At 65.0% G+C, this 49,440-nt stretch carries 45 protein-coding genes (1 of these 45 cut by a window edge); 19 read left to right on the plus strand and 26 right to left on the minus strand.

All coding sequences use genetic code 11. The features are described from left to right. Together RN01_RS27810 and RN01_RS27815 are read right to left on the minus strand one after the other, a co-directional pair. A protein-coding gene (locus tag RN01_RS27810; protein ID WP_017511151.1) for a lactate utilization protein C crosses the window boundary here: on the minus strand, positions 1-672 show its 5' portion. 39 nt of this gene lie to the left of the window's left edge; 672 of the gene's 711 nt are visible here — the first part of the coding sequence; the start codon lies at positions 670-672; its stop codon lies beyond the left edge, outside the window. Beyond that, a complete protein-coding gene (locus RN01_RS27815; protein ID WP_017511150.1) occupies positions 669-1,454 on the minus strand; it encodes a (Fe-S)-binding protein in 786 nt (261 codons plus the stop codon). The genes RN01_RS27810 and RN01_RS27815 overlap by 4 nt, the downstream gene beginning before the upstream one ends. 137 nt (positions 1,455-1,591) lie before the next feature. Between RN01_RS27815 and RN01_RS27820 the strand changes: the two genes are divergently transcribed. Further along, complete coding sequence (locus tag RN01_RS27820) at positions 1,592-2,290, plus strand: FadR/GntR family transcriptional regulator (RefSeq protein WP_017511149.1); 699 nt, start codon at positions 1,592-1,594, stop codon at positions 2,288-2,290. Positions 2,291-2,361: 71 nt separating this feature from the next. Here RN01_RS27820 and RN01_RS27825 read toward each other — a convergent pair whose 3' ends face one another. After that, the gene (locus RN01_RS27825) at positions 2,362-3,456 is read right to left on the minus strand and encodes an AI-2E family transporter (RefSeq protein ID WP_017511148.1); all 1,095 of its coding nucleotides are present in this window, start codon (positions 3,454-3,456) and stop codon (positions 2,362-2,364) included. Between the two features lie 202 nt (positions 3,457-3,658). On the opposite strand from RN01_RS27825, the gene RN01_RS27830 reads away from it, so the two are divergent. Continuing rightward, entirely contained in the window at positions 3,659-5,041 is a 1,383-nt protein-coding gene (locus tag RN01_RS27830; protein ID WP_017511147.1) for an ethanolamine ammonia-lyase subunit EutB, read from the plus strand. Positions 5,042-5,058: 17 nt separating this feature from the next. Beyond that, entirely contained in the window at positions 5,059-5,832 is a 774-nt protein-coding gene (eutC, locus tag RN01_RS27835; RefSeq protein ID WP_017511146.1) for an ethanolamine ammonia-lyase subunit EutC, read from the plus strand. Positions 5,833-5,848: 16 nt separating this feature from the next. Here eutC and RN01_RS27840 read toward each other — a convergent pair whose 3' ends face one another. The 3 genes from RN01_RS27840 to RN01_RS27850 all read right to left on the minus strand — a co-directional run bounded on the left by RN01_RS27840 (position 5,849) and on the right by RN01_RS27850 (position 8,708). Continuing rightward, positions 5,849-6,322 (minus strand): aminoacyl-tRNA deacylase, encoded by a 474-nt coding sequence (locus RN01_RS27840; RefSeq protein ID WP_011518111.1) that lies wholly within the window; start codon positions 6,320-6,322, stop codon positions 5,849-5,851. A 34-nt stretch (positions 6,323-6,356) separates the two neighbouring features. Further along, positions 6,357-7,310 (minus strand): LysR family transcriptional regulator, encoded by a 954-nt coding sequence (locus RN01_RS27845; RefSeq protein WP_024570598.1) that lies wholly within the window; start codon positions 7,308-7,310, stop codon positions 6,357-6,359. An 84-nt stretch (positions 7,311-7,394) separates the two neighbouring features. Further along, positions 7,395-8,708 (minus strand): MFS family transporter, encoded by a 1,314-nt coding sequence (locus RN01_RS27850; RefSeq protein ID WP_017512088.1) that lies wholly within the window; start codon positions 8,706-8,708, stop codon positions 7,395-7,397. A 397-nt stretch (positions 8,709-9,105) separates the two neighbouring features. Between RN01_RS27850 and RN01_RS27855 the strand changes: the two genes are divergently transcribed. The 3 genes from RN01_RS27855 (at position 9,106) to RN01_RS27865 (ending at position 11,349) form a co-directional block, all read left to right on the plus strand. Continuing rightward, positions 9,106-9,429, plus strand: coding sequence for a hypothetical protein (locus tag RN01_RS27855; protein ID WP_008646190.1), 324 nt, complete (start codon positions 9,106-9,108; stop codon positions 9,427-9,429). A 126-nt stretch (positions 9,430-9,555) separates the two neighbouring features. Beyond that, entirely contained in the window at positions 9,556-10,713 is a 1,158-nt protein-coding gene (locus RN01_RS27860) for an acyl-CoA dehydrogenase family protein (protein ID WP_017512087.1), read from the plus strand. Between the two features lie 60 nt (positions 10,714-10,773). Then, the gene (locus RN01_RS27865; RefSeq protein WP_011518116.1) at positions 10,774-11,349 is read left to right on the plus strand and encodes a hypothetical protein; all 576 of its coding nucleotides are present in this window, start codon (positions 10,774-10,776) and stop codon (positions 11,347-11,349) included. Positions 11,350-11,525: 176 nt separating this feature from the next. On the opposite strand, the gene RN01_RS27870 is transcribed toward RN01_RS27865, so the two are convergent. Further along, entirely contained in the window at positions 11,526-11,897 is a 372-nt protein-coding gene (locus tag RN01_RS27870; RefSeq protein ID WP_017512086.1) for a hypothetical protein, read from the minus strand. A 105-nt stretch (positions 11,898-12,002) separates the two neighbouring features. Beyond that, on the minus strand, positions 12,003-14,876 hold the full coding sequence (locus RN01_RS27875; RefSeq protein WP_024570597.1) for a pitrilysin family protein: 2,874 nt from the start codon (positions 14,874-14,876) through the stop codon (positions 12,003-12,005). A 188-nt stretch (positions 14,877-15,064) separates the two neighbouring features. Here RN01_RS27875 and RN01_RS27880 point away from each other — a divergent pair, with 188 nt between their 5' ends. The 3 genes from RN01_RS27880 to thpR are packed head-to-tail and all read left to right on the plus strand — an operon-like array spanning position 15,065 to position 17,684. Continuing rightward, positions 15,065-16,567: an AlkA N-terminal domain-containing protein gene (locus RN01_RS27880; RefSeq protein ID WP_038315191.1), complete on the plus strand. Its 1,503-nt coding sequence runs from the start codon at positions 15,065-15,067 to the stop codon at positions 16,565-16,567. Beyond that, positions 16,564-17,112, plus strand: a complete 549-nt coding sequence (locus tag RN01_RS27885; protein ID WP_017512083.1) for a methylated-DNA--[protein]-cysteine S-methyltransferase — start codon at positions 16,564-16,566, stop codon at positions 17,110-17,112. The genes RN01_RS27880 and RN01_RS27885 overlap by 4 nt, the downstream gene beginning before the upstream one ends. Positions 17,113-17,129: 17 nt before the next feature. Next, positions 17,130-17,684: an RNA 2',3'-cyclic phosphodiesterase gene (gene thpR, locus RN01_RS27890; protein WP_017512082.1), complete on the plus strand. Its 555-nt coding sequence runs from the start codon at positions 17,130-17,132 to the stop codon at positions 17,682-17,684. Positions 17,685-17,829: 145 nt separating this feature from the next. Here thpR and RN01_RS27895 read toward each other — a convergent pair whose 3' ends face one another. Next, entirely contained in the window at positions 17,830-18,444 is a 615-nt protein-coding gene (locus RN01_RS27895; RefSeq protein ID WP_017512081.1) for a LysE family translocator, read from the minus strand. 147 nt (positions 18,445-18,591) lie between these two features. Between RN01_RS27895 and RN01_RS27900 the strand changes: the two genes are divergently transcribed. Both RN01_RS27900 and RN01_RS27905 read left to right on the plus strand, forming a co-directional pair. Continuing rightward, a complete protein-coding gene (locus RN01_RS27900) occupies positions 18,592-19,452 on the plus strand; it encodes a LysR substrate-binding domain-containing protein (RefSeq protein WP_024570596.1) in 861 nt (286 codons plus the stop codon). 246 nt (positions 19,453-19,698) lie between these two features. Further along, positions 19,699-20,493, plus strand: coding sequence for a flagellar brake protein (locus RN01_RS27905; RefSeq protein WP_017512079.1), 795 nt, complete (start codon positions 19,699-19,701; stop codon positions 20,491-20,493). A 36-nt stretch (positions 20,494-20,529) separates the two neighbouring features. Here the strand turns inward: RN01_RS27905 and RN01_RS27910 are convergent, their stop codons facing one another. Both RN01_RS27910 and RN01_RS27915 read right to left on the minus strand, forming a co-directional pair. Continuing rightward, positions 20,530-21,384 carry an IclR family transcriptional regulator C-terminal domain-containing protein gene (locus tag RN01_RS27910; protein ID WP_008645453.1) on the minus strand — a complete coding sequence of 285 codons (855 nt, stop codon included), beginning with the start codon at positions 21,382-21,384 and terminating at the stop codon, positions 20,530-20,532. 293 nt (positions 21,385-21,677) lie between these two features. Continuing rightward, entirely contained in the window at positions 21,678-23,930 is a 2,253-nt protein-coding gene (locus tag RN01_RS27915) for a patatin-like phospholipase family protein (RefSeq protein ID WP_024570595.1), read from the minus strand. Between the two features lie 215 nt (positions 23,931-24,145). On the opposite strand from RN01_RS27915, the gene RN01_RS27920 reads away from it, so the two are divergent. The 3 genes from RN01_RS27920 to RN01_RS27930 all read left to right on the plus strand — a co-directional run bounded on the left by RN01_RS27920 (position 24,146) and on the right by RN01_RS27930 (position 26,334). Further along, positions 24,146-24,364, plus strand: coding sequence for an oxidoreductase-like domain-containing protein (locus tag RN01_RS27920; RefSeq protein WP_035836226.1), 219 nt, complete (start codon positions 24,146-24,148; stop codon positions 24,362-24,364). Then, positions 24,361-25,194, plus strand: coding sequence for an NAD-dependent protein deacetylase (locus RN01_RS27925; RefSeq protein ID WP_017511072.1), 834 nt, complete (start codon positions 24,361-24,363; stop codon positions 25,192-25,194). The genes RN01_RS27920 and RN01_RS27925 overlap by 4 nt, the downstream gene beginning before the upstream one ends. Before the next feature lie 282 nt (positions 25,195-25,476). Next, positions 25,477-26,334, plus strand: coding sequence for a DMT family transporter (locus RN01_RS27930; protein WP_024570594.1), 858 nt, complete (start codon positions 25,477-25,479; stop codon positions 26,332-26,334). Here RN01_RS27930 and RN01_RS27935 read toward each other — a convergent pair. The 3 genes from RN01_RS27935 to RN01_RS27945 all read right to left on the minus strand — a co-directional run bounded on the left by RN01_RS27935 (position 26,331) and on the right by RN01_RS27945 (position 27,729). Next, positions 26,331-26,912, minus strand: a complete 582-nt coding sequence (locus RN01_RS27935; RefSeq protein WP_011518132.1) for a DUF1439 domain-containing protein — start codon at positions 26,910-26,912, stop codon at positions 26,331-26,333. The two genes, RN01_RS27930 and RN01_RS27935, sit on opposite strands and share 4 nt — an antisense overlap. Positions 26,913-27,003: 91 nt before the next feature. Beyond that, positions 27,004-27,207: a SlyX family protein gene (locus RN01_RS27940; RefSeq protein ID WP_008645462.1), complete on the minus strand. Its 204-nt coding sequence runs from the start codon at positions 27,205-27,207 to the stop codon at positions 27,004-27,006. 93 nt (positions 27,208-27,300) lie between these two features. Further along, positions 27,301-27,729, minus strand: a complete 429-nt coding sequence (locus tag RN01_RS27945) for a VOC family protein (protein WP_008645464.1) — start codon at positions 27,727-27,729, stop codon at positions 27,301-27,303. A gap of 289 nt (positions 27,730-28,018) precedes the next feature. On the opposite strand from RN01_RS27945, the gene argG reads away from it, so the two are divergent. The 3 genes from argG (at position 28,019) to RN01_RS27960 (ending at position 33,818) form a co-directional block, all read left to right on the plus strand. Continuing rightward, positions 28,019-29,344 carry an argininosuccinate synthase gene (argG, locus tag RN01_RS27950; RefSeq protein WP_024570593.1) on the plus strand — a complete coding sequence of 442 codons (1,326 nt, stop codon included), beginning with the start codon at positions 28,019-28,021 and terminating at the stop codon, positions 29,342-29,344. Positions 29,345-29,497: 153 nt separating this feature from the next. After that, positions 29,498-30,523: an aldo/keto reductase gene (locus RN01_RS27955; RefSeq protein ID WP_017511075.1), complete on the plus strand. Its 1,026-nt coding sequence runs from the start codon at positions 29,498-29,500 to the stop codon at positions 30,521-30,523. Positions 30,524-30,749: 226 nt separating this feature from the next. Further along, a complete protein-coding gene (locus RN01_RS27960; protein ID WP_164846176.1) occupies positions 30,750-33,818 on the plus strand; it encodes a transglycosylase domain-containing protein in 3,069 nt (1,022 codons plus the stop codon). 54 nt (positions 33,819-33,872) lie between these two features. Here RN01_RS27960 and RN01_RS27965 read toward each other — a convergent pair whose 3' ends face one another. From RN01_RS27965 to RN01_RS27980, 4 genes are all read right to left on the minus strand, one after another. Next, positions 33,873-34,124, minus strand: a complete 252-nt coding sequence (locus RN01_RS27965) for a GlsB/YeaQ/YmgE family stress response membrane protein (protein ID WP_011518135.1) — start codon at positions 34,122-34,124, stop codon at positions 33,873-33,875. A 101-nt stretch (positions 34,125-34,225) separates the two neighbouring features. Next, positions 34,226-36,334, minus strand: coding sequence for an elongation factor G (gene fusA / locus RN01_RS27970; protein ID WP_008645473.1), 2,109 nt, complete (start codon positions 36,332-36,334; stop codon positions 34,226-34,228). A gap of 103 nt (positions 36,335-36,437) precedes the next feature. Beyond that, a complete protein-coding gene (locus RN01_RS27975) occupies positions 36,438-37,355 on the minus strand; it encodes a polysaccharide deacetylase family protein (RefSeq protein ID WP_223277396.1) in 918 nt (305 codons plus the stop codon). Positions 37,356-37,539: 184 nt separating this feature from the next. Continuing rightward, on the minus strand, positions 37,540-37,764 hold the full coding sequence (locus RN01_RS27980; RefSeq protein WP_017511078.1) for a hypothetical protein: 225 nt from the start codon (positions 37,762-37,764) through the stop codon (positions 37,540-37,542). A 117-nt stretch (positions 37,765-37,881) separates the two neighbouring features. On the opposite strand from RN01_RS27980, the gene RN01_RS27985 reads away from it, so the two are divergent. After that, positions 37,882-38,625, plus strand: coding sequence for a DUF3047 domain-containing protein (locus RN01_RS27985; protein WP_080672901.1), 744 nt, complete (start codon positions 37,882-37,884; stop codon positions 38,623-38,625). A gap of 6 nt (positions 38,626-38,631) precedes the next feature. On the opposite strand, the gene RN01_RS27990 is transcribed toward RN01_RS27985, so the two are convergent. Further along, a complete protein-coding gene (locus RN01_RS27990) occupies positions 38,632-39,372 on the minus strand; it encodes a lipoate--protein ligase family protein (RefSeq protein ID WP_017511079.1) in 741 nt (246 codons plus the stop codon). Between the two features lie 155 nt (positions 39,373-39,527). Here RN01_RS27990 and RN01_RS27995 point away from each other — a divergent pair, with 155 nt between their 5' ends. Further along, a complete protein-coding gene (locus RN01_RS27995) occupies positions 39,528-41,090 on the plus strand; it encodes a methyl-accepting chemotaxis protein (protein WP_024570590.1) in 1,563 nt (520 codons plus the stop codon). A 37-nt stretch (positions 41,091-41,127) separates the two neighbouring features. On the opposite strand, the gene RN01_RS28000 is transcribed toward RN01_RS27995, so the two are convergent. The 7 genes from RN01_RS28000 to RN01_RS28030 all read right to left on the minus strand — a co-directional run bounded on the left by RN01_RS28000 (position 41,128) and on the right by RN01_RS28030 (position 49,223). Then, complete coding sequence (locus tag RN01_RS28000; RefSeq protein ID WP_017511081.1) at positions 41,128-42,144, minus strand: LLM class flavin-dependent oxidoreductase; 1,017 nt, start codon at positions 42,142-42,144, stop codon at positions 41,128-41,130. A gap of 144 nt (positions 42,145-42,288) precedes the next feature. Next, positions 42,289-45,072, minus strand: coding sequence for a hypothetical protein (locus RN01_RS28005; protein WP_024570589.1), 2,784 nt, complete (start codon positions 45,070-45,072; stop codon positions 42,289-42,291). 87 nt (positions 45,073-45,159) lie between these two features. Beyond that, positions 45,160-46,134, minus strand: coding sequence for a DedA family protein/thiosulfate sulfurtransferase GlpE (locus RN01_RS28010; protein WP_011518143.1), 975 nt, complete (start codon positions 46,132-46,134; stop codon positions 45,160-45,162). Positions 46,135-46,261: 127 nt separating this feature from the next. Further along, on the minus strand, positions 46,262-46,678 hold the full coding sequence (locus tag RN01_RS28015; protein WP_017514619.1) for an Hpt domain-containing protein: 417 nt from the start codon (positions 46,676-46,678) through the stop codon (positions 46,262-46,264). Further along, positions 46,675-47,307, minus strand: coding sequence for a response regulator transcription factor (locus RN01_RS28020; RefSeq protein ID WP_008645493.1), 633 nt, complete (start codon positions 47,305-47,307; stop codon positions 46,675-46,677). The genes RN01_RS28015 and RN01_RS28020 overlap by 4 nt, the downstream gene beginning before the upstream one ends. 315 nt (positions 47,308-47,622) lie before the next feature. Then, positions 47,623-48,447 carry a hypothetical protein gene (locus RN01_RS28025; protein ID WP_017514620.1) on the minus strand — a complete coding sequence of 275 codons (825 nt, stop codon included), beginning with the start codon at positions 48,445-48,447 and terminating at the stop codon, positions 47,623-47,625. 386 nt (positions 48,448-48,833) lie between these two features. Continuing rightward, positions 48,834-49,223 carry an OsmC family protein gene (locus RN01_RS28030; RefSeq protein WP_017514622.1) on the minus strand — a complete coding sequence of 130 codons (390 nt, stop codon included), beginning with the start codon at positions 49,221-49,223 and terminating at the stop codon, positions 48,834-48,836. Positions 49,224-49,440 lie beyond the last annotated feature (217 nt).

Raw genomic sequence — 49,440 nt, forward strand, 5'->3', positions numbered from 1 at the left:
CAGCCTGCGTGGGCCGTGCGCGCCATAGGCCAGCGTTTGCTGGATGTCGGAAGTCTTGGACGGGCCGGAGACCATCACCAGGTTGGTCGGCATGCCGTCCGACCAGCGCTCGGCACGCGCGGCGGCATGAAGGTCAGGGTGCAGCGTCGATGCGTAGACCAGCGCGATATGCGTGGGCGGCACCAGTGACATCGTGCGTGGCGATCCGGCATCGGGCGCCAGCACCAGCGTGCCGGTAGCGGCCAGCCCGGAGCGGGCCACGGTGAAGCCGGCATCGACGGTATCGAACAGTTCCGCTTTCCACGCTTCCAGCGGACTGTCGAACGTTACGGTGTCGATGCTGGATGGCAGCGCCCGCGCAAGTGCGGCGCCTTCGGGGCGATCGCGGTCCAGCAGCAGTCGGCGCACGCCTTCGTCCGCCAGCCGCCGCGCGACCCATGCGGGCCAACTCGCAGCGTCGGTGCAGATCACGTCGGCGTGGGAGGCAGTCAAGGCGGCCTGCATCGAGGCGACCATCGCGTCGATCGACGGTGCCTGACCACGGCGGCTATCGAAATGCTCGTCGATCCGCTGGTCCAGTTTCTGGGTGTCTCCGCTCAGCGTCGCACCGGAGGCGGGCGCGGCGGCACGCAGCCGCCCGATCATGCGCTCGCGCGCGCTCATCGTCGTCATTCGGCACCTCCGGTGCGGCGCCACAGGAACGAAGCCAGATGCTCGACCGGCAGCGGCGCGCCGGTGTGGGCGGCGGCATGGCCGATATTGAGCAGGCAGCCGCAATCGGCGGAGACGAGCCGGTCGCACCCGGTGGCGCAGGCGGAGGCCACCTTGTCGCGCACCATCGCGCCGGAGATATCGGCGTGCTTGAGCGAGAACGTGCCGCCAAAGCCGCAGCATTCGGACTCGCGCTCATGCTCGACGCGTGTCACCCCGGGCAGTGCGTCCACCAACGCCACGCCGTGAGTGCGCGTGCCCATCTCGCGGCGTGCCGCGCAGGATGTATGCAGCACCACGCGCTCGTGCGGCGCGTCGGCGGGTGTGGTGTCGAAGCGCACATGGAGCACATTGAGCAGGAACTCGGCGAGTTCGTAGACGCGGGCGGCAATGTCACGGGCCAGCGCAGCGGCTTCAGGGTCGCTGGGGTCGTCGGCAAACAGCGTGGGCCAGTGATGGCGCATCATGCCGGCGCATGAGCCGGACGGCACGATGATCGGCCAGGGTTCCCGGAACAGGTCCAGCTGCGCACGGGCGACCTTGCGAGCCTGCTCGGGATTGCCGCTGCTGTACGCCGGCTGGCCGCAGCAGCTTTGTCCGCGTGGAAAGTGAACGGTCAGGCCTTCGCGCTCGAGCAATCGCACGGCATCCAGGCCGGCTTGCGGAACGAAGAGATCAACGAGGCACGTGCCGAACAGGTACACCTGCTGTGGCGCGGTGGTGGGGTACTGCCTGGATTCCATTTGTCAGTCTCCGGATGGCGGCGCAACCTGCCCGGCAAGGCGCTGCGACATTTTTGGGCGCATAATTCCCGCTCTCGCGCCGGAGCACAAATTGGTTGGACCAGTTGCCGGAACGACCGGATTTCAAGGGATGAGGGATGGGGGCAGGCAACGCACGCAACCGTGTGGAAGACATCATGCGCAGGATGGAGACCGCGCTGCTGGACGGCACCTGGCCCGTCGGCACGCGGCTGCCTGCGGAGCGTGTTCTGGCGGAGCAGTTCGGGGTGGCGCGAAACACGATCCGCGAGGCGATCCAGCGCCTGGCGGCGCGCAACCTGCTGCAAAGCCGGCGCGGCGCGGGCGTATACGTCACCGATCAATTGCGCACGGGCATCGCCTCGCCCTGGGGCCAGCTCGTGGCCGATCACCCGGCGCTGCGCGATGACATTCTGGAGTTCCGCCGGGTGCTGGAAGGCGCTACCGCCTACTTCGCGGCGTTGCGTGCCGATGCGGCGGATCTGAAGCGTATCCGCGCGCTGCTCAAGGAACTGGAGCGCTCGCGCATGACCGATGACAAGCGCGCCGAGGCCGATGCGGATGCGAAGCTGCACGACGCCATCGCGCAGGCGTCGCACAACACGATGTTCCTGCATCTGCATACCAGCGTGATTGGCATGTTGCGCGAGCACATCACGATCAACGGCACCGGGCTGCGCGAGGCCGACCATGAGTCGTCGGACCTGCTGCTGCGCCAGCACCGCACGCTTTGCGAGGCGATTCTGGCGCGCCGGCCGGAAGAAGCCCGCACGGCGATGCAGACGCACATCGACTTCGTGCGGAGCAAGGTCGACTAGTCTTTCCGCATATTGGTCGTACCAATTTCTGCGTACGATAAAGCAATGAAATCAAGCACTTGGCGGAGCGCCTACACAAGCCCGGCCGTACTCAGTTCGCGCTTCACGTAGGCATAGAAGATCGGTCCCGCGATCACGCCGGGGATGCCGTAGAGCGTTTCCATCACCAGCATCACCGTCAGCAGCTCCCATGCGGCGGCGTGTATACGCGCGCCGATGATTCGCGCGTTGAGGAAGTACTCGAGCTTGTGGATCACCACCAGGAACAGCAGCGACACCACCGCGATCGGCAGCGAGACCGATAGCGAGGCGATGACGATGGCCGTATTAGAGATCAGGTTGCCCAGCACCGGCAGCAGTCCGGCGATAAACGTGATGGCTACCAGCGTCTTGGAGAGCGGCAGGTGCTGGTGGAACAGGGGCAGCAGCACCAGCAGGTAGATCGCGGTCAGGATCGTATTGACGAGCGAGATCTGGATCTGCGCGAAGATGAACTGCGAGAACGCAGTCTGCAGCGTGCGGGCCCGGTCCACCAGGGCCAGGGCTAGCGGGCGACGGTTCGGGCGGGAAATGGCGCGGTACAGCGCGACCATCGCGCCAATGATGAGGCCGACGAGGATATGGACCAGCGTGCGCAGGATATCGGCGCCGAGTCGTTGCGCCATCTGCGCGTGCTCGCGCAATGCCGAGATCAGGGTCGTGGCGAGTTCGTCGACCCCGTTGGGCAGGTAGTCGCTCAGCCAGGCTGGCAACTGGGCGCGAGAGCGGTCGATGATGTCGGCGGAATGGTCAAGTAGCCGGTCCAGCGTATTGCCGTCGCCGCTGATAAAGCGGATGAGCGCCCAGATGCTGCCGGTCAACACCAGCAGGATGATGGTGGACAGGATGGCCACGGCGATGGCGTCGCGGCGCGAATGCAGTCGCATCAGCCGTGGCGCCAGCACATCCACCAGCGAGTAGAGCAGCAGGCCGGCGAGCAGGGCGGACACCAGGTTGGCGTGCATCACCAGCAGCAGGGCCCCGGCGGTCAGCACGTACGACACGGTCTTGACGCTGAACCAGGCGGCGGGAGTCAGGGGCCGGGTTTGGTCAGGCTGTTCGGTGCTGCCGGTTCCGGCGCGGTCTTCGGTCTGTTCGGTGTCCAATTCGTTGTCCAACTGCGGCATATCTCGGCTGAGAGCGGGGCGTTGCGGAAATGAAGCAAGGAAGCAATCGCCACGATTGTCGATGCCGGGCGTAACAATGGCAAGACAGGATGACGAGACAAGCTGATAACGGGACAAACCGTGCGGACGATTGCCCGGGCGTGATACTTGCAGCACTGGCCTATATTGAAGTTCCGTGGCAGCCCTTCAGGAGACCACTTGCATGGCCTTCACGCATACCGTCGGCGTACGCCGGCACGTCTTTGACGATCTGCGCACGCTGCTGGCCAAGGCCAGCCCGGCCCGGTCTGGCGACGCCCTCGCGGGTATCGCCGCCGCCAGCGAAGAAGAGCGGATGGCGGCGCGTATGGCGCTGGCGGACATGCCGCTGGCGCATTGCCTTGCGGAGCCGCTGATTCCTTACGAGGCCGACGAGGTCACCCGGCTGATCGTGGACAGCCACGACGCGCAGGCCTTCGCGGCGCTTGCCAGCCTGACCGTCGGGGAGTTCCGGGACTGGCTGCTGCGGCACGATACCGATACGGCCACGCTGGCCCGGGTGGCGCCCGGCGTCACCCCCGAGATGGCGGCGGCCGTGAGCAAGCTCATGCGCAACCAGGACCTGGTGGCCGTGGCGCGCAAATGCGCGGTGGTCACCGCCTTCCGCAACACCATCGGGCTGCCCGGGCACCTCGCCGTGCGGCTGCAGCCGAACCATCCGACCGACGACCCGCGCGGCATCGCCGCGTCGATCGTCGACGGGCTGCTGTACGGCTGCGGCGATGCCACCATCGGCATCAACCCGGCCAGCGACAACCTTGGGGCGATCACCACGTTGCTGAAGCTTCTGGATGACATTCGCACCCGCTACGAGATCCCCACCCAGTCTTGCGTGCTGACTCACGTCACCAACACCCTGCGCGTGATGGAGCAGGGCGCGCCGGTCGATTTGGTGTTCCAGTCGGTGGCTGGCAGCCAGGCGGCCAATGCAGCGTTCGGCATCTCTCTGGCGCTGCTCGAAGAGGCACGGCAGGCGGCGTTGTCGCTGCGGCGCGGCACGGTGGGGCACAACGTGATGTATTTCGAGACCGGCCAGGGCAGCGCGCTTTCCGCCAACGCCCACCATGGTCTGGATCAGCAGACCATGGAGGCGCGCGCGTATGCGGTGGCGCGCCGGTTCGAGCCGTTGCTGGTCAATACCGTAGTGGGGTTCATCGGTCCCGAGTATCTCTACGACGGCAAGCAGATCATCCGGGCCGGGCTTGAGGACCACTTCTGCGGCAAGCTGCTGGGCGTGCCGATGGGCTGCGACGTCTGTTACACGAACCACGCCGAGGCCGATCAGGACGACATGGACAACCTGCTGACGCTGTTCGGCGTGGCGGGCATCAACTTCATCATGGGCGTGCCCGGCGCCGACGACATCATGCTGAACTACCAGAGCACGTCGTTTCATGACGCGCTGTACCTGCGCGAAGTCCTTGGCCTGCGGCCCGCGCCGGAGTTCGAGGCGTGGCTGCGCAAGATGGGCATTGTCGACGCGGGCGGGCGGTTGCTGGAGCCTGGCACGCGCCAGCCGCTGCTGACCATGGCGGACACGCTTTGAACGGGAGGAGGAACACCATGTCGACGCCAGCGAACCCCGAAGATCCGTGGGCGCGTTTGCGCCAGTTCACACGCGCCCGCATCGCCATCGGCCGCACCGGTCACGCGCAGAAGACCGCGTCGATCCTGGCGTTTGGCCTGGCCCATGCACAGGCGCGTGATGCCGTGCATCTGGCGCTCGATGTGGCGGCGTTGGAAACCGCGCTGCGCGATGCCGGCCTGGATGCGCTGCACGTGCTGCAGGCGCATGGCGCAGCGGCGGATCGCGACCAGTACCTGCGTCGCCCTGACCTGGGCCGAAGTCTCGATGCCGAGAGCCGCGCGCGACTCGTTCCATCGGCGCAGCCATACGATGTCGTCTTCGTGATCGCCGACGGGCTTTCCGCACTGGCCGCGCAGCGCCACGCGGTGCCGCTGCTGCAGGCCGTGCTGGCGCGTCTGCATGACTGGCGGGTTGGACCGGTGGTGGTCGCGCGGCAATCGCGGGTGGCGTTGGGCGACGAGATCGGCGAGCGCCTTGGCGCGCGGCAGGTGGCGATGCTGATTGGCGAGCGTCCGGGGCTCAGTTCGCCGGATAGCCTTGGGATCTATCTGACATTCGACCCCCGCGTGGGGCGCACGGATGCGCAGCGCAACTGTATCTCCAACGTGCGGCCCGAAGGACTGTCCTATGCGCAGGCGGCGGACAGGCTGGTGTTCCTGATGCGAGGGGCGGTAGCGCTCGGTCGGTCCGGCGTGGACCTGAAAGACGACAGCGCCACCGTGTCGGCGGCGCTGTCGCCCCCCATGTAGACATGAGGGATGGGGGCTACATCATGCGGTGCGAGAACTTGCCGCTTTCCGCATCGCTCATCAACGTCATGAACTGATCGCGTTGCATGTGCACGAGTTCCATGTGGTCGCCGGCCTCGAACCAGACTTCCGGTTCGTCGAACAGGCTTTCGTCCACGTAGGTCTGCATGCCGTACGACATCGCGCAAGGCGGGATGGCGCCGAGGTCGCAGTCCTTGAACACTTCGCGGATCTCATCCTCGTGCGCGAGCACGAGCTTGCGGCCGGTCATCTCGCAGATGGTTGACATCTGCAGATGGTGACTCGAAGGAATCACAACCGCCACATAGCCGCCTTCGTCTTCGAGCAACAGCGTTTTGGCCAGACGGTTTCCTGGTACATGGGCAGCCTGCGCAGTGGCCATGCTGCTGAGGCTGTAAGGATGACGAATGATGTCGAACTGGCTGTTCATACGGCTGAGCCGGCCAGCCAGAGTGCCTGCCATTGCCATGATTGCCTTCCTTCCTACGCGAGCCACGCGCAGTTTAGTCCTGAGTGTTCTCACTATAGGCACTGTCGGCACCGCCGGCACGAATGCGCGGCCAGATCGCCTGCAGCTCTGTTCTCAGGAACGTAAGCAGGTAACGCGTTGCCATGGTCTGGTAGCGATTGGGCATGGTCAGCATGTACAGCTTGCTGCCAAACGCGCTGATCTGATAATCGCCGAGCAGCGATTCCAGCGCGCCGCTGGCCAGTTCCTTGTCCACTGCATAGAGCGGAAAAATGCCGATGCCGAGCCCGCCGACCACGGCCTCCTTGAGGAACGCGAAGTTCTCGGAACTCAGGGTTGGCTCCAGCACCACCTGTTCGCGCTCGGCCGTGCCGTCGCGTGTGCCTGACACCTTGAGTTTCTGCCCGATCGGCGACGCGCACACGATCGCATGGGTCGTCAGGTCGGCCAGTTGCGCGGGCGGCGTGCGTCCGGCCAGATACGACGGCGCGGCGCAAAGCAGCCAGTCCACCCCGCCGATTTCGGTGGCAACGACCGAGTCGGGAGGCGTGGAGATGATGCGCAATGCCACTTCCACATCCTCGGAGACGAGGTTGTGGATGCGGTTGTCGAACACGACGTCGAGCGTGATATCGGGATAGCGCTGCTTGAAGCGCACCAGCAGCGGCGAGATCATCGTGTGACCCAGCCCGGTGGGTACCGACAGCCGCACGTGGCCCTGGAGGCTCTTGCCCATGCTGCTGATCAGCGCGTTGGCCGCGGCCACTTCGCCCAGGATGTTCTTGCCGTGCTCGTACAGTCCGGCGCCCACCGGCGTCGGTTCCACGTGCCGGGTCGTCCGGCGCAGCAGTTGCACGCCGAGTTCCTCCTCCAGCGCCTTGAGGTGGTAGCTGACGTTGGCGCGCGTCATCTTGAGCTTGCGCGCGGCGGCGCTGAGATTGCCGGCGTCGACGATATCGACGAACAGGCGCAGGGCGTTGAGATCCATGGCGGGGAGGCGAGCGAAGGGCGCGTGCAAATAAAAAGGGGCCCGAAGGCCCCTCAGTTTGCCATGACTGCGGCGGGTGGCCGGTCAGTGCTCGTGATGCAGGTACTTGGCCTGGCGCGGCAGGCGCAGGCTGACAAGGAACGCCACCACCATCATCGCGGTGACATACCAGTAGAACACGCTCTCGTGCCCGATCGACTTCAGGCCCAGCGCCACATACTCGGCCGAGCCGCCAAAAATGGCGTTGGCGACCGCGTATGCCAGGCCGACGCCCAGCGCACGCACTTCCGGCGGGAACATCTCGGCCTTCACGATGCCGCTGATCGACGTGTAGAAGCTGACGATGGCCAGCGCCACGCAGATCAGCAACAGCGCCATCTCGGGGCTGCTGACGGTCTTGAGCGCGGTCAGGATCGGCACCGTGGCGACTGCGCCCAGCGCGCCGAACATCAGCATGTTGTTGCGGCGACCGATGCGGTCCGACAGCATGCCGAACAGCGGCTGCATGCACATGTACAGGAACAGGCAGCCCGTCATCACGTAGCTGGCCGTCTTGATCGGCATGCCGGCCGTGTTGACCAGGTACTTCTGCATGTACGTGGTGAACGTGTAGAAGATCAGCGAGCCGCCGGCCGTGTACCCGAGCACCGTGAAGAACGCGGCCTTGTGGTGGCGGAAGAGCTCGCCCACGGTGCCGGCGCCTTTGCTGTTGCGCGACTGGGCGGTGGTCGTTTCATGCAGCGTGCGGCGCAGCAGCAGGGCCACCACCGCGGTGACCGCGCCAACCACGAACGGGATGCGCCAGCCCCAGGCCTTGAGTTCGGCCTCGGTCAGCAACTGCTCCAGGATCACGATCACCAGCACGGCCAGCAGTTGGCCGCCGATCAGGGTCACGTACTGGAACGATGAGAAGAAGCCGCGCCGGCCCTTGAGCGCCACTTCGCTCATGTACGTGGCGGTGGTGCCGTACTCGCCACCGACCGAGAGGCCCTGCAGCAGCCGTGCCAACAGCAGAAGCGCTGGCGCCAGGTTGCCAATGGCGGCATAGGTCGGCAGGCAGGCGATCATCAGCGAGCCGAAGCACATCATCGTGACCGAGATCACCATCGAGTGCTTGCGGCCGGTGCGGTCGGCGATGCGGCCGAATAGCCATCCGCCGATCGGCCGCATCAGGAAGCCGGCCGCGAACACCCCGGCGGTGTTCAGGAGCTGCGCGGTGGGGTCGGCTTTGGGGAAGAACGATGACGCGAAATAGATCGCGCTGAACGCATAGACATAGAAGTCGAACCATTCCACCAGATTGCCGGACGACGCGGCAACAATCGCGAAGATGCGTTTCTTGACTTCTTCGGGGGAGGGTGCCGTACCGGTGGTGACGGAAGAGGCGGTGTCTGTCATAGGACCTTCTGATTCTTGGCGGTGGGGCTTGCCGCCGGATGGGGGCGGGCGCAATGGGCGACGAGGCCAGGCGGTTCGCGGCGGGAGCGACGTCGCACACTGGGGCCCGTGTGCCTACTTAGCGTAACTCGTAAAACGAAGACTGCACAGCAGAAGTGCGCAGATGGTTGCCAGCCATATTCGGAAGGGCCCGGCCCGCGCTGGGTTCGCGGAACATTGTCTTTGCCGGTGAATAGTGTTTCTGCGAATGCTGGTGTGGGCTGGCGCGGAATTTGGCTGGCTAGCGCCTCACTTGACCGTATGGCTTGCATGACGCTTCACGCTGCGCAATGATGCTTGCGGATTGCGCCCCAGCCCCCTTATCCAAGTTTTTCCCGATCTTTCCCGAAGCCTGCCAATGCCAGTTTTGCGTTATCTGCTGATTCTGCTACCGCAGTTGTTGCTCATGCCATTGATCGCGCAGGCGGAACCCGACCTCGTGCAATGCCAGCGCGTCGACCAGTCGCAGCTGCGTTCGGCGTCGGAGGAAACGCTGCTGTTCCTGCGCTGCCGCGCGCGGGAGATTTCTTACGAGGCCCCACGGCTCAAGGGCGTCACGCAGAAGTTCAAGGACGATCTCGTGTTCTCGTGCCTGGACCAGGCCGACGCTGTCGAGCATCAATTGCGCGTGAGCTACGGCTACACCCGCGAAACCCTCGCCAAAAAGAAATGTGATCGATAGGCTGTAATCTGGCTTATTGTCAAAAAATACTGTCGGTTCTGTCCAAGTCGCAGTGGATTGTCAAATTCGGTAGTCCGCGTACCATTGTTCGCCTTCGTTATCGCATCTGAATCACCGGAGATTGCCATGGCCCTCGACGCCGAATCCTTTTCCCTGCTGCGCGCTTCGGTGCAGCGTTTTATCGACGATCGCCTGAAGCCGGCCGAGGACACGCTCGAAGAGATTGACGATGTGCCGGCCGATATCGTGGCCGATATGAAGGAAATGGGCCTGTTCGGCATCTCGATTCCCGAGAGCTACGGTGGCATCGGCCTGTCGATGTCGCAGGAATGCGATGTGGTCTACGACCTGGGCCACACTGCTTTTGCCTTCCGCTCGGTGTTCGGCACCAACGTGGGCATCGGCTCGCAGGGCATCCTGATGGACGGCACCGAGGAACAGAAGCAGAACTATCTGCCGAAGATCGCCAGCGGCGAATTGATCATCTCGTTCGCGCTGACCGAGCCCAACGCCGGCTCCGACGCCGCCTCGCTGCAAACGCGTGCCGACCTCGACGGCGACCACTACGTGATCAACGGCACCAAGCGGTTCATCACCAATGCGCCGCGCGCGGGAGCGTTCACGCTAATGGCACGCACGGGTGGCCAGGGCGCGTCGGGCATTTCGTCGTTCATCGTGCCGGCCGATACCCCGGGCATCTCGCTGGGCAAGCCGGACAAGAAGATGGGCCAGCGCGGTACCAAGACGTGCGACGTGGTGCTGGAAAACGTGCGCGTGCCGGCCGCCAACATCATCGGTGGCGTTCCGGGCGTGGGTTTCAAGACGGCGATGAAGGTGCTGGACCGTGGCCGCCTGCACATCTCGGCGCTGGCCTGCGGCATGGCGCACCGGCTGATTACCGACGCCGTGGCGTACGCGAAGGAGCGCAAGCAGTTCGGCAAGCCGATCGGCGATTTCCAACTGATCCAGGGGATGCTGGCCGACAGCCAGGCCGAACTCTATGCGGGCCTGTCGATGGTGCGCGATTGCGCACAGCGTTATGATGCGAAGCCGGCTGGCAAGAGCGATCCGGAAGTCAGCATGCTGGCATCGTGCACGAAGATGTTCTGTACCGAGATGGTGGGCCGCGTGGCGGACCGCGCGGTGCAGATCCACGGTGGTGCGGGTTATATCGCCGAATACAAGGCCGAGCGCTTCTACCGCGACGTGCGTCTGCTGCGCCTCTATGAAGGCACGACGCAGATCCAGCAGCTCATCATCGCCAAGCAACTGCTGCGCGACTGAGCACGGCTCACGAAAGCCGGAACGATCAGGCCAGATGGGCCTGAGGGGATAGGAGACAGGATGAGCAGGTTCCAGGTAACGGCCTCGCAAGGGCCGGTCACGGCGGGGCAGCAGTCAAAGGTGTCCCAGGACGATCTCCACGCAGTGCACCGGCTTCGTGCCGTGGTGGCGACGTATCGCACGACGCTGCAGGCCTACACGCTGGTCGTATCCCCGGACGAACTGATGTCGCTGAGCCGCGGCCCGGAACCGTCGCATTCGGCGCGCGACTATCGCGCGCAAGCCCATCTGGACCGGTTGCTGAACTCGGTACGCGACAGCGGTCTGGCGCTTCCCAGCGCGATCGTCGTCGCGGTATCGGGCGGCAGGATGCAATGCGAGTGCGATCACCTGTACACGCTGGAAATGCATCCACGCGACGGCGACCACCTGATCGTGCTGGACGGCTATGACCGTCTGGCCGCGCTGGCCAGCACCGGACGCGGGAATATCAAGACACTGGTGACCGGCGTGTTGTGCTGCACGGCCATCGACGGCGCGGCGGTCGAGTCCCAGTCGGCCAATGAAGCGGATCGCGCGATGATGCACACCTCCGCAGCCGCCCGCTGGGCCGGCGCGATGCGCGTCTGGCAATAACCCCGGCTGTAGTAATAGCGGTAGCGGTAGCAATAGCAATCGCAACGGCCTTGGTGATTGCACTGGCGGATGCGGCAACGGTGAACGATGCCGCCATCCTTGCTGTCACTGGGGAAATCGCTGGCAACGCCATTGCCGCCATCACCACAACTACTGCTGGCGCCGGTTTCAACCGGTCACGCCCACACGCCGTCCACATCGCGTAGCAGGTGCCCCGCCAGGATGTAATCGCCGAGGCGGCTCGCCTTGGCTTCGAGCTCCAGAAGATGCTGGTCGGCCATCGTGCCGAGATCGAACTGGCAATACAGATTGCGTTGCCGGAACGTTGTCTTGGGTTTGCCTAGCCCTTCGATCAGGGCGTCATGGGAGCGGACAGCGATGCTCTCCTGTCCTCGGTACTGCACCTTGATACCGCGCTTCTCTCCGAGCCGTCCGAGTTCGACGGCGTCCTGCCATCCGGTCTCGTAATCCAGCTCAAGCGCAAGCATCCGCTCAGAGGCCAGAAGCCTGAGCGCTTCTGTCTTGCTGCCAGCTCGCACGATCGACATCCATACCTCTAGTCTGAACAATCACTGTATAAATATACAGTGATTGTCGTCAGGTCTCAAGGCTTTGGGCATGACGTTTCCGACATACCCCGCTGCATTGCAGGATCATGGTCTGGCCGGTTCCGCTGGGGCGGCTGCCGGCGCGGTGGCGGGTTCCGCCGCCGTTGCTGCCGGGGTGCCAGCGCCCGAGCCGAAGTCTCCGGCGAATGCCTGCGTCAACGTATCCGGACTCAGGTAACGCCGGATCGCGTCATTGACCGCCTCCGGCGTGGCCTTGCTGATGCGAGCCTCCACTTCGGCCGTATGGGCCATGGTGCGGCCAAGGTAAAGCTGATTCGCCAGGGCTCCAGCCAGAAGGCCATCCCTTGTGCGGCTGATCAGGCCCTGTTGCAGCAGCCCGCTGACGGCTTCCGACAGCTCGACGGATGTGATGCCATCGCGCACAAAGCGTTGCATCTCTTGACCCACCGCGTCGCGCAGGCGCGTCTGGTTCTGCGGTGCGTAGACGGCCCATAAGGCAAAACGCCCTGCGCGGTCGAGTGCGCCAATCGACAGCGAGCTCGAGACGCCATAGCTGATGCCTTCCTGCTGCCGCAACCGGTCGGCCAACCGGCTGCGCATACCGGTGCCGCCGAGCACTCTGGTTGCGATCAGCATCAGCGGATAGTCCGGCGAGTCATTGAGCAGATCGACGGGTTGCGATGCCAGGTACACAGCGTTGGCCTTGCCAGGCGTGTCGAGTGTGAAGCTGGCCGCCGGAATGGCGATGAATGGGCGATCCACGCGCTCGAACGGTACCTGGGCCCGCCAGTCGCCGAACAGGAACTGGATCTGCTTCTCGGCATCGGCGGCATCGAAGTCACCGACGATCGCAAGCTGCGCGTGGTCCGCGCCGTAGAACTGCGCATGGAACTCGCGCAGTTCGGCCTGCGTCACGCCCCTGAGGCTGGCCACGCTTTCGTCGAAGGTTGGCGTGTAGCGTGGATCTTCGGCCGGATATGGGTTGCCATGCCGTCCGAGGGCGTTCGGCGCCAGCGCGTTGGGCTGGCGACGCTGGCTGTCCACACCCGCGATACTGCTGGCGCGCAGGGTTTCCAGTTCGGCCGATGGGAATGTCGGCATGCGCAGCACCGTTCGCAACAGGTCCAGCAGGTCGGGCAGGTAGGCACGGTGCGTCTCGAACCGTACCGTCAGCCGCTCCGAACTGCCCGAGATCGATACATTGGCCTTGAGCGCCTCGAACCGATCCGCAATCTGCTGCCGGCTGAACACGCCCGCGCCGCGGTCGAGCATTCCGGCTGTCAGCGAGCCAATCGCTGTTTTCCCTTGCAGCGACTGGGTATTGCCCAGATGCAGGACCAGCGTGCCATTGACCGCTTCGCCGCGCGTGGGCTTGGATAGCAACGCAAGCTCCATCCCGTTTGGAAGCGTCTGGCGCACCGTGTGGGCGTCAATGTTGGCCGGGCTCGGGTCGAACGTGGGCACGGCCTGTGCGACAGCCTTGCCGGCGTAGTCGCGTACCAGCGCGGCCACGTCGGGCGACTGCGGAATGGCCGCAAGCTGGGGTTTGTCTCCCGGCAGGAACTCGCCGACCGTGCGGTTCGTCTGGCGCAGGTAGTTCTCCGCCACGCGCTGTACGTCTTCCAGCGTGGTGGTTTCCACGCGGTCGCGCGCGATAAAGAGCAGGCGCCAGTCGCCCTTTGCAATGGATTCGGACAGCGCTACGCCATAGCGCGCCGGATCGTTGAGAATCTTCTCGTACGCGTTACGCATCCGCACGCGGGCGCGATCCAGTTCGTCCTGGGTGACTGGCTTTGCGGCCAGTCCTTCGATTTCCGCGAGCAGCGCCGCGCGCACCGGCTCGATGGGCCGGTCCTTGCCTGTCCCTGCCGCGAACAGGATCACGCCGGGATCCTTCATCGCGTCGAACATCGACATCTGCCATGCGGCCTTGCGCGTGTCCACCAGCGCATGCTCGAGCCGCCCTCCCGGCGTGTCGGCGAGGATGACCGTCAGCAGCGCCAGGGCCGTGGTGTCGGGATGCGCGCCTGGCGCGACGTGATACATCGCGGCCACGATGCTGCTGTCGCCGGGGCGCGTCAGTGTCAGTTCCCGGGCGCCTTCCTGCGGCGGTTCCACGGTGTGCTCGGTCGGGAGCACGCGCGTGGGCCGCGGAATCGGCCCGAACGCTTGCTCGATCTGTGACAGCGCCCGCGCCGGATCGAACTGCCCGGCTACCACCAGCACCGCGTTGTCGGGCTGGTAGTAGCGTCGATAGAACGCCTGCAGGTTCTCGATGCCGACACGCTCCACATCGCTGCGCGCGCCGATCGGCGCCTTGGCATAGTTGTGCCACCGATAGGCCGCCGCGTACATCTGCTGTTGCAGCATCCGCATCGGATTGTTCTCACCGATCTCCATCTCGTTGCGCACGACCGTCATTTCCTTGTCGAGGTCGGCGCGCGAGATGAAGCTGTTGACCATGCGGTCCGCTTCCATCCGGAGCGCCCAGTCGAGGTTGTCGTCGCTGGCTGCAAAGGTCTCGAAATAGTTGGTGCGGTCCTGCGCCGTCGTGCCGTTGAACTGCATGCCGCGCCGGGCGAACTCGGTGGGAATCGTCCGGCCCGGCAATGACGGCGTGCCCTTGAACATCAGGTGCTCGAGCAGGTGCGCCATGCCGGTTTCGCCGTAGTTCTCGTGCCGGCTGCCCACGAGGTAGGTCATGTTTACCGTGGTGGTCGGCTGGGCGTCGTCGGGGGCGAGCAGGATCCGGAGGCCGTTCGGCAGCCGGTACTCGGTGATGCCTTCCACGGCGGCCACGCGCTCCGCGCGGATGACCGGCGCTGCGGCTGGCGGGGGCGCGACGCTGCTCGGCCGCGCGGCGAAGGCGGGCACGGGCAGGGCGCTCAGGCCCGCCAAGATGAAGCAAGCCGCGCCGGTGACGAGGCTGGCGGCAAAACTGGTGACAAGACGACGCATGAATTCTCCGTAGACGGCGCCGGTTGGCCGTCTGCAAGGATTCTAGCCGGATGGACGACACGCGAACCGCGTGCCGGCACACTTTCAGATTCGGGGCCAACAATCGTCACCGCCGGCGGCATCCGGGGCCGAGGCGAATGTCCGATTCCAGCGGGTTTGTCATGTCGTAAAGGCGTAGGATGCATGGCATGGAACTCGATCCCGACACCTGCTACAAGGCCGTGGCCTCGCATGACCGGCGCTTCGACGGACGCTTTTTCGTCGGGGTGTCGTCGACGGGCGTGTACTGCCGGCCGATTTGCGCCGTGCGCACGCCCAAGCGCGAGAACTGCACGTTCTACGAGACCGCCGCCGCCGCGGAGAAACACGGCTTCAGGCCTTGCCTGCGTTGCCGCCCGGAATTGGCGCCGGGGCATGGGCTGGCGGACATCTCCGGCCGGCTGGCGCAGGCCGCCGCCACATTGATCGACGAAGGCTTCATGGCCGGCGCGGGCGTGGCCCAACTGGCCGCGCGGATCGGTGTGACCGAGCGTCACCTGCGCCGCCTGTTCGATGCCGAGTTCGGCGTGTCGGTGCATGAGTACGCCCAGACGCAAAAGCTGCTGCTGGCCAAGCGCCTGCTGACAGACACCGCGCTGCCCGTCACCGAGGTGGCGCTGGCAGCCGGCTTTGGCAGCGTGCGGCGGTTCAACGACGTGCTCAAGGAGCGCTATGGCCTGACGCCGCTGGCGATGCGCAAGCGCGCCGCAGATGGCATGGCGGACCGGCTCGTGTTCGAGCTCGGCTACCGGCCGCCGATGGCGTGGGGAGCGCTGCTCGGATTTCTGGCCGTGCGTGCCGTCGACGGCATCGAACAATGTGATGGCGAGGTGTACTCGCGCACGTTGTCGATCGAAGCGGGCGGCCGGTGTCATGCGGGCTGGGTGCGGCTCGAGCATGTGGCGCGGCGCGCGGTGCTGCGCATCACGTTGTCCGGCGCGTTGGCGCCCGTGATTCCGCAGGCATTGGGCAAGGTCCGGCGGTTATGCGATTTGGGCTGTCGCCCCGACATCGTCGATGCCCACCTGGGCGAACTGGCTGCGCAGACGCCTGGAATGCGCCTGCCCGGCGCGTTCGACGGATTCGAGATCGGGGTGCGCGCGATCGTCGGTCAGGTGATTCCGGTGGTGCAGGCGCGGCGCATTCTGGCTCGGCTGGCGCAGGTGGCCGGCGAGCCGTTGCCGGAAGCGGCCCAGGCGGGACTGACCACGCCTGCTGGCCAAGTGCCGCTGACTCACGCCTTCCCGACCGCGCAGGCTCTGGCTGCATTGCCCGACGAGGCATATCGGGCGGCTGGCGTGACCGCCGCGAAGACCCGGACGATTCGTGCGTTGGCCCGCAGCGTGGCTGCCCATGAGATCGATCTCGATCCCCACGCGCCACCCGAGGTGACCGTGGCGCAATTGCGTGCCATCGATGGCATCGGAGACTGGACGGCGCAATACGTCGCGATGCGCGCGTTAGGCTGGCCTGACGCATTTCCGGGCACCGACTATGCGCTGCGCAAGGTGCTGGGCGTCGATACGGTTCGCGGGATGCAGGCGAAGACCGCCGGATGGGCGCCGTGGCGCGCCTATGCGGCAATCCATCTCTGGCACCGCTACGAAGCGCTGAAGCTTCAGGGTAGCGATATCGAGGAGCAGGCAGCATGAGTAGCCATCAGATCATCGACAGCCCGCTGGGCGACATGCTGTTGCGTGCCGATGGCGGCGCGTTGACCGGCGTGTTCTTTGCCGGCCAGAAGTACTACCCGGGGCTGGCGCGTCTGACTCCCGTCCCGGCGATGCCCGCAGCGGATGCGCGCGTGCTGGAGCAGGCCGCGGCGGAACTCGGCGCCTACTTCGACGGGGCGCTGCATGGATTCTCCGTCCCGTTCCGGCTGGTTGGCAGCGCGTTCCAGCAGCGGATCTGGCAAGCGCTGTGCGACATCGAATTTGGCGAGACTTCGACCTACGGACAACTCGGCGCGGGGCTCGGCTTGCCGCCAAGCCATTCGCGGGCGGTGGGCGGTGCCGTGGGGCGCAATCCCTTGTCGATTATCGTTCCGTGTCATCGCGTGCTTGGCGCGTCCGGTGACCTGACCGGCTACGCGGGCGGCGTGGACCGCAAGCGTGCGCTGCTGACGCTGGAGGGCGTGCTTTATCCGGGCCAGTTGCAAGCCACGGCGCTGGGTCAGGCCGCCCTTGCCCTGGACTGACGAAGGCGGGAGCGCGCGTGGCGCGTCTGTTCGTCGCCATCCAGCCTCCCGCCGCGCTGGTGGCCGACCTGCTGCGCATCGTTCCTGCACAACACGGCATTCGGCCGACGATGGCCGCGCAGTTACACCTGACCCTGCGCTTTCTGGGCGAGCAGGATGACGCCACGGCGGTGCGGATTGAACGGGTGTTGTCCGAGGTAGCTACGCCGCCCGTGGTGTTGCAGGTGAAGGGTGTCGGCCGCTTTCGTGGCCGCCAGGGCGCCATACTCTGGGCCGGACTGGAGGCGTCGGCGCCGATGCAGGCGTTGGTCGACGCCATCACCGCCGCGCTGGAGCGCGAAGGGATTCCACCCGAGCGCCGCCGCTTCTGGCCACATTTGACCCTGGCACGTTGCCGGCCTGAGGTGCCGGAGCATGTATTGCGGGACTGGCTGGCGACCCGTCGGGCGCTGTCGCTGCCTGCCTGCACGATCGACCGGTTCGTCCTGTTCGAGAGCGTTCTTGACCGACAGGGCGCGCGCCATATTGCGCGGGCCGCCTATCCGCTTGCCGCGAACGGGCCAGACCACTGACCCCCAACGCTGACACCTGTCACGCCGTACCGCTCGGCCGGTGATCGGCCGGACAGCCGCTTTGCGTGTTGGCCTCAAATCTGCCATGAATCGGCTGTCACGCATGTTCCACGCAGTATCTGGCTGGCTTGCCCAACGCGGTGGGCTACCTGACGCCAAGTGCCACACCCAGCCCGAATAGGGCAGTCCCGATGATGACATCGAGCTGTCGTTGGTATCGCAGCATCGCGGCACGCAGCGACTTCGAGCCGAAACACCACGCGACGATGCTGAACCAGACCCAATGCGTGGCCGACATGAACAATCCATAGCCAAACTGCACGGCGGCGGGCGTGTGCTCGTTGACGACCTGCGAGTAAGTGCTGACCACGAACAGTGTGGTCTTCGGGTTGAGCGCATTGGTCAGGAAACCCATGCGAAACGCCGCCAGTCCTGAAACGGCGGGTGCCCCATCGGCGTCGACGTCCAACGCCTTGCGATTGCGCAGTGTCTGAATGCCGATCCAGATCAAGTAGGCCGCACCAGCCAGCTTGATGATCGAGAGCAGCCCGTGCGCATGGCGCACCAGCAGTGACACGCCGAACATGGTGTAGGCGACGTGCACCTGCACGCCGAGTGCGATGCCCAGCGCGCAAAGCAGCCCGGTGCGGCGGCCAAACAGATAGCTGTTGCGCGTGACCATGGCGAAGTCCGGGCCAGGGCTGATGACGGCAAGAAGGGTGATGGCCGCGACGGCCAGCAGTTCGGCGAGGGGGGTCATTGTTGTGGTATTCCAGTCAGTTTTCGTTGCGTAAGTCGTGTACTCGATGGCACGACATATGGCATTTTTATTCGCAGAAACGGGTACGGCAAACGATATATACTCGCCATATTCCGTGAGAAAAACTGACTGATTGGCATGCCATCGATGCACTGGCTCGGCTGGATTCGTTTCTTCGAAGCCGCCGCGCGTCACCAGAACTTCGCCCGCGCGGCTGACGAGTTGCACCTGACCCACGGCGCCATCAGTCGGCAGATCCGCCAGCTTGAAGCCGAACTCGGCGTGAGCCTGTTCGAACGGCGCAATCGCGCGGTCTTTCTGACCGAGGCTGGCCGCACGCTCCAGTCCGCGGCCACGCAGTCGATGGACTTGCTTGCGGCGGCGGTCGAGCGTATCCGCAAGCCCGCTGCGAACACCGCGCTGGTGTTGTCATGCGAGCCAACCATCGCCATGCGCTGGCTGATTCCTCGGCTGGCACGGTTTTCCGCGCGGCATCCCGATATCCCGTTGCATCTGATGGCTGCTGGCGGCGCGATCGACTTTGCGCGTAGCGGTGTCGACGTGGCATTGCGTCGCAATGATTTCCCGTTCGATACGCGCTGGCACACGCGGGAGGTGACGCCCGAGCGGGTGGGGCCGGTTTGCCGGCCGGATCTGGCCGATCACGGGCTCGATGCAATGCCCTGGCTGCATACGCGCACTAGACCCGATGCCTGGCAGCGCTGGGCGCGTAGCGCGGGGTATGTGCTTACTGGCAGCACGGACGTCTGGTACGAGCACTTTTATCTAAGCCTGCAGGCCGCGTCCGCCGGGCTTGGCTGGGCAATTGCTTCGGAGCTGATGGCCTATGACGAGTTGTCCGACGGTCGCATGGCCGCACCCCGGGGCTTCGTGGCCGATGGCTCGGCGTACCATCTGCTTTCGCCTGTGCCGTTCGAGCATGACTTGCGCCGGCTGGCGTTGTTCGACTGGCTCCATGCCGAGGCAAACGCATCTTCACAGGCATAGCAAGGTGACGCCGTTATCGCCATTCGAGTGCGTCGCGAAGTGGAAGAAGCGTTACGTGCGCCACCCCTCGGAAGTCTGTCGCTAAAGTTACGTCGTATTTTGCCGAAGCATATGGCAGGTGCTTGCGCCACCTTCGGGTGGCGCTTACCATGCGGCGGCTGGTCGCCGCGAGCTGTCACCGCTTTCCAGTTCCCGCCCCCCAAAAGGGTGCGTTGTGGCGCAACCCTTTCGATGTAGCGTATCTCCATGAGTCTTCAAGAACCCATCGGGTCCAAGCTGGCCCAATCACAGTCCCAGGTCGATGACGAGGCCGACGAGCGGGACGCTGCGGCCCAGTCGGATGAACGCTACCGGTTGACGCACAGCTCACAGATCGGCACCGTGCTGCGCGATATGGCCTGGCAGAAGTGCCTGCTGAATGTGCGCTCGAAGGGCGGCTCCGAGATCGTGACGTCGATCCTGCATGTCGATCCGGCCAACAAGACCTTCATTTTCGATTGGTGCCGTGCCGATGGTGAGCGTCAGGCATTGATGTCGTCGGAGCAGAACGCCTTTTCCGGCCTGCTGCGCGGAGTGCCGGTCAACTTTATCGTTGGCACGCCGGGCGCCACGCGCTTCGAAGGCGGTCCCGCGTTCATCGCCGATTTTCCCGAGAAGCTGTACCACTTCCAGCGACGCCGCCATTTCCGCGCGCGCACGTTGCTGACCAAGGGCTACCGCTGCGAACTGCGAATTCCCGAGACGGAAAAGCAGGCGCTGCAGCTCGATATCGCTGACTTGTCGTTGTCAGGGGTGGGTTTGCGCTCGCGCGCGGTGGGCGCGGACCAGTTGCCCGTGGGCACCGTGATCAAGCGCTGCCTGCTGGACTTTGCCGAACTCGGCCGGCTGGAGCTCGACATGCAGGTCGTGGGTCATTGGCTGGTGGGCTTCGACGACAACACCGTGCACCACTACGGATGCGCCTTCCTGAACCCGGACGGCCGCATGGAAAACTTCCTGCAGCGCCTGGTGTTCCAGCTCGAACTGGCGCACCGGGGCTGACACCCCGGCGCAAGCGGAAAGCGGCTCAGTTTCCGCTTAGTTGCCAATCATCTTGCCGATCGCGGCTGCCGCCTCCCGCATGGGGCCGAGCAGCCGCGCAATCATTTCCCCTTCCGACACCTTGTTGGCCTTCACGCTGACGCTGATGGCCGCCAGCACCACGCCGGCCTGCGACCGCACGGGCACGGCGATCGCGCGCAATCCCGGCTCCAGTTCCTCGTCGATCAGCACATAGTCCATGTCGCGGGCGCGCTGGAAGGCTGCCTCGAGCTCAGGACGCGAGATCTTGGTCAGCAGTGTGCGCGGGCGCAGTTCAGCATGGTCGAAGAACGCCTCCAGGATCGGTTGCGGCTGATGGGCCAGCAACAGGCGGCCGGTGGACGTGCAATAGGCCGGCAGGCGGCTGCCCATGCCGAGCGAGTGCGTCAGCACGCGCTGCACTTCCGAGCGAACCAGATACAGGATGTCGGTGCCGTCGAGGATGGCGAGCGCCGAGGTCTCGTGCACGCGCGCGCTGAGGCTATCCAGAACAGGCTGCGCCAGAGAGACGATCGCACTCGACGAGAAAAATGCGTGGCCAAGATGCAGCACGCGCGGACGCAGCGCGAAGTGGCCGTCCTGCTGGCTGACGTAGCCAAGCTGTTCCAGCGTGTAGAGGCAGCGGCGAACCGAAGCGCGCGACAACTGCGTGCGCTGCGCCACCTGAGAAATAGTCAGTGGGCGCTTGCGTTCGGAGAATGCCTCGAGCACGGTTAGTCCGCGCGCCAGCGAGAGCATGAAGTTGGGATCGCCGGCAAAGCTGCCGAGGATGTCAGCGGGCGGCTTGGCAGCGCGCACGGTGTCGGCTTGCGCCGGTTTGAGACTGATGGGGCTGGGGCTCGGAGCGTCCATGGCGGATAAAACGGTGCGGGGGAGCGTTCGATAATCGCGCATCTTAACGCCCCAGAGCGCTGATTGCCGTCTTCTGGACAAAAAAATGTCGCCGGTCGGGACGGCGACGGGGAAGGGGGTGTCGGTCAAGACGGGGGTCCTGACGACGAATCGAGTATAGGTAGGGGTACAGAGACATTAAATACAACTAAGGTGGGGGAACGCGCTGGCAGCCAGTGTCGGGTGGCGCAACGGGCGCTCAGGGGAGGTTCGCGGCGGCTTCAGGATCGCTCAAGGCATTCCTTATTGCTTCCTCAAGGCTTGCCCAGGAACAGGTAGAACGCATAGCTGCCGCCCGCCGCCCGGCCATAGCCGAGGTAAAGCGGCCCGACCGGGCTGTCGATGCCCAGGAAGGCCGCCATCGACTTCAGCAGCCCGGTTGGACTACCCGGCACCAGCGGCGCGCCGACGCGCCCGGCTTCGAGCGAGAAGCCGGCGTAGACGCCGTCGAAGAAGGTCTGGTGGATCAGCTTGTTGTAGTAGACCATTCGCGCGAACTGCAGATTGCCGCCGATGAGTTGCCCCGTGCTGTACCCCGACTGCTGCAGGAAGCCACCCCATTGGAACAGGTCGTACTTCGGCAGGGCGGGGCCGCCGATATTGCTGCCGGCCTTGAACGCCAGACTGAGCGTGTTATTGCCGATCGAGTGTGCCCACGTACCTGAGATATCGCCCTTGGTATAGGTATCGGTCGCCCCCATGCCACCCTGCGAGGCGTAGACGTTCAGCGTGCCGCCGTACCCGAAGCGCGGGAAGTTGAGATTGTCGAGCTGATCCGCGAGCAGCCGGCCTTCGATGGCGCGCCGGTTGACCCGGCCGGGGCCGGGACTCAGATACGCGGGGCCGGTGGATAGCGAAGCATTCTGCTCCCCAACGACCACGCCAAGCCGGGCCTCGCCGTACTTGGTGATCTGGCTGCCGATGTCGAATGCGAAGTCGGTGCGGCGCAGATCGTACTGGGCCAGTCTGGTGCTGCCGCTGAAGATATTGACCGGCCGCCGCTCCAGCTCGATACGCGGCGCCACGAAGAAGAGCTGGCGCGTATCGAGCGGCTGGTAGAACTCGCTGATCAGACTCGAAGTCTGACCCACCTGCGCATCGGTTCGCCACTCCGCCCCGAGCGAGTTCAGCCACGTGCGGCGGTAGCTGGCCAGCAGGTTGAAGTAGGCATCGCCGCGGAAGTCGGTGCTCAGCCCGAGACCGAAGCGCAGATAGTCGGGGCCGTAGGATTTCTCGATCGCATCGACCGAAAGCACGCGCTTGCCCGGTTCTTCCAGGAAGCGATAGTTCACATGCTCGAAGTCGCCGGTGCCGAACAGGCGGCGCATGTCGCGATCGAGAGTGGCCTGCGTGATCGGCTCGCCGGGCTTGGTCTCCATCGTGGCGGCCGCGAACTCCGGATTCACGCGTTCCATCGGCGCAAAACGGATTTCGTCGACGGGCCGCACGTCGGGCGGCGGCAGCGCCATCTGTCGCGCGCGCAGTTGGGCATACTGTGCCGGCGGGATCGACAGCTCGGATAGCCGACTCGCCTCTTTCCGGGCGGCGGCCTCGCCGATCGGGATCGTCTTGGGCAGGTGGTCGAAATCACCTGCCGAGAAATCTCCTAACTCGGGCTTGATCAGGATGTCCGTGGGCCTCAAGGAGGCCAGCGATGCGCGCACGTTCTGCTCGGTCAGGATGTTGAGCATCTGTCCGGTTACCCCGATGATCGAGGTCAGCTCTTCGCGCTTCATCAGCGGCGTGCCGAGATTGACGGCGATGATGATGTCCGCGCCCATCGCCCGCGCCACGTCGACGGGTAGGTTGTCGGTCAGGCCGCCGTCGACCAGCAGCTTGCCTTCGTACTCGGTGGGCGCTACCGCGCCCGGCACCGACATGCTCGCCCGCATCACGTTGGCCAGTTCGCCCTGGCTGAACACCACCGGCGTACCTGCGACCAGATCCGTGGCGACTGCCCGATACGGAATCGGTAGTGTGTCGAAGTTGCGATAGCCGGGAGCATTGGCGAGCTGCCGCAACACGGTTTCCAGTTGCACGCCCGAGACGGCACCCTTGGGCAAAAGCAGGCCATCCGAGCGCACGCCTATCTCGGGCGTGAAAAGGTTCGTGTGGTCGTCGATCTTGCGGCGAATGGCCAGATCCTGACGGGGCGGTCGCTCCTTGAAGATCGTTCCCGTCGTCAGCCCGCCGACGAGTTTCTCCATGTCCGACGTGCTCATGCCGGTCGCGTACGCGCCGCCGACGATCGATCCCATGCTGGTGCCGGCGATGCAATCGATCGGCACGCGCAGTTCCTCGAGCACCTTGAGCACGCCAATATGGGCCGCGCCACGTGCGCCGCCGCCCGAAAGCACCAGGCAGATCTTCGGCCGGCCCTGCGGCGCCGATGCCGCGGCGGGCTCGGCCGCCAGCGCCGACGGGCCGGCTATCGCGCCCGAACACAGCACTGCCAACCATGCGGCGCAGCGAAGAAGGGCAGAGGCGTGGCGCATCGCAGATGACATGAAGAAGAGGGGGCGGCGAAGGACATTGCCGCGACCTTCAACACTAGCAGTGTGGTCCGCATGTGGCGTATGCCATGCGCCAAGATCAAAACAATTCATCACGCGCGCCGGAACCATTCAGATCGGCGGCCACGCATGTCGGCTTCTGTCCGCTCCGGCGCGGGATAGCCGATGCGGCATATACTGGCGCCGTACCTGATTCCATTGCGTCTTCCGTGTCTTCCGCAGAACATTTCCACACGCCCCCCGACGATCCAAAACCCGCGCCGCCCGAAAGACCCGGCGACAACGAGTGCTGCGGCAGCGGCTGCGATCCATGCGTCTTCGATTTCTACAACGACGAGATGGAGCGCTATCGCCAGGAACTGCGGGCATGGGAGGCGCGCCAGGCCGCTCGCCAGGCCGCTCGCGATAACGCCGCAACGCATTCGTGAACCATTCCGCCGCGCTTCAGGACTTCGTTGAACGGCATCGGCGCCTGTTCGTCCTGACCGGCGCCGGCATCAGCACGGACTCCGGCATTCCGGGCTATCGCGACGAACAAGGCCGCTGGCAACGCTCGGCGCCGATGACCATCAGCGCGTTCATGAGCGGTCACGCGGCACGGCAGCGCTACTGGGCGCGCAGCATGATCGGCTGGCCGGTGGCGGCCGGGGCACATCCGAATATCAGCCATCGCGTGGTGGCGCGGCTTGGCGATGCCGGGCGCGTGTCGGCGCTGGTTACCCAGAACGTGGACGGACTGCACCAGCAGGCGGGCAGCCGCGATGTCGTCGAGTTGCACGGCAGCATCCGACAGGTCGTGTGCCTGTCGTGCGCCACGCGCTACTCGCGCGCGGAGCTGCAGCACTGGCTCTGGCAACACAATCCCGATTTTCGTGACATGACGGCGTTGCCCGCCGCGGACGGCGACGCGCATCTGGAGTCGCCGTTGTTCGACAATTTCGCGGTGCCGGTTTGCGAGCGATGCGAGGGCGTGCTCAAGCCAGATGTGGTGTTTTTTGGCGAGTCGGTGCCGCGTGAGCGCGTCGATACCGGCCGGGCGGCACTCGCCAGCTCCGATGCGGTGCTGGTGGTCGGGTCGTCGCTGACGGTGTTTTCGGGCTATCGCTTCTGCCTGTGGGCGAGCGAGCTAGGCCTGCCGATCGCCGCGCTGAACCTTGGCACCACGCGCGCCGATCCGCTGCTGACACTCAAGGTATCTGCGCCGATCGGGCCCACACTGTCCGCGCTGGCGAGCGGGATCGGGCTGGCCGGCGATTGACTACCGACTGACCACCGATTGACCACGGCGGCGCCCGCCGCTAGGATCGACGCATTGCCCGATATCTTCGGGTGCCCCCCAACCAGTCATCTCATGACCCCTGTTTCTGTCACGGCGCCCCCCTGCGCGCCGCCGCGCGGCTGATTCCAGCCGACTTACGTCTCCGGTAACGCTGACGAAGACGTGCTCGCGCATCGCGCGCGGCACGCGCCGGAGCCTGCGTGGTTTCTGACAGGACAATTCATGAATTCCGAAAAAGACGTCATGGCGGACGCATCCGCCATGCGCACGTCCATGCACGCGCTTGCCGTGTATGGCGCGACCCCTTTGTTCGTGCTGCTCTGGAGTGGTGGCGCGATCTTCAGCCGTGTGGGACTTTCCCATGCCTCGCCATTTGCGTTTCTTACGTTGCGATTCGTTATCGCGCTGACCCTGCTTGCCGCCATCGGCGTGGCACGCCGGCGCGTGCTGCCAGCCCCCGGCACGCGTGTGCGTGTGGCGGTGACGGGCGCGTTGATGATCGGTGGTTACTCGATCAGCTACCTGCTGGCACTGGATTTCGGCATGACGCCAGGTGTGCTGGCTACCGTGCTGGGCGTGCAGCCAATCCTGACTTTGCTCTGGATGGAGCGGCGCGTGTCGGTAGCGCGGCTGGCGGGTCTGACGCTGGCGCTGGCCGGGCTGGTGACGATCGTGGCCGATAGCCTGATGGCCGCAAGGTTCTCGATGGCTGGCTGGGGGGCCGCCCTGGCCGCGCTCGCGTGCATGACGGTGGGCGCCATCGGGCAGAAAGGCATCCGGCAGGCCCCGGTGGAGATCCTGCCGCTGCAGTACACGGTGGCGCTGGCGATGTGCCTGCTGTGCGTGCCGTTCCAGCCGTTCCGGTTCGAGCACGTGCCGGGCTTCTTTTTCCCGCTGCTCTGGATGGGGATCGTGATTTCGGTGGTGGCGACGCTGCTGTTCTACCGGCTGATCCAGGCCGGTAACCTGGTCAACGTGACCAGCCTGTTCTATCTGGTGCCGCCTGTGACCGTTCTGCTGGACTTCGTCGCGCTGAGCAACCGGCCCGCGCCGCTTGCGCTGGTCGGCATGATTGCCATTCCGGTGGGGCTGGCGCTGGTGTTTCGCGCGGGACGCTAGCGCAGGTTGACCTGCACGCGGATGCCGTCGGGCGCCACGGTGATGGCGCCCGGCTCGACGTCCTTGCCGTTGAAGCGGAGTTCTTCGGGTTTGAACGTGTACAGCGGATAGTCCTTCAGCAGTTGCTGGGCCACCACGGCGCCAATGGCGTTGAGTTGCTCGCGATACTGGCTCATGCCTTGCACCTCCACGTCCTGCACCGTCGGGTTGTCCAGCAGCACCGCGCGGCGCGTGGCGTCGTAGCGGACGCCGCTGTTCAGCGCCAGCGAGCCGTTGACCGGCGGTGACGGGATCACCGTGTTCGAGAGCGCCGCGTCCACCCGGGTGGTGATGCGGTTGCCGGCCTCGTCGAGCACGAGGCGCGGGTTCGAAAGCCGCACGCTGACCAGTTCGCCATAGCGCAGCGTGGCCGGGAAGCGCTTGTCCACCGCGCTTTGCAACTCGTCCTTGGTGAACGTGTATTCGCCAGTCCAGACGTTGTAGCCGGCGTGGGCAGTGCCCAGCGCCGCCGCGACAATGGCTAGGGCCAGCAACGGACGGCGCGCGTGGGACAGGCGGTTGATCAGGGTACGGGACATGGCCGGGATGCGAATCGAAGTTACGCAGTCAGACCCGTGCCGCGCGGTGATCGTTCCGACATGTGATGCCGGTGCGGGCCATCGACAGGTTTCAGTAGTGCGGCGGGATTTCGTGCTGCGGATCGGACTCGGCAGCCATGGGTGCGCTGGCACGCACTTGTTGGTACAGCGCGCGAAACTGCGCCTGCAACAGATCGATCTGCTGCTGTTGGCGGGCGACGGCGAGATTCAGCGTCTCGATCAGGTCTTCCTGGAAGGCGACCTTGATCTCCAGATCGGTCAGGCGGGATTCCATGGTGTTCTCCGGTTGGCCGCGCATTGTACGGGACTGTACGGGACTGTACGGTACGGCCAGCCGAAGAACGGCAACGATGATCAGTGGATCAGGTTATTCCTTCGGCCCGGCGATCACCATCCACATCACGCCGAACTTGTCGGTGACCATGCCAAAGCGCTCACTGAAGAACGTCTGCGACGGCGGCATGTTGATCTGGCCACCCTCGGCGAGCTTTTCCATCGTCTTGTCGCACTCGGCGGCATTGGCCACGTTCAGCGAAAGGCCGAAGCCCTTGAACTCGGTCTTGCCCTTGGCTTCCCCGTCGGACCCCATGATCACGGCATCGCCGATTTGCAACGCCATATGCATGATCTTGTCTTGGTTGATGACGGCCGGACCACAGCCGGGACCGGCATCCTTGGGGCCATCGCGGTAGCGCAGCATGGCGCCAACCTGCGCGCCCAGGGCGGTCTTGTAGAACTCGGCCGCTTCCTCAGCGCGACCATCGAAAAACAGATACGGCTGGACTTTCGAGGACATCGATAACTCCTGTGGATTGGGCGCCCAATACGGCCGGGCGGGGGGCTGAACTGGTACTTGTGTACGGCGTCCACAAAGATTAGGCGAGAGTCCGGGGGATGTCCACATCTATTTTCGGGGACAGATATGACGGGTCGCGAAAGGCTTGTTTCAGCGTTGCCGTTTGGCGCTGACGCCGGGCCATGTCACAATTCACGGTTACGAGTTTCGGGCGCCGGACCGGCTCGCCGCATGACGCGATCGTGCGGGGGCGCCCCAAGAGCCGACAAATTCACCTGGTTTTCTGGCGATGACTACCATCCTGCAGCACATTCCTTCCGGCCAGCGCGTCGGAATCGCCTTCTCGGGCGGACTCGATACCAGCGCCGCGCTCCTCTGGATGCGCCAGAAGGGCGCCATTCCCTACGCCTACACGGCGAACCTGGGCCAGCCCGACGAGCCGGATTACGACGATATCCCCCGCCGCGCCATGGCGTACGGCGCCGAGGCCGCCCGTCTGGTGGACTGCCGCACCCAACTGGTGGCCGAAGGTATCGCCGCGCTGCAATGCGGCGCGTTCCATATCTCGACCGCCGGCGTGACCTACTTCAATACGACCCCGATCGGCCGTGCCGTGACCGGCACGATGCTGGTGGCGGCCATGAAGGAAGACGGCGTCAACATCTGGGGCGACGGCAGCACGTTCAAGGGCAACGACATCGAGCGCTTCTACCGCTACGGCCTGCTGACCAACCCGGGTCTGCAGATCTACAAGCCGTGGCTGGACCAGCAGTTCATCGACGAACTGGGTGGCCGCGCCGAAATGTCCGAGTTCATGCGCCAGCACGGCCATGCCTACAAGATGTCGGCGGAAAAGGCGTACTCGACCGATTCGAACATGCTCGGCGCCACGCACGAAGCCAAGGATCTGGAGCAACTGGATTCCGGCATCCGCATCGTCCAGCCGATCATGGGAGTGCAGTTCTGGCGCGATGACGTCGAAGTGAAGCGCGAGGAAGTGACCGTGCGCTTCGAGGAAGGCCAGCCGGTGGCGCTGAACGGCAAGACGTTCGCCAATGCCGTCGACCTGCTCATGGAAGCCAATGTCATCGGTGGCCGTCATGGCCTGGGCATGAGCGACCAGATCGAGAACCGCATCATCGAAGCCAAGAGCCGCGGCATCTACGAAGCCCCGGGCCTGGCGCTGCTGTTCATCGCTTACGAGCGCCTGATCACCGGTATTCACAACGAAGACACCATCGAGCAGTACCGCGACAACGGCCGCCGTCTGGGCCGCCTGCTGTACCAGGGCCGCTGGTTCGATCCGCAAGCCATCATGCTGCGCGAAACCGCCCAGCGCTGGGTGGCTGGCGCCGTGACCGGCGAGGTGACGATCGAACTGCGTCGCGGTAACGACTACTCGATCCTGAACACGACGTCGCCGAACCTGACGTACAAGCCCGAGCGCCTGACGATGGAAAAGGGCGAGTCGATGTTCACGCCGCTGGACCGTATTGGCCAACTCACGATGCGTACGCTCGACATCGTCGACACGCGCGAGAAGCTGCAGACGTACGCCAAGTCCGGCCTGCTGTCGAACCAGACCAGCGCGGCGCTGCCAAAGCTCGAAGACTGAGCACGGCACGTTTCCGGACGGAAAAGCGGCACGAGCGATCGTGCCGCTTTTTTTTTGGCCGCCGCCCGGCAGACATCTGGCGCCCTGCAAGCTCTACCGCAACGCGGCACAATGCGTGAAGTCCTCTCCGCTCGTCCTACTCAGGAATCCACCATGCCAGATTTCGCCATGCAATACCGCCGCCTTGGCGCCAGCAACCTGAACGTCTCGAACCTGTGCCTGGGCACGATGATGTTCGCCGATCAGACCGACGAGGCCGAGGCCGCCCGCATCGTCGCCAGCGCGCGTGAGCACGGCGTGAACTTCATCGACACCGCCGACGTGTACAGCAAGGGGGCCTCCGAGCAGATGGTAGGACGGCTGCTGGCCGGCAGTCGCCACGACTGGGTGCTGGCGACCAAGCTCGGTAATGCGATGGGTAGCGGCCCGAACCAGTCGAACTACTCGCGCACGTGGATCATGCGTTCGGTGGAGGACAGCCTGACCCGTCTGGCCACCGACTACATCGACATCCTGTACCTGCATCGCGATTTCGCTGGCGCCAATCTCGAAGAGCCAGTGCGTGCGATGGGTGACCTGATCCGGGCCGGCAAGATCCGCTACTGGGCCGTGTCGAATTTCCGGGGCTGGCGCATCGCGGAAATCGCCGCGCTGTGCGACCGGCTCGGCGTGCCGCGTCCGGTTGCCTGTCAGCCGTATTACAACCTTCTGAACCGGGTGCCCGAAGTCGAGATCCTGCCCGCCTGCCAGCACTTCGGCCTGGGCGTGGTGCCCTACAGCCCGATCGCGCGTGGTGTCCTGACCGGCAAGTATCTACCCGGCCAGGCACCCGGTGCGGAAACGCGCGCCGGCCGCGCGGACAGACGCATCATGGAAACCGAGTTCCGCGAGGAATCGCTGGTCATCGCGCAGACGCTCAAGACCCATGCCGAGGGTCGTGGATTGACGCCGGGCCAGTTCGCCACCGCGTGGGTGCTTGCCAACCCGATCATCAGCTCGGTGATCGCCGGCCCGCGCACGCTGGCGCAATTCGAGGATTACTTTGGCGCGGTGGCCGTGGCGATCACCCCGGCGGAAGAAGCCATGGTCGACGGCCTGGTGCCGCGCGGACATGCGTCGACGCACGGGTACAACGACCCGGGATACCCGTTTGGCGGACGTCCCGTCGCTGCCGCCTAGCAGGCACTCGTAGCCTCCCGCATCCCCATTCCGGGTGTGATTCCCAAGCTGCCTGTTGCGCCCAGTGCACGAAGGCTGACGCCCATGTGCGCCAGCCAACTTCCCTGCGGCAAACCGCTGCGGTTGGGCGTAATATAAAAGCACGCACGGCCGTCAAATGACGGCCGGCTTGCGTGAGGCTATGAGCCGGTGACGCCCGCCGAGACGGCAGGCCCGGCGCAACCGGATGCGAAACGTGTCACGTCGTGGCTGGATTCTCGTCGGGATGACGGTCGCCGCATGCGGCGGCACCTACATCGTTGTGAGCCTCGTCGCGAATGAGGTTCGCACCTCGCAATGGCAGGCTCGGTACATGAGCCGGCTGGGCCAGTCGTTGACGTACTCCATCGAGCCGGGCCCCAGCGACAGCATCCGCTACCCACACTCCGGCCCCTACGACGAGCGACTCGGCTACGAGCGCCTGGGTGAGTTTGGCGAGCGTCTGCTCAAGCAAGGTTACGTGACCAGTTCCCAGGCGCGCATGTCGCCCGACATGGTGCGACTGATGGACAACGGCATCTTTCCGCCCTATCGCGAGAAGAACCAGGCCGGCCTGCTAGTGCGCGACTGCAACGCGTTGACGTTGGCATTCGCGCGCTACCCGCAGCGCCAATATGACAACTTCGAGTCGATTCCGAAGGTGCTGATCTCCTCTCTGCTCTATGTGGAGAACCAGAACCTGCTCAATCCCGAGTATCCGATGATGAATCCGGCGCTGGATTGGCGCCGGCTGTCGCGTGCGGTACTCGACCAGGGCATCAAGTTCGCTGACCGGCATCACGACACGCCCGGCGGCAGCACACTGGCCACACAGATCGAGAAGTTCCGGCATTCCCCGAAGGGAAAAACGCAGTCGGTCTCCGAGAAGTTCCGGCAGATGGCCTCCGCTTCACTGCGCGCCTACCATGACGGACCCGACACGCAGCGCGTGCGTGAGAACGTCGTGCTGGACTATCTGAATACCGTGCCGCTGTCGGCACGTGTCGGCCACGGCGAGATCAACGGTATCGGCGACGCGCTTTACGTCTGGTATGGCGAAGATTTCAGCGAGTTCAACGCCGCGCTGCAGCAGATGAATCCGCGCGCCCCCACGCCACGTGAAGCGCAGGCTTACAAGCGTGCGCTGTCACTGATCATCTCGCAGCGGCGTCCGTCGTATCACCTGCGGCGCGATGACACGAACCTCGATGCGCTGACAGGCAGCTACCTGCGCCTGCTGGCTGCGAACAACGTCATCACGCCGGAGTTGAGGGACGCGGCGCTGGAGCAGTCGTTGGACAAGGCTCCGCCGCCGCCACGCCCGGAAGCCGAGCCGTGGGTCACGCGCAAGGCCGTCAACCAGGTCAGTAACGATGTCTCGCACATGATCGGCATCAACAGCCGCTATGACCTGGACCGGCTGGACCTGACCGTCGACAGCACCATCAATCGCGAGGCACAGCGCCTGGTTACCGATACGCTGCTGCGGATGCGTGACAAGGGCGTAGCGCACGAGATGGGCCTGTATGGCAAGAATCTGCTGCGCGAAGGCGATGACCCGTCGCGTCTCGTGGCCAGCTTCACGCTGTTCGAGCGCGTTGGCAATGCGAGCGTGGTGCGCGTGCAGACTGACAATGTCGACCAGCCGTTCGACATCAACGCCGGGGCGCGGCTCAATCTCGGGTCGACCGCCAAGCTGCGCACGCTGGTGACGTATCTCGAGATCATCAGCGAACTGCATGATCGCTACGCGGACATGAGCCGTGCCGAGCTGACCGCGCTCCAGGTGCCGCGCCAGGATGTGCTGACGCGCTGGGCGGTCGACTACCTGATCGCCGCGAAATCCCCGGCTGACCGCCGGCTGGCCACGATGCTCGATGCCGCGATGGAGCGCAAGTATTCGGGCAGCGCCGGAGAGGCGTTCTTTACCGGCGGTGGCATGCAGAGCTTCTCGAATTTCGAGAAATGGGAAGGCGAGCACCAGATGACCGTGCGCGTGGGCTTCCAGCATTCGGTCAACCTGGTGTTCGTGCGGATGATGCGGGACATCGTGCGTTATGAGGTTTACCAGGCGCACCCTGACGCACGTGATTTGCTCGAGGACCGCTACGCGCCCGGGCGTCGCGCTTATCTCGAACAGTTTGCCGACGAAGAAGGTACGGCGTTCATGACCGCGTTCTACCAGCGTTATCGCGGCAAGGACAACGACGAGCGGCTCAAGGTGCTGCTCGGCCGGGTCAAGCAGCCGACGCCGCATCTGGCGGCCGTGCGGCTGTCCGTCACGTTACTGAGCGCGCGGCCAAACACCGATTTCGAGACATACGCGCGCACGCTGCGCCAGTGGATGCCGAAGCAGAAGGAGGCGCTGTCGGACGATGACCTGCAGGCGCTGTATGTGAAGTACGGCCACGACAAGTTCAACCTCAACGATCGGGGCTACCTGTCGCGCATCCATCCGCTGGAACTGTGGATGGTCGAGTATTTGGGCGCGCATCCGGATGCGACGCTGAAGGAGATCCTGAAGGCGAGCGCGCCCGATCGCCAGACTGTCTATGCATGGTTGTTCAAGACGCGCAGCAAGCTCGGTCAGGATGGCCGCATTCGCACGCTGCTGGAACGCGAGGCCTTTGGGAAGATCGCCACGCGCTGGCAACGGCTGGGCTATCCGTTCGATTCGCTCACGCCGTCCTACGGCACGGCGATCGGCGCATCGGGTGACCGGCCTGCCGCGCTGGCCGAACTGGCGGGGATCATCCTGGCCAACGGGGTGGACGCCCAGCCCTCGACGGTGCGCGCGCTGGCCTTCGCGTCGGACACTCCCTACGCAAGCGCCTACCGGCTGCAACCGGCGCCCGGCAAGCCGTTGATCGTGCCGGAGATCGCCATGCTGGTGCGGCGCTCCATGCTCGATGTCGTGCAGAACGGCACCGCCAAGTCCATCAGCGGTGCGTTCGTGCCATTGAATCGGAGGGGGCAGGCGGTGGGGGCGCCATTGATTATTGCCGGTAAGACCGGCACCGGCGACCAACGCTTCCAGACCTATGGCCCGGGTGGCCGCGTGATTTCGTCGCGTTCGGTCAGCCGCTCGGCGACGTTCGTGTTCCTGCTCGGTGATCGCTATTTCGGCACCGTGACGATTCACGTGCGGGAGCCCTACGCCGCGCGTTACTCGTTCACCAGCGCATTGTCATTGCGGGTGCTGCGCTCGTTGGCGCCGCAGATCACGGCGATGGTCGCGCCCGGTAGCGACGCGACACTGCTCCGCTGCGAGAACTGAGCGACCCCGGCCGTGCCGGGATCGCCGCGGGGTTTATGGCTCAGGGCCCAGGGCTCAGGCTTTGCGCCGGACCATATCGTAGATCGCCAACAGCACGATGGCGCCGATCACGGAGGCAATCCAGCCGGCCGGTTGCCCGGGCTGATACATGCCAAGGGCGCGTCCCACGTAACCCGCCGCCACCGACCCCAGAATGCCGAGGACGATCGTCATGATCCAACCCATCTTGTCGTCGCCGGGCTTGATCGCTCTAGCAATCAGACCGACGATCAGGCCAACGAACACGGTGCCAAGAAATGCCATCATGATGCGCTCCTGAAAGTGCGAAGGCCGCCGGTGGGCCGGCGGTTACGGCTGGGGAAGCGGACAGGTCCAAATCCCCGGGTTTGTCGGCCCTGCTGCGCGACTTATCCAACCTTGCGCGCGTTGATCACCGCTTCCGCCACGTTGGCCGGTGCCTCGGCGTAATGCTTGAATTCCATCGTGAACGTGGCACGGCCCTGGGTCAGCGAACGCAGCGACGTCGAATAGCCGAACATCGTCGCCAGCGGCACTTCGGCGCGCACGATCTTGCCGCCACCGCCGGCGATGTCTTCCATACCATGCACCATGCCGCGCCGCGATGACAAATCGCCCATCACGTTGCCGGTGAATTCCTCGGGTGTTTCCACCTCCACGGCCATCATCGGTTCCAGTAGCACCGGCTTGGCGCGCCGCATCCCTTCCTTGAATGCCATCGAGCCGGCCATGCGGAACGCGTTCTCGTTCGAGTCGACGTCGTGGTACGAGCCGAACACCAGCGTGGCTTTCACGTCGACCACCGGGTAACCGGCCAGCACTCCCGTTTCCAGTGTTTCGCGGATGCCCTTGTCCACCGCGGGGATGAACTCGCGCGGCACCACGCCACCCTTGATGGCATCGACGAACTCGTAGCCGCCGCCCTGCGGCATCGGTTCCACATCGAGCACCACGTGGCCATACTGTCCACGGCCGCCCGACTGCTTGATGAACTTGCCTTCGACGTCGCGGGCCTTGCCCTTGATCGTTTCACGATACGCCACCTGCGGCTTGCCGACCGATGCCTCCACGCCGAACTCGCGCTTCATGCGGTCGACCAGGATTTCCAGATGCAGCTCGCCCATGCCGGAAATGATCGTCTGGCCGGATTCCTCGTCGGTCGCCACGCGGAACGAAGGATCTTCCTGCGCCAGCCGGTTCAGGGCGATGCCCATCTTTTCCTGGTCGGCCTTGGTCTTCGGTTCCACGGCCTGCGAAATCACGGGCTCCGGGAAGCTCATGCGTTCGAGGATGATGACCTTGTCCGGGTCGCACAGCGTGTCGCCCGTGGTGGCTTCCTTGAGCCCCACCGCCGCAGCGATGTCGCCCGCGCGCACTTCCTTGATCTCGTTGCGCACGTTGGCGTGCATCTGCAGGATGCGGCCCAGGCGCTCGCGCTTGCCCTTTACCGGGTTGTAGACCGTGTCGCCGGAATTGACCACACCGGAATAGACGCGGAAGAAGATCAGCTGACCGACGAACGGATCGGTCATGATCTTGAACGCCAGCGCGGAAAACGGCTCGTCGTCGCTCGGGTGGCGCTCGGCTTCCTTGTCGTCCTCGGTATGCCCCAGGATGGCGGGCACGTCCACCGGGGAGGGCAGGTAGTCGATCACGGCGTCGAGCATCGCCTGCACTCCCTTGTTCTTGAACGCGCTGCCGCAGAGCATCGGCACGATTTCGCCGGCCACCGTGCGCTTGCGCAGGCCGGTCTTGATCTCTTCCTCGGACAGCGGCTCGCCGCTCAGGTAACGCTCGAGCAGCTCCTCGCTGGCTTCGGCCGCGGCCTCAACCATCTTGTCGTGCCATTCCTTCGCGGTGGCAACGAGTTCGGGCGGGATGTCCGTGTATTCGAACCGGACGCCCTGGCTGTCGTCGTCCCAGACGATCGCGCGCATCTTGACCAGATCGACCACACCCTTGAAGTGGTCCTCGGCGCCAACGGGGATCTGGATCGGCACGGCATTGCCCTTGAGGCGGTCGGCAATCTGCGTGCGCACGCGGAAGAAGTCCGCGCCCACGCGATCCATCTTGTTGACGAACGCGATGCGCGGCACGCTGTACTTGTTGGCCTGACGCCAGACGGTTTCCGATTGCGGCTGCACGCCGCCCACGGCGTCATAGACCATGCAGGCGCCATCAAGCACGCGCATCGAGCGTTCCACCTCGATGGTGAAGTCCACGTGTCCGGGCGTGTCGATGATGTTGATGCGGTGTTCCGGATAGTTGTTGGCCATGCCTTTCCAGAACGCCGTGGTGGCGGCGGACGTGATGGTGATACCGCGCTCTTGCTCCTGCTCCATCCAGTCCATGGTGGCCGCGCCGTCGTGCACCTCGCCCAGCTTGTGGTTCACGCCGGTGTAGAAGAGGATGCGCTCCGTCGTCGTCGTCTTGCCAGCGTCGATGTGCGCACTGATGCCGATATTTCGGTAGCGTTCGATGGGGGTCTTGCGGGGCACGGTGTTTCTCCTGGTAAGGGCACCACGGGCAACTAGCGTAGCACTTCCGGGACGATTCCGTATGTCCCCGCTTCACACAAGGGCAAGCCGACCATGTACCGGATCAGGGCCAGCTTTCGCGTGCGTACAGCCCTGCCTTGGCACGGGCGACGGCGGCTTGTTCGGCGGCGCCTGTATCGGTATAGAACGGCGGATCGGCCAGCGGCAAACCGTTTTCGCGCGCCGCATCGACCAAGATCTGCAGGTAATCGGTCATGTGCGACGCCGTGAAGTCATTGGTGTCGTGAAAAGCAACGATCACCGGCACCACGCCGTTCACCGGTTCGAGCCGGTGCGTGGCCATGGCGCGGCCAACCCGTTCGAGCTCGCTGACCATGTGCGAGCGCCGGCGCAGGCTGATATGCCAGCCGTAGATCTTGCCGTCGCGCGCGTTGGCGTCGGCCATCAGCATGTCCAGACCGAGCTGGTGATAGACGGCCTCGGTGGCGTCGTTATGGGCCCAGTCGGGCGGCCGCACCACGGGGGCGACGTGGCCGCACTGCGCGACGATGTCGGCCTCACCAGAGCGCAGCGAGTCGGCGAGCTTTTCCGGCGTCAGGCGGGTGTGCGGGACGTGCCCTTCGGGCAGGCCGCTGTGCACGGCCAGCAGGTGGCCTGCCGCGCAGGTGTCGCGCATCTGCGCCTGCCCCTCCGGGCTGCCGCCACGGCGCCGGTGCGCGGTCTGGACGAAGAAGACGGCCTTGATGCCGGGCGTAATCGGATTGTTGGCAAGCTGGCGCAGGATCACGGGCGTGCTGCCGTCGGGGCCGCTATCGGGTCCGTCGTCGAACGTTAGCAGGAAGCGCACGGGCGCGAGCGCCTGGGCGGCGTCCGGGGCCTTGGTCAGCGCTGCCGGCTGGTCGGCGTCCGCCGCCGTGACGGTCCCCTCGGCCAGGGCGGGGGGCGCGACCAGCGCGGCGATCGCGGTGACCGTAGCGGCTGCGGCGAGCGTCAGGCGACGCATCAGGACGGATGAAGGCACGTGGAGCGAACGAAATCTAGGGTGTGGCAAGGGATCTCAGGATACGTGGCAGCCAGCCGGTAGCGGCTGGCCCGCGCGACGGAGCACCTTATCACCCTGGCATGACCGCGCGGCCGCGCAGTTGTAAGTAACTGTCAATGTGATCTTTTCGTATCACATCAGCGGATGGCGCAGCGTCGACGCATCAGGGCGCCAGGTACTTCCAGGCGACCAAGACCACGACCAACGTGACAACGATGCCGGCGAATGCCACGAGTTCGGCGTCGACGAAACTTTCCGCTCCCCGCCATGGGCCCGGATGGCGCCCCAGTGTGACCATCTTGATGAAGCTCCAGCCGATCGCATAGAACAGGCCGTAAAAAACGAGTTCGACGCAGAGCCAGCCAATGATGCCGACAATCAGATCCATACCGACCGTTCCCGTTCCCGCGTTCTTGTTTTCGACGCCGCGTCGACAGCGATCACGGCGGGCACCTAGAATGCTCGTGTCATCCTCGTCCAACGCATCCCGACATCAACGGTCACTATGCCGTCTATCCTCACCAAAGCCCGGCTGTTGGGACTGGCGGCCTGTCTGCTGCCAGCCGTTTTCCACTGCGTGCCGTTACGCGCGCAGACGGTGGAGCCAGGGGTTGCATTCTCAACGGCCCGGCCCGGCAGCGGGCTGCCGAGCGGATGGCAGAACAGGCCGGTTCTGCCCGGAAAAAAGATGACCGGTTATGTGCTGGTGGCGGACCAAGGTACCACGGTGCTCGAAGCCGATGCCAGCGGCTCGGCATCCGGGCTGGTACACGAAGGCGACTTCGATCTGAACAAGACACCGGTCGTCTCGTGGCGCTGGAAGGTGGCCGCGCCGATCCAGAATGCCGACAATCGCGTGGCCGACCGCGAGGACTCGCCCGCACGGCTCGTGTTCTTCTTCGGCGGTCAGGTCGACAGCCTGTCGATTGGCGATCGCGCCGAGATGTTCGCGGCCCATGCCCTGGGCGAGAGTCTGCCTTACGCCACGCTGATGTACATCTGGACCAACAGCGCCGCGCCCGGTACCGTCATCGAGAATCCTCATTCCAGCCGGGTGCAGATGATCGTGGTCGGTAACGAGGTGGGCAAATGGCAGAGCCTGCGTCGCAATGTCGTCGCCGATTTCGAGAAAGTCTTTCATGAGAAGCCCGGCAAGCTGACCGGCTACGGCATCCTGACCGATACCGACAACACGGGCGGCGTGGCACGCGCCTGGTACGGCGATATCAGGTTCTCGCCGCAGAACTAGCGGGGCTTATTGCCCGGGCGCCGTCGAGCGCGCGATGGCGTTCCGGATCGCCGTCTTCACAGTTTCGGTCAGGCCGGTGGCATCGTCGATACCCGACGCCTCGCGCACGCTGACCACCTTGGCCGGATCGTAGTGGCGGCCGCTATGGATGGCCGCTTCGAACGCATTGGCGCGGGCGTTGATTTCGACCGGGTCCGCGTCCACGAGCAGGATGGCATGGGCCAGCACGAGGTGCCGCTGACCGTCGGGTGTCTGCACCGCGCTTGGGGCGCGGCGCCAGTACTGCGCTGTGCCTGCGATCTTGCGGGCGCTATCGCCGGGGCCCCACGCCAGGTTGAAGCGGCCATCGCAGAACGAACCTTCCACGGCCTGCCAATGGGTTTCCACGCCGACCTCGCGCAGCCCTTGGGCGATGACTTCGCACAGATGGAGGTAGACCGGTTCCATCCACGTCGCCACGCCCCGGGGTACAGCGTAGGCCAGGCTGACATTGAGGATGCCTGGACCCTGCGGCACCAGCCCGCCACCGGACATGCGCAACCAGACCGGGCAACCCTGGGCCGCGAACTGGGCCCGCGCCTCCTCGATACCCGGCTGGCGCAGGTAGCTGCGCGGGATGACCAGCGAGAGCGGCGCCTCCCAGAGTTGCGCCACCGGGCCGGTGCTGATCGCGTGTTCCAGCAGGGCCAGCTCACCCTGCAGCGGATCGGTCTCGGTTGGATCAGATTCGACAAAGGTGAACGTCATGGCAGCTAGGCGTCGGGCGCTCGCGTGGCGGATAACGCATTCTCCACGCAGGCGGTGTGCGGCGCCAGTGGCGTGATCCCGACCAGGGGCGGACTAAGGGTTTTGCCGCGGTGTGCCGATATTCATGAGGTCTCAGGTAACCCCCCTGTCGGATCATGAATCGACTTACCCTCAATACCAAACTCTGGGCGGCGCTTGCCGTCATGTGGTTGCTGCTGCTTGCGCTCGGTACATGGAATGCCTTCCACGCGCGGTCCGTGATGATGGCCGAGCGGCGCGATGCGCTGCAATCGCTCGTGACCACCGGCGAGGGCATCGTCAAGCTGTACGCTGAACGCGCCGCCAAGGGCGTGATGTCGAAAGAGGACGCCCAGGCCGCCGCCAAGGACGCGCTGCGCGCGATGCGCTTCGGCCAGAACGGCTACCTGTTCATCGTCGATTCCAAGCCGCAGGTGGTGCTGAACCCGGGCCTGCCGCAGACCGAAGGCAACATGGTCGGCGACTTCAAGGACCCTGACGGGGTGTACGTCTACCGCGCGATTATCGAAGGCGCGCGCCGCACCACCGGCGAGGACGCTGGCTTTTCCACTTACCGGGGCCGCCTGCCCGGTACCGAAACGCCGAAGCGCAAGCTGACCTATGGGCGCTACGTGGCGGACTGGGACTGGTTCGTCGCCACGGGCGTGTTCCTGGTCGACATCGAGGATGCCTTCCGCGCCAACCTGATCAACGCGATCGCCAGTACCTTGCTGATCGGAGCGCTGATTGCGGCCGTGATGGGCATGATCATGCGGACGGTCAAGCGCAGTCTTGGTGGCGAGCCGGCCTACGCCGTGGAATCAGTGACGCGTATCGCGGGCGGCGACCTGACCGTGCCGCTGCAGGTGCGCGGTGACGACGATCGCAGCGTGCTGGCCGCCATGCAGCAGATGCAGGAGCGACTTGCCGCAACGCTGGGCGATATCCGCGGCGCGGCCGGCGCCATTGCCAGCGCCACGCATCAGATCTCGGCTGGCAACAACGATCTGTCGCAACGGACCGAACAGCAGGCCGCCGCGCTCGAGCAGACCGCATCGAGCATGGAGGAGCTGACCGGCATCGTGCGCCAGAACGCCGACAATGCGCGGCAGGCCAGCGCGCTGGCCGTCAACGCGTCGGAGATCGCCAACCGTGGCGGCGAGGTGGTCAGCGAAGTGGTGAGCACGATGGGCGAGATCAACCAGGCCTCGCGCAAGATCGTCGACATCATCGGCGTGATCGAGGGCATCGCATTCCAGACCAACATCCTGGCGCTGAACGCGGCGGTGGAAGCCGCGCGCGCCGGTGAACAAGGACGCGGATTCGCGGTGGTGGCGGGTGAGGTGCGTAGTCTCGCTCAGCGCAGCGCCAATGCGGCGAAGGAGATCAAGACGCTGATCGACAACTCGGTGACGCAGGTCGACACCGGTTCGACACTGGTGGCCAAGGCCGGCGCCACAATGCAGGAGGTGGTTGGCGCGGTCAGACGCGTCACCGACATCATGGGCGAGATCAGCGCCGCGTCGGCCGAGCAGAGCACCGGCATCGAGCAGGTGGGCCAGGCCGTGACGCAGATGGACTCCGTCACGCAGCAGAATGCCGCGCTTGTGGAAGAAGCGGCCGCTGCCGCGCAATCGCTGGCCGAGCAGGCGCAGTCGATGATGCGTGCGGTGTCGGCGTTCCGGCTGGCAACGGTCTGAACCTGCTGGCCTTCCTGTTATCGACGATTTCCCGTCATCACGCCGTCTGCGATGATGCGGGCTGTAGCGCGCGCATGGCATCGGCTGCGATCTCGAACGATCGCAGCCGGGCGGCATGGTCGTAGATCTGGCCGGTCAGCATCAGCTCATCTGGCCGCAAATCGTCCACGAAACGCTGGATGCCCTCGCGTACCGCTGCCGGGTCTCCCACGACCGAGCAGGCGAGGGACCGGCGGATATGCTCCGCTTCGCTGGCATCCCACAGACGCTCGATATCGTCGACCGGCGGCTTGAGCTGTCCCGGCGTGCCGCGAACCAACGCCAGAAACTGCTGTTGCAGCGAACTGAACAGGCGACGCGCCTCGGCGTCGGTCTCGGCGCCGAACACGTTGAGGCCAAGCATCACATGCGGACGATCGAGCTGCTCCGACGGGCGGAAGGTGCGGCGATACAGGTCTATCGCCTGCCGCATGAAGCCCGGGGCAAAGTGCGAAGCAAACGCGAAAGGCAGGCCCATCGCCGCTGCTAGCTGCGCGCCGAACAGGCTGGAGCCGAGGAGCCACAGTGGCACCTTGAGCCCCGCGCCCGGCACGGCGCGCACGCGCTGGCCGGGTCTCACCTCATCAAAGTACGCCTGCAGTTCTTCCACATCCTGCGGGAATGAATCGGCCGAGTCGTGGCTCAGGGTTCGGCGCAGCGCGCGTGCCGTGGCCTGGTCGGTGCCGGGCGCGCGGCCCAGCCCGAGGTCGATCCGGCCCGGATAGAGCGAGGCCAGCGTGCCGAACTGTTCGGCTACCACCAGCGGGGAATGGTTGGGCAGCATGATGCCGCCGGAGCCGACCCGGATCGTCGAGGTGCCGTTGGCGACGTACCCGATCAGCACCGCCGTGGCGGCACTGGCAATGCCCGGCATGTTGTGGTGTTCGGCCAGCCAGAAGCGCCGATAGCCAAGACGTTCCGCGTGCTGCGCCAGGCTCAGCGTGTTGCGCATGGCCTGGGTGGCGTCGCTGCCTTCGATGATGGGCGAGAGGTCGAGCAGGGAATAGGGAATCATGGGGGAAGCTTGCATGCCTCGCGCGACGCATGCCACGCGAGGTCTTGAATCAGGAACGGGCTATGGTAGTCACAGCGGCCAGATCGTGCTGGCGGCGGCAAAGTAGCCATGACGGCCGTGGGGCCACCGTTACACCCGGCCGAATCACACGTGGCTGAACAACCGCGACGCGACGGCGCCGCTGGCAATGCGCCGACCAATGGCCACGCCGAGCGCGCGATAGCTTTCCCACTGCGCTTCATCGAAGAACTGGTCGGCCGTGCCTTCCTGCGGGAATGCCGGGTGTATTGCGCCGTACTGCCGCACGTCCGCTGGCGCCGACGGCGTCAGGCGAGGCTTGAGCAGCACGATGCGTGTGATCGGCGCGCTGTCGGGGGCCCCCGCCTGGCCGGCGATATGGACGTTGAGCAGGATGGCGACCTTGTCCCGGGACTCGGGTGGGGCATTGGCGGCGAAGTCGTCTGGCGTGCCGAATACCGGGCCCAGAACGGCGTCGTCCGGCGCCGCCTGATCGACAACGATCTCAAGCCCGAAGTCGATGCGCGCCAGCCGGATCAGGTTGGCAAGATCGCCAAAGCGGTAATCCCCGTCGCAACCGCAGTCACAGACGACGATCAGGCCGACACGGCGCTCGGGGCGCAGCAGTTCGTAGATGGCGGTGTTCTCGAAATGCCCGCCGTCCGACAGGTACTGCCAGCGTCGCCGTGTGCCGTGGAAGCGCGCGGCCAGTTCGCACGCAAGGTAGTACTGCGTGCGGAACAGACCTGTGATCACGCCCAGCGCCGGATGCAGTCGCTGTTCGATATCGGGGCGGCGCATGGCCGACGGCACCGCGCACGATCCGCCTTCGGCCATGTTTGAAGGCCACCAGATCCCCAGGCGCAGATTGGCCAGCCCGAGCAGCAGCGACGTGCCCAGCGTCGTGGCGCGCCCGAGGCCCGTGGAGATCGCGGCGCCAGAGATCGCGATCCAGTCGCCGACGGTACGCGCCTGCGCCATCTCGATCGAACGTGTGGCGGCGCCGGCAGGCTGCTGCGATTTCGCGCAGCAGAGTTGCCCGTCGACCGTGAAGCGTACGTAGGCGTCGGCGGGAAGCTGCTGGGCATTGCCCGGCTGCACCAGCGCGGGTCCGGGGCCGATGCAGAGCGGCTTGCCCTTGCGGTCGCGTTGAACGAGCTGCTCCGCGGGGTCCACCGTCTGGTTCATCGTCACGTTGATCAGGTGCAGCGGGGCCAGAACGCGGGGATCGTAGTAGTCGTTGAGGCTGAGCGCGTCATCCGGCGCGGGCTCGGCCACGCTGAAGCGCTGGCGTGCCGCGCGGTCCGTCGCCGGGGTGCTGAATCGATTGCCGTTGGACGCGCCGAGGTAAGCCCGTGTCAGGCGGGCCGCGTAGAACGACTGCAGCGTGGACAGGTTCAGGAAGCCCGCGAAGCGTCCCACCACGATCGCCATGCACAACGCCAGCAACGTCAGGGTGGCGAGCGCGGCGGTGGTCCACGCCTTGCCGAACACATGCCAGTCGACGGGCTCGCCGCCGTCCCAGCGCACCCAGAGCACGATCCACGACCACAGCACGAAGACGAGCAGCGCGACCAGTGCGGCGACCAATCCCGCGAGCAGCGACACGGGCAGCCGGGATAGCAGCGAGCGCCAGACCGAATCCGTGGCGCCCTGCTTGCCGTCGTCGAATAGCGTCGCCCCGTAGCGGACCAGCCACACCAGGCCGCCGAGCGCGCCGGCCGGGCCGATAGCGGCCCATGGGTGCGCCGCCATGAAGCTGTAGAGGTAGCACGTGCGGGCGACGGTGTCGGCCAGGCCCAGCGCGGCCAGCACCGCCGTGAACCCCATCGCGCTACGTAGTACCCGCGTGGCGCGCACACGGTAGTTGGTGACCGTGCGCGGCGCGGGCATCAGCATGACCAGGCAGGCGGCCACGCCGAGCCACGCCAGCACGCCGATCACGAAACAGGCGTAGGCAACGCGCATGTTCGGTTCAATTGCCTGGAACCATAGCGATGCCGCAAGGAACAGCGCGCCGAGCAGCATCGTGAGCAGGACGGCGCCGTTGAGCGCGCGCACCGGCTGCTGTGGATTGTCAGATGTGGGATAGACGAGCCAGTACGCGATGCCGGGCGGCAGCACGAACAGCACGGTGGATACCACCGGCATCCAGAGGTAGGAACTCCACCAGATTCCCAGGTCGCCGTCGTTGATGGCCTGGCGTGCGTCATGCAGGAGGTCCATCTCGCCCTGCCACAAGCCGGGCCAGGTCCCGGTGGCCTTGTGCAGGCCCAATGCCAAGGCGGCCAGCAGGACCAGCAACGCACTGCCGATGACGTATTGCATCGCCATCCAGTTGCGGACGATGACTGCCGCCGCGTAAAGGTTGTCGCCAGCACCGGTCGGGGTGAGATAGCGACCGTTCTCGCGCAGCCATGCCACGGCGGCCCGGCCCGGGGCGTCGCTGTAGACATCTCCCGTGCGGATACGGCCCGGCGGCTCGTACTGCAGCGTGCGATAGGCGTCCTGCGCGGCCTGAAGCGGACTGGTGCCACGGCGCAGGCGGCCCGGCACGAACAGGCTGGTGAAGAACGATCCGATGTAGCCGCCGCCGCTGACCGTCGAAAGGTAGTCGAACTGGGCCAGCAGCGAGCGCGTGCCCGGGGTGTCGGCCGGCGTGGCGCTGGTATTGGGGGTGGCTTCGGGGGTGGCTTCGCGGGTGGCATTGGGGGTGGCATCAGGCGCAGGCGCTTCGGCCAGTGCCTGCATCACGCCCAGGCAGAACGTGGCGCTACGAATGCCGCCCCCGGAAAGCGCCAGCGCGCGGTTGCGCCCGTCGGTTCCTGCTACCTCGGGAATATCGAGCGCGCGACGGCGGTGGGCCACGCGCGCGGCTTCCTCTTCCCAACCATGGTCTTCGCCCGGCATGCCACCCTCCGTGCACAAACGGTTTGGGCCAAGTATAGGAAGCGACAGGGGAACCGAAAGGGCGGCGTGGAGCCTCCGGCGCCGGGTCTAGTGCGCGATGATCTGCTGCGGCGCGTCTGGCGTGGCGGTTGGCAGGCCCGAAGTGCCTTGCAGTCGCTTCCATTCGTCGAATCCACCCGCTAGCGCCCAGGTGTTCGGATACCCGGCCGTGCGCAGGCGTTCGGCCAGGACGGCAGCCGACATCTCGTGTGGACATGCGCAATAAACCACGAAGTCGGAACTGGCGTCATGGCCGGACAACGTGTCGAAGGGGCCCTTGATTTCCATCACGATCGAGCCGGGAATGCGCTCGATGGGGGCGGCGCCGTGGGCGCGCACATCGATGACGACGACCGGCTTGTCTCCTGCCGCCCGGCGCTGCTCGAATTCCATGACCGTCATGCGCGGAATCAGGCCGGACCGGCGCAGCAGGCGCCAGCGCATCCAGAATCGCCAGGCGATGAACAGCGCGAAGGCGCCGAGCACCACCATGAGAGCGATATGGCCAAAGGCGCTGAAGGCGGCCAGGATCGTATCGACGAAATCGCTGAAGACCATGCCGGCGACCAGTGCGGCGCCGGCCCATACCAGCGCGCCGAGCGCGTCATAGAAGATGAAGGTCAGGAACGGCGTGGCGGTCATGCCAGCCATCGACGTGGAGAGCGCGCCGGCGCCAGGCAGCAGCTTGGCGAAGATCAGCGAACGGGGGCCCACGCGCAGGTATAGCGACTGGGTCTGCCGGATGCAGGTGTCCGGTGAGATCGAGACGCGGCAGATCGTGCGCAGCATTGGCTGGCCCAGCCGCTTTCCGGCGAAGTACCAGGCGGTGTCGGCGATCAGACAGGCGGCAATCACGGCGAACAGTACCGTGCCGATCGAGGGGCCGTTCGGTTGCATCGACAATGCGCCCGCCACGAACAGCATGGGGTAGGCAGGAATCGGCAGCCCGGCCTGTTCGGCCAGTACATTGAGAAACACGAGCATCAGCCCGTGACCATCGAGCAAGCTCTGTAAGTCACCCACGACAAGGTCTCCCGCCTGAACTGTTGACGCTCCCGGCGGCAGACATGACTTGGGGGCGCGGCCGGAGCAGGTTCACAGTTTGCCAGTGTGCCGGGGCACTTGCACGCGTGCCTGATGGACGGCTTGATCAAATTCCTTGAACGTAGCCGCCGCCCGGCGCGGAGCGCCTGTTACTGCGCAGATCGCGCAATCGGTCGTTGAATTCGGTGACGATGGCGACGTAGCGCGGCAGCAGCGCGTTCACGACGGCGGCCTTGCGATACTTCGCCGCCGACTCGATGGACTTGCCCGCCGCGACCAGCGTCGGACATCGGGCCAGCGCCGCACTGCCCTTGAGGCGATGAATGCTCCGGTGCACGCCAGCCCAGTCACGCAGTTTGGCGGCGCGACGCAGATCGGTGAGATCGCCATGGTTGGCGTCGATCAGACGGGTCAGTAGCAGGTGGTACACGGTGGGGTCCTCGCGGGCGGCGCTTGCCAGCGCCGGGCCGAACGCCTGGCATTCCTCGGTGGTCAGCACGGAGGGGGTGCCGGAGGACGTCATGGAATCAGCCGGCAGCGGCGGGCAAAGTCGATCAGGTCCACCAGTGAATCCGCAGCCAGCTTTTTCATCACGCGGGTCTTGTAGCTGCTTACCGTCTTGTTGCTGATGAACAGCGCCTTGCCGATGGCCTTGTTGCTCATGCCCCGGGTCAGCATCCGCAGGATTTCCACTTCCTTGTCCGTCAGCTTGCTCAGTCCTTCGCTGTCGCCGACGACGCGGCTTTCGCGCGGGTTGTCGCGAGGGTTGTTGTTGGGGAATACGGTGAAGCCTCCAAGCACGCTCTCGACGCATCGGAGGATGGCGTCCATGTTTTGCGTCTTGCTCACGAAGCCTTGTGCGCCGGCGTGGTAGGCACGTGCTGCGAACGGGATGGGGTCCTGGGCGGAAAGTACGAGGATGCGGACGGCGGGGTGGAGGGCACGTATGCGTGGCACGGCATCCAGGCCGCTCATGCGGGGGATGTCGAGATCCAGCAGGACAAGGTCTGGCCTGTGCTGCCGGACCAGGTTGAGCGCGCCTTGCCCGTTATCGGCCTCCAGAAGCGTTGTCACGCCCAGAAGCTGTGAAAGCTGGGTACGCAGCGCCAGCCGTAGCGCGGGGTGGTCGTCGACGATAAGAATGCTTGCCATGCCTTGCTGCCTTGGTGGTAGCCCGACCATTCAGTGGGGCGGTCACTACATGACGGGGCAGTATAGGGAGGCGTTAGTGCTCAGGTAATGCGACGATTCCGCAGTTCGTGTAGGAATTTTCCATGGAAGGTGTCGGATTTGCGACTGGCCGATGCGGGCAGTCCGACGGCACAAAAAAATTGCGGCCCTCCGCACTCAAACGGGGGCCGCCAATCGGGAATGCGAGGAGGTCAGATTCCTCAAGAGGGAATATCGGCCTGGGACGCGCGGGTTGATCCCTACCGACGTGGGGTCTGGGTCACTTCGGCGACAGGGTCAGGCGGTGAGCCGGCGAGGTTGTGCCGAAGGTATCGATTCGGCGCGCAGCCGTTCCACGCCAGCTTCCATTTCCCGATGGGCGGCATCGAGCCAGGCGATGCGATGCCGGACCGGATCGTTGGGGGAAAGGTCGGCTTCCCGGACCTCGCGCAGGAAGTAGCGCACCATGCTGCCGGCCCGTGTGGGGACGGGCATCATGCCCAGCAGTTGTTGCTGGCGGAGCAGCCCCGCTCGGACGGCGTGTTCGAGCCCGGACCATGCCGTGCGCCCGAGTCCGATGTAGAGGGCGTCCCGGGGATATTGCGGGAGCCGGTCCAGAAACTCCCGTTGGAACACGTCACGCAGCATCGGTGTGTCGAGCAGTTCATCCAGCGGGCCGTCGAAAGTCAGCCCGCGGCGTGTCGTGGCGTGGGGCAGCAACGCCAGCGGCTGTATCGAATCGAAGCCCTCCTCATCCCACAGGGACGTGGCATCTGGCTGGCTGATCAGTGCCGGCACGCGAAAGTGGTCGAGCATTCGTATGAGGTTAGGGCGCACCATCCGCCCGCCCAACTCCACGCGGCGCTTGTTCTCGCGCTGGATCCGTGGTCCTGGCGCTTGGGTTTGCAGCAGTTCCTCTGTGACGGTTGCCGCAAGCCGGACATGCGTATGCCCGGGCGTGGTACTGACGATCACGAGCCGCGCACTGTTGTTCCAGTGCTCGTACGGCACGTAGTGCATCGCGTAGATGTTGTCCTGACCAATGACGACGGGTTTCTCCGCAAGACCTCGCGCGCCGCCCCGCCGGATGCGCGCGCAATACTCTTCAATGTAATTCGCCAAGGTGTCCCCGCTCCTGATGCATTCCTTGCTTCGCACTGCCAATGTTCTTTTTTGGCTTCATGGTAAGCCGATGCCCCAGGCCAACAAAGCGGTGGGGTGGCGCCTACGACCTGTAGCAACACTGGCTGCGTGGGGCAGCGCACAAAGCGAGCGAACGCGCCCAACGACGGTGCAAGGTCAGTGGACGACAAGTGCGTGTCGCGCTGCCAGGCAACGTTGCGGATCTAGTAGGGCAGGGTGATGACGAAGGGGAAGAATGGCTGGATAGCGAAAAAGGCCGGACACGTGAAGTGTCCGGGAACCCATTTGCTGACTCGGGCGTGTCTGAACCCGAGGAAATTAATGATAACGATTATCATTCATAAAATCAAGACGCCGGAGATGTGTCAGCCTGCGAGCGTGGTGTCGATCGAGATCTGGGACGAGAGCACCTTGTGAACCGGACACTTGTTAGCGACGCGCAGCAGATCCTCCCGGGCCTTCTCATCAAGATTGCCCTGGAGTTCAAGGCGTCGCACCAGTTTGTAGGTGCCGGGCGCCTCTTCATGCGAAACCGTCACGCGAACTTCCTGCAGCTCGTAGTTCCTCCGCTTTGCGTAGATCTGCAGGGTGAGGGTGGTGCAGGCAGCCAGGGCGGAATCCAGCAGGTCATGAGGATTTGGAAGGGTCGCATCGCCGGCCGGTGCGTCGAGATCCGCCTTCCAATGGGCCGTGCCATTGCTTAGGTCACACAAGCTCGAACCGGAGTTTGCCAACCACGTCGCTTCAATAGTCATGGATGCTTCCTTTTGAAAGTGGGCCAGGGGAGGCCGATGCACAGATTCTATACAGGGTTGATCACGTCCCGTTGAGTGCTTAGAGCGTCGCTTTTATCGTTGCATAAAACTTTTATGACAAAGTGCTTGCCAACCCTGTGGGTGTCCCGTACTATTCGCCCCCTCGCAACACGAAACGCACTGCAAACGCAGCAGCGACAAGGGTTGCGGGGCGGCA

The organism is Cupriavidus sp. SHE (assembly GCF_000812445.1).
GTDB classification, from domain to species: Bacteria; Pseudomonadota; Gammaproteobacteria; order Burkholderiales; family Burkholderiaceae; genus Cupriavidus; species Cupriavidus metallidurans.

Coding starts and splice junctions, on each gene's coding strand:
- RN01_RS27885 (WP_017512083.1), top strand. CDS start 16,564: ATGAGTAGCCATCAGATCATCGACAGCCCGCTGGGCGACATGCTGTTG.
- RN01_RS27845 (WP_024570598.1), bottom strand. CDS start 7,310: ATGGATCTCAACGCCCTGCGCCTGTTCGTCGATATCGTCGACGCCGGC.
- RN01_RS27825 (WP_017511148.1), bottom strand. CDS start 3,456: ATGCCGCAGTTGGACAACGAATTGGACACCGAACAGACCGAAGACCGC.
- RN01_RS27990 (WP_017511079.1), bottom strand. CDS start 39,372: ATGACGTTCACCTTTGTCGAATCTGATCCAACCGAGACCGATCCGCTG.
- RN01_RS27915 (WP_024570595.1), bottom strand. CDS start 23,930: ATGTCATCTGCGATGCGCCACGCCTCTGCCCTTCTTCGCTGCGCCGCA.
- RN01_RS27820 (WP_017511149.1), top strand. CDS start 1,592: ATGGGGGCAGGCAACGCACGCAACCGTGTGGAAGACATCATGCGCAGG.
- RN01_RS28020 (WP_008645493.1), bottom strand. CDS start 47,307: ATGGCAAGCATTCTTATCGTCGACGACCACCCCGCGCTACGGCTGGCG.
- RN01_RS27895 (WP_017512081.1), bottom strand. CDS start 18,444: ATGACCCCCCTCGCCGAACTGCTGGCCGTCGCGGCCATCACCCTTCTT.
- RN01_RS28030 (WP_017514622.1), bottom strand. CDS start 49,223: ATGACTATTGAAGCGACGTGGTTGGCAAACTCCGGTTCGAGCTTGTGT.
- RN01_RS27865 (WP_011518116.1), top strand. CDS start 10,774: ATGAGCAGGTTCCAGGTAACGGCCTCGCAAGGGCCGGTCACGGCGGGG.
- RN01_RS27995 (WP_024570590.1), top strand. CDS start 39,528: ATGAATCGACTTACCCTCAATACCAAACTCTGGGCGGCGCTTGCCGTC.
- RN01_RS27815 (WP_017511150.1), bottom strand. CDS start 1,454: ATGGAATCCAGGCAGTACCCCACCACCGCGCCACAGCAGGTGTACCTG.
- RN01_RS27980 (WP_017511078.1), bottom strand. CDS start 37,764: ATGGATCTGATTGTCGGCATCATTGGCTGGCTCTGCGTCGAACTCGTT.
- RN01_RS27900 (WP_024570596.1), top strand. CDS start 18,592: ATGCACTGGCTCGGCTGGATTCGTTTCTTCGAAGCCGCCGCGCGTCAC.
- RN01_RS27965 (WP_011518135.1), bottom strand. CDS start 34,124: ATGATGGCATTTCTTGGCACCGTGTTCGTTGGCCTGATCGTCGGTCTG.
- RN01_RS28015 (WP_017514619.1), bottom strand. CDS start 46,678: ATGACGTCCTCCGGCACCCCCTCCGTGCTGACCACCGAGGAATGCCAG.
- RN01_RS27985 (WP_080672901.1), top strand. CDS start 37,882: ATGCCGTCTATCCTCACCAAAGCCCGGCTGTTGGGACTGGCGGCCTGT.
- RN01_RS27880 (WP_038315191.1), top strand. CDS start 15,065: ATGGAACTCGATCCCGACACCTGCTACAAGGCCGTGGCCTCGCATGAC.
- RN01_RS27940 (WP_008645462.1), bottom strand. CDS start 27,207: ATGGAATCCCGCCTGACCGATCTGGAGATCAAGGTCGCCTTCCAGGAA.
- RN01_RS27830 (WP_017511147.1), top strand. CDS start 3,659: ATGGCCTTCACGCATACCGTCGGCGTACGCCGGCACGTCTTTGACGAT.
- RN01_RS27860 (WP_017512087.1), top strand. CDS start 9,556: ATGGCCCTCGACGCCGAATCCTTTTCCCTGCTGCGCGCTTCGGTGCAG.
- RN01_RS27850 (WP_017512088.1), bottom strand. CDS start 8,708: ATGACAGACACCGCCTCTTCCGTCACCACCGGTACGGCACCCTCCCCC.
- RN01_RS27960 (WP_164846176.1), top strand. CDS start 30,750: ATGCGAAACGTGTCACGTCGTGGCTGGATTCTCGTCGGGATGACGGTC.
- RN01_RS27905 (WP_017512079.1), top strand. CDS start 19,699: ATGAGTCTTCAAGAACCCATCGGGTCCAAGCTGGCCCAATCACAGTCC.
- RN01_RS27955 (WP_017511075.1), top strand. CDS start 29,498: ATGCCAGATTTCGCCATGCAATACCGCCGCCTTGGCGCCAGCAACCTG.
- RN01_RS27910 (WP_008645453.1), bottom strand. CDS start 21,384: ATGGACGCTCCGAGCCCCAGCCCCATCAGTCTCAAACCGGCGCAAGCC.
- RN01_RS27870 (WP_017512086.1), bottom strand. CDS start 11,897: ATGTCGATCGTGCGAGCTGGCAGCAAGACAGAAGCGCTCAGGCTTCTG.
- RN01_RS27840 (WP_011518111.1), bottom strand. CDS start 6,322: ATGGCAATGGCAGGCACTCTGGCTGGCCGGCTCAGCCGTATGAACAGC.
- RN01_RS27945 (WP_008645464.1), bottom strand. CDS start 27,729: ATGTCCTCGAAAGTCCAGCCGTATCTGTTTTTCGATGGTCGCGCTGAG.
- RN01_RS28000 (WP_017511081.1), bottom strand. CDS start 42,144: ATGATTCCCTATTCCCTGCTCGACCTCTCGCCCATCATCGAAGGCAGC.
- RN01_RS27875 (WP_024570597.1), bottom strand. CDS start 14,876: ATGCGTCGTCTTGTCACCAGTTTTGCCGCCAGCCTCGTCACCGGCGCG.
- eutC (WP_017511146.1), top strand. CDS start 5,059: ATGTCGACGCCAGCGAACCCCGAAGATCCGTGGGCGCGTTTGCGCCAG.
- RN01_RS27930 (WP_024570594.1), top strand. CDS start 25,477: ATGCGCACGTCCATGCACGCGCTTGCCGTGTATGGCGCGACCCCTTTG.
- RN01_RS27935 (WP_011518132.1), bottom strand. CDS start 26,912: ATGTCCCGTACCCTGATCAACCGCCTGTCCCACGCGCGCCGTCCGTTG.
- RN01_RS28005 (WP_024570589.1), bottom strand. CDS start 45,072: ATGCCGGGCGAAGACCATGGTTGGGAAGAGGAAGCCGCGCGCGTGGCC.
- argG (WP_024570593.1), top strand. CDS start 28,019: ATGACTACCATCCTGCAGCACATTCCTTCCGGCCAGCGCGTCGGAATC.
- RN01_RS27855 (WP_008646190.1), top strand. CDS start 9,106: ATGCCAGTTTTGCGTTATCTGCTGATTCTGCTACCGCAGTTGTTGCTC.